At 72.2% G+C, this 44,634-nt stretch carries 35 protein-coding genes and 1 tRNA gene (1 of these 36 cut by a window edge); 24 read left to right on the forward strand and 12 right to left on the reverse strand.

What is annotated here, in order from left to right:
• Together EV684_RS14120 and EV684_RS14125 are read left to right on the forward strand one after the other, a co-directional pair.
• On the forward strand, positions 1-162 hold the 3' portion of the coding sequence (locus EV684_RS14120) for a transporter substrate-binding domain-containing protein (RefSeq protein ID WP_243651164.1). It extends 774 nt beyond the left edge of the window; 162 of the gene's 936 nt are visible here — the last part of the coding sequence; its start codon lies off the left edge, out of view; the stop codon is at positions 160-162.
• A gap of 26 nt (positions 163-188) precedes the next feature.
• Positions 189-1,763 carry a sensor histidine kinase gene (locus tag EV684_RS14125; RefSeq protein WP_207184500.1) on the forward strand — a complete coding sequence of 525 codons (1,575 nt, stop codon included), beginning with the start codon at positions 189-191 and terminating at the stop codon, positions 1,761-1,763.
• Here the strand turns inward: EV684_RS14125 and metG are convergent, their stop codons facing one another.
• Entirely contained in the window at positions 1,764-3,821 is a 2,058-nt protein-coding gene (gene metG, locus EV684_RS14130) for a methionine--tRNA ligase (RefSeq protein ID WP_132647921.1), read from the reverse strand. It lies immediately after the preceding gene.
• Positions 3,822-3,988: 167 nt separating this feature from the next.
• Here metG and apbC point away from each other — a divergent pair, with 167 nt between their 5' ends.
• From apbC to EV684_RS14165, 7 genes are all read left to right on the forward strand, one after another.
• Positions 3,989-5,086, forward strand: coding sequence for an iron-sulfur cluster carrier protein ApbC (gene apbC / locus EV684_RS14135; protein ID WP_132647922.1), 1,098 nt, complete (start codon positions 3,989-3,991; stop codon positions 5,084-5,086).
• Positions 5,087-5,201: 115 nt separating this feature from the next.
• Positions 5,202-6,860 carry an OFA family MFS transporter gene (locus tag EV684_RS14140; RefSeq protein ID WP_132647923.1) on the forward strand — a complete coding sequence of 553 codons (1,659 nt, stop codon included), beginning with the start codon at positions 5,202-5,204 and terminating at the stop codon, positions 6,858-6,860.
• Positions 6,861-6,876: 16 nt separating this feature from the next.
• Positions 6,877-7,836 carry a LysR family transcriptional regulator gene (locus EV684_RS14145; RefSeq protein WP_132647924.1) on the forward strand — a complete coding sequence of 320 codons (960 nt, stop codon included), beginning with the start codon at positions 6,877-6,879 and terminating at the stop codon, positions 7,834-7,836.
• Between the two features lie 179 nt (positions 7,837-8,015).
• Positions 8,016-8,426, forward strand: a complete 411-nt coding sequence (locus tag EV684_RS14150; RefSeq protein WP_014429861.1) for an NAD(P)H-dependent oxidoreductase subunit E — start codon at positions 8,016-8,018, stop codon at positions 8,424-8,426.
• Positions 8,423-9,895 (forward strand): NADH-ubiquinone oxidoreductase-F iron-sulfur binding region domain-containing protein, encoded by a 1,473-nt coding sequence (locus EV684_RS14155; protein WP_132647925.1) that lies wholly within the window; start codon positions 8,423-8,425, stop codon positions 9,893-9,895. Before EV684_RS14150 ends, EV684_RS14155 begins: the two co-directional genes overlap by 4 nt.
• Complete coding sequence (fdhF, locus tag EV684_RS14160; RefSeq protein ID WP_132647926.1) at positions 9,892-12,756, forward strand: formate dehydrogenase subunit alpha; 2,865 nt, start codon at positions 9,892-9,894, stop codon at positions 12,754-12,756. Before EV684_RS14155 ends, fdhF begins: the two co-directional genes overlap by 4 nt.
• Before the next feature lie 17 nt (positions 12,757-12,773).
• A complete protein-coding gene (locus EV684_RS14165) occupies positions 12,774-12,995 on the forward strand; it encodes a formate dehydrogenase subunit delta (protein ID WP_132647927.1) in 222 nt (73 codons plus the stop codon).
• 7 nt (positions 12,996-13,002) lie between these two features.
• Here EV684_RS14165 and EV684_RS14170 read toward each other — a convergent pair whose 3' ends face one another.
• From EV684_RS14170 to EV684_RS14180, 3 genes are all read right to left on the reverse strand, one after another.
• The gene (locus EV684_RS14170; RefSeq protein ID WP_132647928.1) at positions 13,003-13,650 is read right to left on the reverse strand and encodes a hypothetical protein; all 648 of its coding nucleotides are present in this window, start codon (positions 13,648-13,650) and stop codon (positions 13,003-13,005) included.
• A 59-nt stretch (positions 13,651-13,709) separates the two neighbouring features.
• The gene (locus tag EV684_RS14175; protein ID WP_132647929.1) at positions 13,710-15,260 is read right to left on the reverse strand and encodes a methyl-accepting chemotaxis protein; all 1,551 of its coding nucleotides are present in this window, start codon (positions 15,258-15,260) and stop codon (positions 13,710-13,712) included.
• Positions 15,261-15,413: 153 nt separating this feature from the next.
• Positions 15,414-16,967 (reverse strand): methyl-accepting chemotaxis protein, encoded by a 1,554-nt coding sequence (locus tag EV684_RS14180; protein ID WP_132647930.1) that lies wholly within the window; start codon positions 16,965-16,967, stop codon positions 15,414-15,416.
• 161 nt (positions 16,968-17,128) lie between these two features.
• On the opposite strand from EV684_RS14180, the gene EV684_RS14185 reads away from it, so the two are divergent.
• The 3 genes from EV684_RS14185 to EV684_RS14195 all read left to right on the forward strand — a co-directional run bounded on the left by EV684_RS14185 (position 17,129) and on the right by EV684_RS14195 (position 20,696).
• A complete protein-coding gene (locus EV684_RS14185) occupies positions 17,129-17,692 on the forward strand; it encodes a nitroreductase family protein (protein ID WP_132647931.1) in 564 nt (187 codons plus the stop codon).
• Positions 17,689-18,726 (forward strand): threonine aldolase family protein, encoded by a 1,038-nt coding sequence (locus EV684_RS14190; protein WP_243651166.1) that lies wholly within the window; start codon positions 17,689-17,691, stop codon positions 18,724-18,726. The genes EV684_RS14185 and EV684_RS14190 overlap by 4 nt, the downstream gene beginning before the upstream one ends.
• A 176-nt stretch (positions 18,727-18,902) precedes the next feature.
• Positions 18,903-20,696, forward strand: a complete 1,794-nt coding sequence (locus tag EV684_RS14195; protein WP_132647933.1) for a S8 family peptidase — start codon at positions 18,903-18,905, stop codon at positions 20,694-20,696.
• A gap of 33 nt (positions 20,697-20,729) precedes the next feature.
• On the opposite strand, the gene EV684_RS14200 is transcribed toward EV684_RS14195, so the two are convergent.
• Positions 20,730-21,272 (reverse strand): Mpo1 family 2-hydroxy fatty acid dioxygenase, encoded by a 543-nt coding sequence (locus EV684_RS14200; RefSeq protein WP_132647934.1) that lies wholly within the window; start codon positions 21,270-21,272, stop codon positions 20,730-20,732.
• A 142-nt stretch (positions 21,273-21,414) separates the two neighbouring features.
• Here EV684_RS14200 and dcd point away from each other — a divergent pair, with 142 nt between their 5' ends.
• Positions 21,415-21,984, forward strand: a complete 570-nt coding sequence (gene dcd, locus EV684_RS14205) for a dCTP deaminase (RefSeq protein ID WP_014429851.1) — start codon at positions 21,415-21,417, stop codon at positions 21,982-21,984.
• Position 21,985: 1 nt separating this feature from the next.
• On the opposite strand, the gene EV684_RS14210 is transcribed toward dcd, so the two are convergent.
• From EV684_RS14210 to argH, 5 genes are all read right to left on the reverse strand, one after another.
• Positions 21,986-22,252 carry a hypothetical protein gene (locus EV684_RS14210; protein WP_132647935.1) on the reverse strand — a complete coding sequence of 89 codons (267 nt, stop codon included), beginning with the start codon at positions 22,250-22,252 and terminating at the stop codon, positions 21,986-21,988.
• A gap of 139 nt (positions 22,253-22,391) precedes the next feature.
• The gene (locus tag EV684_RS14215) at positions 22,392-23,543 is read right to left on the reverse strand and encodes an alpha-hydroxy acid oxidase (RefSeq protein ID WP_132647936.1); all 1,152 of its coding nucleotides are present in this window, start codon (positions 23,541-23,543) and stop codon (positions 22,392-22,394) included.
• Between the two features lie 76 nt (positions 23,544-23,619).
• Entirely contained in the window at positions 23,620-24,090 is a 471-nt protein-coding gene (locus EV684_RS14220; protein ID WP_132647937.1) for a hemerythrin domain-containing protein, read from the reverse strand.
• Between the two features lie 85 nt (positions 24,091-24,175).
• The gene (gene dinB, locus EV684_RS14225; protein WP_132647938.1) at positions 24,176-25,474 is read right to left on the reverse strand and encodes a DNA polymerase IV; all 1,299 of its coding nucleotides are present in this window, start codon (positions 25,472-25,474) and stop codon (positions 24,176-24,178) included.
• Positions 25,475-25,496: 22 nt separating this feature from the next.
• Positions 25,497-26,897, reverse strand: coding sequence for an argininosuccinate lyase (gene argH, locus EV684_RS14230; RefSeq protein ID WP_132647939.1), 1,401 nt, complete (start codon positions 26,895-26,897; stop codon positions 25,497-25,499).
• Between the two features lie 55 nt (positions 26,898-26,952).
• Here argH and EV684_RS14235 point away from each other — a divergent pair, with 55 nt between their 5' ends.
• The gene (locus EV684_RS14235) at positions 26,953-28,077 is read left to right on the forward strand and encodes a sensor histidine kinase (RefSeq protein WP_132647940.1); all 1,125 of its coding nucleotides are present in this window, start codon (positions 26,953-26,955) and stop codon (positions 28,075-28,077) included.
• 2 nt (positions 28,078-28,079) lie between these two features.
• Positions 28,080-28,805, forward strand: a complete 726-nt coding sequence (locus tag EV684_RS14240) for a LytR/AlgR family response regulator transcription factor (RefSeq protein ID WP_132647941.1) — start codon at positions 28,080-28,082, stop codon at positions 28,803-28,805.
• A gap of 239 nt (positions 28,806-29,044) precedes the next feature.
• Here the strand turns inward: EV684_RS14240 and EV684_RS14245 are convergent, their stop codons facing one another.
• A complete protein-coding gene (locus tag EV684_RS14245) occupies positions 29,045-30,061 on the reverse strand; it encodes a LysR family transcriptional regulator (protein WP_132647942.1) in 1,017 nt (338 codons plus the stop codon).
• Between the two features lie 79 nt (positions 30,062-30,140).
• Between EV684_RS14245 and EV684_RS14250 the strand changes: the two genes are divergently transcribed.
• The 4 genes from EV684_RS14250 to EV684_RS14265 are packed head-to-tail and all read left to right on the forward strand — an operon-like array spanning position 30,141 to position 35,477.
• On the forward strand, positions 30,141-31,601 hold the full coding sequence (locus tag EV684_RS14250; protein ID WP_132647943.1) for a D-serine ammonia-lyase: 1,461 nt from the start codon (positions 30,141-30,143) through the stop codon (positions 31,599-31,601).
• 52 nt (positions 31,602-31,653) lie between these two features.
• Positions 31,654-32,664 (forward strand): Bug family tripartite tricarboxylate transporter substrate binding protein, encoded by a 1,011-nt coding sequence (locus tag EV684_RS14255; protein ID WP_132647944.1) that lies wholly within the window; start codon positions 31,654-31,656, stop codon positions 32,662-32,664.
• A gap of 10 nt (positions 32,665-32,674) precedes the next feature.
• A complete protein-coding gene (locus EV684_RS14260; protein ID WP_132647945.1) occupies positions 32,675-33,850 on the forward strand; it encodes an alanine racemase in 1,176 nt (391 codons plus the stop codon).
• 34 nt (positions 33,851-33,884) lie between these two features.
• The gene (locus tag EV684_RS14265) at positions 33,885-35,477 is read left to right on the forward strand and encodes an amidase (protein ID WP_132647967.1); all 1,593 of its coding nucleotides are present in this window, start codon (positions 33,885-33,887) and stop codon (positions 35,475-35,477) included.
• On the opposite strand, the gene ppc is transcribed toward EV684_RS14265, so the two are convergent.
• Positions 35,440-38,271: a phosphoenolpyruvate carboxylase gene (gene ppc / locus EV684_RS14270; RefSeq protein WP_242478584.1), complete on the reverse strand. Its 2,832-nt coding sequence runs from the start codon at positions 38,269-38,271 to the stop codon at positions 35,440-35,442. The two genes, EV684_RS14265 and ppc, sit on opposite strands and share 38 nt — an antisense overlap.
• 69 nt (positions 38,272-38,340) lie before the next feature.
• Here ppc and hemC point away from each other — a divergent pair, with 69 nt between their 5' ends.
• The 5 genes from hemC to EV684_RS14295 all read left to right on the forward strand — a co-directional run bounded on the left by hemC (position 38,341) and on the right by EV684_RS14295 (position 42,545).
• Positions 38,341-39,270, forward strand: coding sequence for a hydroxymethylbilane synthase (gene hemC / locus EV684_RS14275; protein ID WP_132647946.1), 930 nt, complete (start codon positions 38,341-38,343; stop codon positions 39,268-39,270).
• Positions 39,271-39,272: 2 nt separating this feature from the next.
• Positions 39,273-40,046 (forward strand): uroporphyrinogen-III synthase, encoded by a 774-nt coding sequence (locus EV684_RS14280; protein WP_132647947.1) that lies wholly within the window; start codon positions 39,273-39,275, stop codon positions 40,044-40,046.
• Between the two features lie 53 nt (positions 40,047-40,099).
• Entirely contained in the window at positions 40,100-41,170 is a 1,071-nt protein-coding gene (locus EV684_RS14285) for a uroporphyrinogen-III C-methyltransferase (RefSeq protein WP_243651167.1), read from the forward strand.
• A gap of 14 nt (positions 41,171-41,184) precedes the next feature.
• Complete coding sequence (locus EV684_RS14290; RefSeq protein ID WP_132647949.1) at positions 41,185-42,438, forward strand: heme biosynthesis HemY N-terminal domain-containing protein; 1,254 nt, start codon at positions 41,185-41,187, stop codon at positions 42,436-42,438.
• A gap of 30 nt (positions 42,439-42,468) precedes the next feature.
• Positions 42,469-42,545 (forward strand) — tRNA-Arg (locus EV684_RS14295).
• The last annotated feature ends 2,089 nt before the right edge of the window (positions 42,546-44,634 follow it).

Raw genomic sequence — 44,634 nt, forward strand, 5'->3', positions numbered from 1 at the left:
CCGCTGGATGCCGCCGGGTTGGCCGCACGTGCGCCGCTGGCCACGCGCCTGGGCGTCCTGCTCGTCGCGTTCGCGGTGCTGGCCGGCGTCGTGCTGTACGCCCGGCACGCCCGCGTGAAGCCGGCCCTGCCGCGGCCGCGCGGCGGGCGGCCGCCGCCGTGACCGGCGCGTCGCGCGCGGCGGCGGCCTTGCCCGGGGCCGGATGGCGACTCGCTGCCGGGCTCGCGCTCGCCTACCTGGTCGCGGCGACGATCTCGATGCTCATCGCACGCCAGCCCGGCAGCATCGCCTCGATCTGGTTCGCCAACGCGATCGGAGTCGCCGTGCTGGCCCACCAGCCCTGGCGGCGCTGGCCCCTGCTGCTGGCCGCCCTCGCCGGCGCCACGATGGCGGCCAACCTGCTGCAGGGAGACCCGCTGCTGCTGGCGGCCAGCTTCGTGCCGCCCAACCTGCTGGAGATGGGGCTCGGCGCCTGGGCGCTCAAGCACGTGCGGCTGCCCGAACGCGGGCTGCGTTCGGCCTCGGCGCTGGCGACGCTGCTCGTGCTCGGCGGGCTGCTCCCGCAGCTGCTCAGCGCCACGCTGGGCACCCTGATCCTCGCTCCACAGGGGCTGGGCGCGCTGGGCGGCGTCTGGCTGCCCTGGTTCGAAGGCAGCGTCATCGGCTCGATGTCGGTGCTGCCGCTGGCCTTCATCGCCTGCCGCGACGGCACGGCGGCGCTGACGGCCGGCTGGGACGACGCGCGTCTGGTGGTGCTGCTGCCGCTGGCCGTCGGCCTGACGCTGCTGTCGCTGGCGCAGCTGCCGTTCCCGTTCATCTACCTGACGCTGCCGCTGCTGCTGGGTGCCTTCCTGCTGTCGTACACCGCGCTGCTGGCGCTGACGCTGGCGGTCTCGCTGACGGTCGCGCTGGCGCTGGGCACCGGCGTCTTCGTGCCGCCGCCGCGGATGGCGGCCTGGCAGACGGTCTATGTCTACCTGGCCTATGCCGCGGCGCTGCTGCCGCCGCAGCTGCTGGCCGCGGCGCAGGCCGACCTGCACGACGCCCGCGAACGCCTGGAAGCGCGCTCGCGCGAGCTGCGCCTTGCCAACGACGGCCTTGAGCAGTTCGTGCGCATCGCCTCGCACGACCTGCGAGAACCGCTGAACACCGTCGTGCAGTTCGGCCACCTGATCGAGCAGGACGAGGCCCAGCGCCTGAGCGAGCCCGGCCGGCGTTACCTCGGCCTGATGCTGCAGGCCACGCGGCGCATGCGCACCCTGCTCGACGACGTTCTGCAGTACGTGCGCATGCAGCGCGGCGAGCCGCCGGCGGCGCAGGCGGTGGCCCTGGGGCCGCTTCTGGACGAGGTGCTGCTGGCGCTGGCGGCCAGCATTCGCGAGCGCGGCGCCGACGTGCATGTCGCGCCGCTGCCCGCCGTGCGCGGCAACCCGGCGCTGCTGTCGCTGCTGTTCCAGAACCTGCTGTCCAACGCGCTGAAGTTCGTGCCGCCCGAGCGGGCGCCGGTGGTGCGGGTCAGCGCCCAGGTCCTGGGGGGCTCGGCCTGGATCAGCATCGTCGACAACGGCATCGGCATCGCGCCGGCCGACCACGACAAGCTGTTCCAGCCTTTCCGCCGCCTGAACCTGCGCCGGCACTACGACGGCACCGGCCTGGGCCTGGCGCTGGCGCGCCAGATCGTCGAGGCCCACGGCGGCACGATCGAGCTCGAGTCCGAGCCCGACCGCGGCGCCTGCTTCAGCGTGCGCCTGCCGCTGGCCTGATCAGCGGATGCGCATGCCCGGCTGGGCGCCGGGCCAGGGTTCGAGCACGAAGACGCCCGGCTGGGCTTTCTCGTCGGCGTGGCTGGCGGCCAGCACCATGCCTTCGCTGACGCCGAACTTCATCTTGCGCGGCGCCAGGTTGGCGACGACCACCGTCAGCTTGCCGGCGAGCTGCTCGGGTGCGTAGGCGGCGGCGATGCCGCTGAAGACCTGGCGCGTGCGGCCTTCGCCGACGTCCAGCGTCAGCCGCAGCAGCTTGCTGCTGCCTTCGACCGCCTCGGCGGCGACGATGCGTGCGATGCGCAGGTCGACCTTGACGAAGTCGTCGATGCCGATCTCGGCGGCCAGCGGCTCGCCGCCCGGCACCGGCGCGGCCGGGGCCGGCGGCGGCTCGAACAGCGCGTCGAGCTTCTTCGGGTCGACCCGCTGCAGCAGGTGGCTGAAGGCGCCGATCGTGTGGCCGCCCAGCGCCCGCGCGGCGTCGCCCCAGGCCAGCGGCTCGATGCCCAGGAAGGCCTCGACACGCGCCGCGGTCGCCGGCAGCACCGGCTTCAGGTACAGCGTCAGCAGGCGGAAGGCCTCGATGCAGACCGTGCAGACGTCGTGCAGCCGCGCCTCTGCGCCGTCCTGCTTGGCCAGCTCCCAGGGTTTGTTCTGGTCGACGTACTCGTTGACGCGGTCGGCCAGCAGCATCACCTCGCGCAGCGCCTTGCCGTATTCACGCGTCTCGTAGTGCTCGCGCACGACGTCGGCGTGGGCGCGCAGGCCGTCGAGCAGCGCGCGGCCCTCGACGCCGACGTCGGCCGACAGCCGGCCGCCGAAACGTTTGGCGAGGAAACCGGCGGCGCGGCTGGCGATGTTGACGTACTTGCCGACCAGGTCGCTGTTGACGCGCGCGACGAAGTCCTCGGGGTTGAAGTCCAGGTCCTCGACACGCGCGTTGAGCTTGGCGGCGATGTAGTAGCGCAGCCACTCGGCGTCCAGGCCGAGCTCGAGGTAGCGCAGCGGGCTGATGCCGGTGCCGCGGCTCTTGCTCATCTTCTCGCCGCTGACCGTCAGGTGGCCGTGCACGTAGACGCGGTCGGGCGTCTTGCGGCCGCTGAACTTCAGCATCGCCGGCCAGAACAGCGTGTGGAAGGTGACGATGTCCTTGCCGATGAAGTGCACCTGCTCCAGATCGGGCTGGGCGAGGTAGGCGTCGAAGGCCGCGCCGGCGTCGCCCGGCACGTTCTTCACGAACCAGTTCTTCAGCGAGGCCAGGTAGCCCACCGGCGCGTCCAGCCAGACGTAGAAGTACTTGCCCGGCGCGCCGGGGATCTCGATGCCGAAGTAGGGCGCGTCGCGGCTGATGTCCCAGTCGCCCAGGCTGACCTGGCCGGCCTCGTCGCGGCCGAACCACTCGCGCACCTTGTTCGCGACCTCGGGCTGCAGGCGGCCGTCCTGGGTCCAGCTCTCGAGGTACTCGACGCAGCGCGGGTCGGACAGCTTGAAGAAGAAGTGTTCGCTCGTGCGCAGCACCGGCGTCGCGCCCGACAGCGCCGAATACGGCTTCTTCAGGTCGGTGGGCGCGTAGACGGCGCCGCAGACCTCGCAGTTGTCGCCGTACTGGTCCTGGGCGCCGCACTTCGGGCACTCGCCCTTGATGAAGCGGTCGGGCAGGAACATGCCCTTGTCGGGGTCGAAGAACTGCTCGATCGTGCGCACCTCGATCAGCTCGTTGGCCTTCAGCGCGAGGTAGATCGACTGCGCCAGCTCGTGGTTCTCCGGGCCGTCGGTCGAGTGCCAGTTGTCGAACTGGATGTGGAAACCGTCGAGGTACTGCTTGCGGCCGGCGGCGATGTCGGCGACGAACTGCTGCGGCGTCTTCCCGGCCTTCTCGGCGGCGATCATGATCGGCGCGCCGTGGGCGTCGTCGGCGCAGACGAAACGCACCTCGGCGCCGCGCATGCGCTGCAGGCGCACCCAGATGTCGGCCTGGATGTACTCCATCACGTGGCCGATGTGGAACGGGCCGTTGGCGTAGGGCAGCGCGGTGGTGACGAAGAGCTTGCGGGTCATCGGGAGCGGGCGTGCCGGTGGGCGCGCGCTGGGGGCAGGCAAAACGGGAATTCTAAGGACCGGCCCCCGTCGCCGGCCCGCCGCTTGCCCGCGCCGGCCGCGCGGATGCGCCGCGGGCGCTAGACTGCCGCGCCTTTGTCCCCCCAGCCTCCCGCCTGCCCTCCGCCATGGCCACCGTCACCGAAGCCGCGCTGCTCGAAGCGCTGAAGACCGTCGTCGACCCGAACACCGGCCTCGACCTGGTCTCGACGAAACAGATCCGCAACCTGCGCATCGCCGGCGGCGAGGTCGCCTTCGACGCCGAGCTCGGCTACCCGGCGAAGAGCCAGGTCGCGGCGCTCGCGGCGGCTCTGGAGGCGGCGGCGCGCAGCGTGCCGGGCGTCGAACGCGCCCAGGCCACGGTCTCGACGAAGATCGTCGCCCACGCCGTGCAGCGCGGCGTGCCGCTGCTGCCGGGCGTGAAGAACGTCATCGCGGTGGCCTCGGGCAAGGGCGGCGTCGGCAAGAGCACCACCAGCGTCAACCTGGCGCTGGCGCTGGCCGCCGAAGGCGCGTCGGTCGGCATCCTCGACGCCGACATCTACGGCCCCAGCCAGCCGACGATGCTGGGCGTGGCCGACGGCCAGCCGGCCAGCGTCGACGGCAAGACCATGGACCCGCTGGTCGGCCACGGCATCCAGGTGATGTCCATCGGCTTCCTCGTCGACCCCGACCAGGCGATGATCTGGCGCGGCCCGATGGCCACCCAGGCGCTGGAGCAACTGCTGCGCCAGACCAACTGGAAGGACCTGGACTACCTCGTCGTCGACATGCCCCCGGGCACCGGCGACATCGCGCTGACGCTGGCGCAGCGCGTGCCGGTCACCGGCGCGGTGATCGTCACGACGCCGCAGGACATCGCGCTGCTCGACGCCAAGAAGGGCCTGACGATGTTCGAGAAGGTCGGCGTGCCGATCCTGGGCATCGTCGAGAACATGGCCGTCTACTGCTGCCCGAACTGCGGCCACACCGAACACATCTTCGGCGCCGAAGGCGGCAAGCGCATGGCGGCGCAGTACGGCGTCGACTACCTCGGCGCGCTGCCGCTGGCGATGTCGATCCGCGAGCAGGCCGACGGCGGCCGCCCGACGGTCGTCGCCGAGCCCGACGGCGAACTCGCCGGCCTGTACAGGCAGATGGCCCGCCACGTCGCGGTGCGTGTCGCGCAGAAGGCCAAGGACTTCTCGGCCAAGTTCCCGACGATCACGGTGTCCAAGAACACCTGATCCGTCCCGGCCCGCCCCGGCCGGTTCCCCAGGGGCGCGTCGTCCGCCGCCCGGCCTGTCGAAGGCCGGGCCGTCCCGCGTGCCGAGGCGCGCGCCTTGCTTTCCCCGTTCCCCGATGTCGACCGACTCCCCGAACGCCGGCCGCGGCTGGCTGGACAAGCAGCGCAGCGTCGCGCCCCCGGGCTTCAACCGCTGGCTGGTGCCGCCGGCGGCGCTGGCCATCCACCTGTGCATCGGCATGGCCTACGGCTTCTCGGTCTTCTGGCTGCCGCTGTCCAAGGCGATCGGCATCACCCAGCCGCTGGCCTGCGGGCCCGAGGTCGGCTTCTGGCAGGAGCTGTTCGTCAGCCACTGCGACTGGAAGATCAGCACGCTGGGCTGGATGTACACGCTGTTCTTCGTGCTGCTGGGCAGCTCGGCGGCGCTGTGGGGCGGCTGGCTGGAGCGTGTCGGCCCGCGCAAGGCGGGTGTCGTCAGTGCGCTGTGCTGGTGCGGCGGCATGCTGCTGTCGGCGGCCGGCGTGCACTGGCACCAGTTCTGGCTGATGCTGCTGGGCTCGGGCGTCATCGGCGGCATCGGCCTGGGGCTGGGCTACATCTCGCCGGTCAGCACGCTGATCAAGTGGTTCCCCGACCGCCGCGGCATGGCCACCGGCATGGCGATCATGGGCTTCGGCGGCGGCGCGATGATCGGCTCGCCGCTGGCCGCCGAGCTGATGAAGGCTTTCGCCACGCCCACCGACGTCGGCGTCGCCGCGACCTTCGTCGTCATGGCCGCGGTCTACTTCGTCTTCATGATGGGCGGCGCGCTGGCCTACCGCATCCCGGCGGCCGACTGGGCGCCGGCGGGCTGGCAGCCGCCGCCCAAGGCCCAGCCGGGCACGGCGGCGATGGTCACCCACGGCCACGTGCACGCGCGCCGCGTCTGGCGCATCCCGCAGTTCTGGCTGGTGTGGATGGTGCTGTGCATGAACGTCTCGGCCGGCATCGGCGTCATCGGCATGGCCAGCCCGATGCTGCAGGAGGTGTTCGGCGGGCGTCTGGTGGGCGTCGACGCACGTTTCGGCGAACTGGACTCGGCACAGCTGGCGGCGATCGCCGGCGTGGCCGCCGGCTTCACCGCGCTGCTGTCGCTGTTCAACATCGCCGGGCGTTTCTTCTGGGCGAGTCTGTCCGACCGCATCGGCCGCAAATCGACCTACGTCGTCTTCTTCGTGCTCGGCGCGGCGCTCTACCTGAGCGTGCCCTACAGCGCCGGCGCGGGCAGCCTGCTGCTCTTCGTCGCCGCGTGCTGCGTCATCCTCAGCATGTACGGCGGCGGCTTCGCCACCGTGCCGGCCTATCTCGCCGACCTGTTCGGCACGCAGATGGTCGGTGCCATCCACGGCCGGCTGCTGACCGCCTGGGCCACCGCCGGCATCCTCGGGCCGGTGGTCGTCAACTACATGCGCGACTGGCAGCTCGCGCAGGGCCTGCCGCGCGAGCAGGTCTACAACCAGACCATGTTCATCCTCGCCGGCATGCTGCTCGTCGGCCTGGTCTGCAACCTGCTGGTGCGGCCGGTGAACCCGAAGCACTTCATGGACGAGGCCGAGCTCGCCGCCGAACGCCGTCTGGCGCACGGCCGCGCCCAGGCCGCCGAGACCGGCACGGGCACGACGAGCTTTCACCGCAGCCCCTCGCTGCTGGTGGCGCTGGCCTGGGCGGCCGTGGGCCTGCCGCTGGCCTGGGGCGTGTACCGTACGGCGCTCAGCGTCGCGCGCTTCTTCCACTGAGCGCCGCCGCCGCACGATGAACCTGCTGGACGCCTACCGCTACCTTGTCTCGCTCGAGCAGCACCGCCACTTCGGCCGTGCGGCCGCGGCCTGCCACATCACGCAGCCGGCGCTGTCGAACGCGCTGCGCGCGCTGGAGCAGCACTTCGAGGTCGCGATCGTGCGCCGCAGCCGCCAGTACGAAGGCCTGACGCCCGAAGGCGAACGTGTGCTGGCCACCGCGCACCGGCTGCTGCACGAGCAGGAGCTGCTGCAGCAGGACCTGCGGGCCGGCGCCGGCCACGCTCAGGGCCGGCTGGTGCTCGGCGCCGTGCCGACCGCGCTGCCGGTGGCGGCACGGCTGGCCGCACGCCTGGTCGAGCGCCACCCCGGCGTGCAGCCGCAGATCCGCTCGCTGGCCTCGCAGGAGATCGAGCTCGGCCTGGAGACGCTGGCCATCGACCTCGGCCTGGGTTATGTCGAACGCGCCCCGGCGCGGCTGGAGACGGTGCCGCAGTACGTCGAGCGCTACTACCTGCTGCAGCGGGCGCCGCGCACCGGCATGGTGATGGGCTTCGGCTCGCCGATGCCCTGGGCCGAGGCGGCGACGCAGCCGCTGGCGCTGCTGTCGCCGGAGATGCACAACCGCGCGATCCTCGACGGCGTGTTCCGCGAACTCGGCCGCATGCCGCAGCCGGCGATCGAGACCAACTCGGTGCTCGCACTCCTGGTCGCGGTGCAGGCCGGCGGTGTCGCCGCGGTGCTGCCCGGCGCGCTGGTCAGCACGCTGACCGCGCACGGTGAACTCGAGGCGCGGCCGCTGGTCGCGCCCGAGGTGCTGACGCCGATCGGGCTGATGCTGGCCGTCGGCGCGCGGCGCTCCCGGGCGCTGGAAGCGGCGCTGGAACTGGCGCGCGACCTGGTCTGGCTGGAGCACGTGCGCGGCCACAGCGGCACGCTGGAAGCCGCCGCGCGGCTGCGCCGGGCGCCGGCCTGAGCCTCGCGTCGCTTCTGCCATCTCGGGACTTTCCCTAGGGCGCGTTCCGCGCGCCGCACGCCGCTTGCCGTGTTCTCCCTCGTGAGCGGGCCTCGTGGCCGGGCTCCGATTCGGTGCGCGAATCGCGCGGTTCGTGTTTTCGATTGGACGCGCCTCGGATTTGCGCCAGATCATGGTGCATGACCCAGGACATTGTTTCCTCCACGATCGCGCGCCACCAGGGCCAGGAAGGCCCGCTGCTGCCGATCCTGCACGAGCTTCAGCACACGCTGGGCTACATCCCGCGCGAGGCGCTGCCGCAGATCGCCCAGGCGCTGAACCTGTCGCGCGCCGAGGTCCACGGCGTCGTCAGCTACTACCACCACTTCCGCACCGAGAAGCCGACGGCGCCGGTGCTGCAGGTCTGCCGCGCCGAGTCCTGCCAGGCGATGGGCGCCGACCGGCTCTGGGACCACGCCCAGGCGCACGGCGGCTGCCAGGTCGAGGCGGTCTACTGCCTGGGGCTGTGCGCCTCGTCGCCGGCGGCGATGCTGGGCGAGGAGCCGCTGGGCCGGCTGACGCCCGAGAAGCTCGACGAGGTGCTGGGTTGAACCGCCGCCTCTACATCCCCGAGGACAGCGGCGCGCTGGCCGTCGGTGCCGACGCCGTCGCGCGCGCCGCCGAAGCCGCCGGCGCCGAGGTCTGGCGCACCAGCTCGCGCGGGCTGTTCTGGCTGGAGCCGCTGGTCGAGGTCGACAGCGCCGAAGGCCGCGTCGGCTACGGCCCCTGCACGCCGGCCGACGTCGCGGCCATCGTCGCCGGCACGCCCGAACATCCGAAAGCGCTGGGGCCGATGGACGCGCTGCCCTATCTGCAGCGCCAGCAGCGCCTGACCTTCGCACGCGCCGGGCTGACGCGGCCGCTGTCGATCGCCGACTACGAGGCCCACGGCGGCGGCGCCGGCTTGCGTGCGGCGCGTGCGATGGCGCCCGAGGCGATCATCCAGGCCATCGTCGACAGCGGCCTGCGCGGCCGCGGCGGCGCCGCCTTCCCGGCCGGCATCAAGTGGCGCACCGTGGCCCAGGCGCCCGGCGAGCTGAAGTACGTGGTCTGCAACGGCGACGAAGGCGACTCGGGCACCTACGCCGACCGCATGCTGCTCGAAGGCGACCCCTTCCTGCTGATCGAAGGCATGGCCATCGCCGCGCGCGCCGTCGGCGCCTCGCGCGGCTACGTCTACGTGCGTTCGGAGTACCCGCGTTCGGTCGAGATCTTCGGCCGCGCGATCGAGGTCGCACGCGCCGCCGGCTGGCTGGCCGGCTTCGACATGGAAGTGCGCATGGGCGCCGGCAGCTACGTCTGCGGCGAAGAGACGGCGATGCTGGAGAGCCTGGAGGGCCGGCGCGGCGTGGTGCGCGCCAAGCCGCCGCTGCCGGCGATCGCGGGTCTGTTCGGCCGGCCCACCGTCATCAACAACCTGCTGACGCTGGCCGCGGTGCCGACCATCCTCGCCGAAGGCCCGGCCTACTACCGCGACTTCGGCGTCGGCCGCTCGACCGGCACGATGCCGTTCCAGTTGGCCGGCAACCTGCGTTTCCCCGGCCTCGTCGAACGCGCCTTCGGCGTCACGCTGCGCGAGCTGCTGTTCGACTACGGCGGCGGCACCGCCAGCGGCCGGCCGGTCAAGGCGGTGCAGGTCGGCGGGCCGCTGGGCAGCTACGTGCCCGAGGAACACTGGGACGTGCCGCTGGACTACGAGGCTTATGCCGTCGTCGGCGCGGTGCTGGGCCACGGCGGCCTGGTCGTGCACGACGACACGGCCGACATGGCGCGCCTGGCGCGCTACGCGATGGCCTTCTGCGCCCAGGAGAGCTGCGGCAAGTGCACGCCCTGCCGCATCGGCTCGACGCGCGGCGTCGAGGTCATCGACAGGCTGCTCGCCGGCGACGAGCGCCAGGAGGCGCTGCTGCGCGACCTGTGCGACACGATGAAACACGCCAGCCTGTGCGCGATGGGCAGCATGACGCCGCTGCCCGTGCTGTCGGCCCTGAACCACTACCCGCAGGATTTCCGGCGATGAACACGATCGAGACACCCGACCGCGGCACCCCGGCGCGCGACAGCGCCACCACCGTCACGCTGACCATCGACGGCCGCGCCGTCAGCGTGCCCGCGGGCACTTCGGTGATGCGCGCCGCTTCGGAGGCCGGCATCGAGATCCTGCGCCTGTGCGCCACCGAAGGCCTGGAAGCCTTCGGCTCGTGCCGGTTGTGCATCTGCGAGATCGACGGCCGCCGCGGCTACCCGTCCTCGTGCACGACGCCGGCCGAGGCCGGCATGAACGTGCGCACCCAAAGCCCCAAGCTCGCCGATCTGCGCCGCGGCGTGATGGAGCTCTACATCAGCGACCACCCGCTGGACTGCCTGACCTGCGCCGCCAACGGCGACTGCGAGCTGCAGACCCAGGCCGGTCTCGTGGGCCTGCGCCAGGTGCGCTACGGCTGGGACGGCGCCAACCACCTGAAGGCGGCCAAGGACGAGTCCAACCCGTACTTCGCCTACGACCCGAGCAAGTGCATCGTCTGCAACCGCTGCGTGCGCGCCTGCGAGGAAGTGCAGGGCACGTTCGCGCTGACGATCTCCGGCCGCGGTTTCGCCTCGCGCGTGGCCGCCGGCATGGACGAGCCCTTCCTGGAAAGCGAATGCGTCAGCTGCGGCGCCTGCGTGCAGGCCTGCCCGACCGCGACGCTGCAGGAAAAGAGCGTCATCGAGATGGGCCTGCCCGAGCACGCGGTGGTGACGACCTGCGCCTACTGCGGGGTCGGCTGCGGCTTCAAGGCCGAGATGCAGGGCAACCGCGTCGTGCGCATGACGCCGTGGAAGGACGGCCGCGCCAACGAGGGCCACGCCTGCGTCAAGGGCCGCTTCGCCTGGGGCTACGCGACGCACAAGGACCGCGTCACCAAGCCGATGATCCGCGCGAAGATCACCGACCCCTGGCGCGAGGTCAGCTGGGACGAAGCCATCGCCTACGCCGCCGGCGAGTTCCGCCGCCTGCAGGCCGAACACGGCCGCGGCGCGGTCGGCGGCATCACCTCGTCACGCTGCACCAACGAAGAGGCCTACCTGGTGCAGAAGCTGGTGCGCGCGGCCTTCGGCAACAACAACGTCGACACCTGCGCACGCGTGTGCCACTCGCCCACCGGCTACGGCCTCGGCCAGACCTTCGGCACCTCGGCCGGCACCCAGACCTTCAAGTCGGTCGCGCATTCGGACGTCGTGCTCGTCATCGGCGCCAACCCCAGCGACGCGCACCCGGTCTTCGCCTCGCGGCTCAAGCGCCGGCTGCGCCAGGGCGCCAAGCTGATCGTCGTCGACCCGCGCCGCATCGACCTCGTCGCCTCGCCGCACGTCAAGGCCGAGCACCACCTGCAGCTCAAACCCGGCACCAACGTCGCGGTGCTCGACGCGCTGGCGCACGTCATCGTCACCGAGGGCCTGGTCGACGAGGCCTTCGTCGCCGAGCGCTGCGATGCCCGCAGCTTCGGCCAGTGGCGCGATTTCGTCGCCCGGCCCGAGAACTCGCCCGAGGCGCTGGAAGCCGTCAGCGGCGTGCCGGCGGCCGCGGTGCGCAGCGCCGCGCGGCTGTACGCGACGCGCGGGCTCAACGCCGCGATCTACTACGGCCTGGGCGTCACCGAACACGCCCAGGGCTCGACCGCGGTGATGGCGATCGCCAACCTGGCGATGGCCACCGGCAACGTCGGCCGCGAAGGGGTCGGCGTCAACCCGCTGCGTGGCCAGAACAACGTGCAGGGCTCCTGCGACATGGGCAGCTTCCCGCACGAGCTGCCGGGTTACCGCCACATCAGCGACAGCACGGTGCGCGCCGAATTCGACGCCGCCTGGGGCGTGACGCTGGACCCGGAGCCGGGGCTGCGCATCCCGAACATGTTCGACGCCGCGCTCGGCGGCAGCTTCAAGGGCCTGTACGTGCAGGGCGAGGACATCGTGCAGTCCGACCCCAACACCCAGCACGTCGGCGCCGCGCTCGAGGCGCTGGAGTGCCTGGTGGTGCAGGACATCTTCCTCAACGAGACCGCCAAGTTCGCCCACGTCTTCCTGCCGGGCTCGAGCTTCCTCGAGAAGGACGGCACCTTCACCAATGCCGAACGCCGCATCAGCCGCGTGCGCCGCGTGATGCCGCCGCTGGCCGGTCTCGCCGACTGGGAGGTGACGGTGCGCCTGGCCAACGCGCTCGGCTACCCGATGGACTACGCCCATCCCGAGGCGGTGATGCAGGAGATCGCGGCGCTGACGCCGAGTTTTGCCGGCGTCAGCTACGAGAAGATCGAGCGCCTGGGCAGCGTGCAGTGGCCTTGCCACGCCGGCACCGACGAAGCCGGCACCTCGGTGATGCACGTCGGCGGCTTCGTGCGCGGCAAGGGGCGTTTCGTCATCACCGCCTACCAGCCGAGCGACGAACGCGCCAACCGGCGCTTCCCGCTGCTCTTGACCACCGGGCGCGTGCTCAGCCAGTACAACGTCGGCGCGCAGACGCGGCGCACCGCCAACACCGCCTGGCACGACGAGGACCGGCTGGAGCTGCACCCCAGCGACGCCGAGTTGCGCGGCGTCGCCGACGGCGACTGGGTCGGCATCACCAGCCGCGCCGGCGAGACCGTGCTGCGCGCGCGGGTCAGCGAGCGGGTGGCACCGGGCGTGGTCTACACGACCTTCCACTTCCCCGAGTCGGGCGCCAACGTCATCACCACCGACAGCTCCGACTGGGCCACCAACTGCCCCGAGTACAAGGTGACGGCGGTCGAGGTGACCAAGGTGACGCAGCCCAGCGAGTGGCAGCGCCGCTACCGCAGCTTCAACGAAGCGCAGCTGCGCGCGCACGCCGAGCGCGAGACCGCCGCCGCGGCGGCCAAATAAGAGCAGGGGAGACGACGATGAACAGCGAACAGCTCGTCCAGATGGCCAACCGCATTGCCGCGTTCTTCGCGGCGATGCCCGAGCACGCCGAGGCGGTGGACGGCGTGGCCGGCCACATCCGCAAGTTCTGGGAGCCGCGCATGCGCGAGCAGCTCGGCGCGCTGATCGCCGGCGGCGACGCGGCGGCGCTGCACCCGCTGGTGCTCGAGGCCTGGGAGCGGCTGGCGCTGCGCGCCTGAGCCGCGCTCAGCGCCGCATCGCGCGGAACTGGGCCCAGGCGACCAGCGCGATCAGCGGCAGCGACAGCTCGATCGTCTCCTCCAGCGCGCCGACCAGCAGCCCGGTCGACTCGGAGAACACGATGCCGGCCTGCTCGGCCAGCAGGTTCAGCGAGCGGTCCAGCACCTTGGTCACGACCATCGTCACGATGAAGACGACGACGCTGGTGGCCACCGGGTCGCGGCGCTGCCACAGGCGCAGCGTGCTGCGCGCGTAGCCCAGCACCAGCAGCAGCACGGCCAGCCCGACCGCGGCGACGGCGACGAAGGCGATCAGGCGCTGCTGCAGCGGCGCGTCGCCGAGGTAGTAGCTGACCTTGAGCACGCTCTTGCCGGTGAAGGCCTTGTGCCAGTCCATCTCGCGCGCGCCGAAGCCGCAGAACAGCACCGCCAGCGCCAGCCGCGTGGCCGGTTCGATGCGCCGCGACAGCAGGAAAACGAGCGCGCAGACGAAGTAGAGCGCGGCGTTGGTGCCTTCGATCGGGCCGTTCTCGGCCTTCAGCCAGCGCAGCGTCTCGGGCGTGAGCAGCAGCCAGAAGAGGGTGGCGGCGAGGGAAGCGGCAACCGGCCACCACACGGCGAGCCAGCGGCCGCCGCGGGGCGATGCCTGGAACATGGTTGTGACTTGACGGTGAAACCCCTCATTCTAGGTGTGCCGTCCGTCAAGTCCCGGCTTCAGGCCGCCGCCAGCCTGAAGCGCGAGGCCACCTCGACCAGCTTGCCCGCCTGCTGGCGCAGGCTGTCGGTCGCTGCTGCGTTCTCTTCGACCAGCGCCGAGTTCTCCTGCGTCGAACGGTCCAGATCGGTGACCGCGTCGTTGACCTGGCCGATGCCCTGGGTCTGCTCGGCGCTGGCGGCGCTGATCTGGGCCATCAGCCGGGCGACGTTCTGCACCTCGGCGACGACTTCGTGCATCGCGCTGCCGGCCTCGCCGACCAGGCGCACGCCGGCGTCGACGGTCTCGACGCTGGAGCCGATCAGGCTCTTGATCTCGCGCGCGGCCTGGGCGCAGCGCTGGGCGAGGCTGCGCACCTCGCCGGCGACGACCGCGAAGCCGCGGCCCTGCTCGCCGGCCCGCGCCGCTTCCACCGCGGCGTTGAGCGCCAGGATGTTGGTCTGGAAGGCGATGCCGTCGATGGTGCCGATGATGTCGGCGATGCGGCGCGAGCTGGTGCTCACGTCTTCCATCGTGCGCACGGCGCGTTCGATCGCTTCGCCGCCACGGCCGGCGGTGCTGCCGGCGGTGGCCGCGGCGTCGCTGGCCTGGCGCGCGGTGGCGGCGTTCTGCGCCACGGTGCCCGCCAACTGCTCCATCGAGGCGGCGGTCTGCTGCAGGCTGCTGGCCTGGGACTCGGTGCGCCGGCTCAGGTCGGCGGTGCCGCCGGCGATCTGGGTGGAGCCGGCGGCGATGCTCTCGCAGCCCTCGCGCACGTGGCCCACGAGCCCGGCGAGGTTGTCGTTCATGCGCTGCAGTGCTGCCAGCAGCTGGCCGGTCTCGTCGTGGCGCGTGGCCACGAGGCGGCCGCTCAGATCGCCCGAGGCCACGGTCTCGGCGAAGGCCACCGCCTCGCGCAGCGGCTTGACGACCGAGCGCGTGACGAGCACCGCCACCACGCCGCCCAGCAGCGCGCCCAGGCCGGCCAGGCCCAGCATCACCCAGCCGTCGCGTGCGGTCTGCTCGCGCACCGCCTGCGCACCGCTGGTCATCTGCTGGCGCTGGTAGTCGACCAGCGCGTCCAGCGCGCTGAAGTAGCTCTTCTGGCGCGTGGCGAGCTCGCCGCGCAGCAGGCCGCGGGCTTCGGCCGACTGGCCCGCACGGCTCAGCTCGGCGACCTTGTTCAGCGTCGCCATGTAGGGGTTGCGCGCCGCGTTCAGCGCGTCGAGCAGCTGCCGGTCCTGGCCGACGATCGTGGTGTCCAGCGAGGCCAGCGTCTCGGCGTTCTGCGTGGCCATGCCCGACAGACGGTCCAGGTCGGCGTGCGCGCCGGCGAGCTCTTCCTGCAGCAGCGAGTCCCGCAGCGCCTGGGCGCCGTTCAGCGCGTTGTGCTTGAGCAGGTTCAGCTTCTTGATGTTGAGCATGCGCTCGTCGACAACGCTGGTCAGCGCCTGGTTGGCGACGCTCAGCTCATGCCGCGCGTACAGCGCCATGCCGATGGCCAGCGCCCCGACGAGGGCGAAGCCGGCCGCCAGCCGGGTCCCGATCGACCAGTTCTCGATCACCTTCACTTCTTGTTCTCCCACTCGCCGTGACGCCGGCGACCCTCCTGGCTAACGGCGTGCGCCTGGAGAAACTGAGCGAAACAATGAAAACGTAACTGAGGTGGATCAAAGTTCCGAGGGTAAACCCTGGCGCCTGGTCATATGTCACGACCCGCCGGTTCAGCCGGCCGCCAGCTTGAAGCGGCCCGCGACCTCGACCAGCCGGCTCGCCTGCTGGCGCAGGCTGTCGGTGGCCGCGGCGCTTTCCTCGACCAGCGCCGAGTTCTCCTGCGTCGTGCGGTCCAGGTCGGTGACGGCGTCGTTGACCTGGTCGATGCCCTGGTTCTGCTCGGCGCTGGCGGCGCTGATCTGGGCCATCAGCCGGGCGACGTTCTGCACCTCGGTGACGACCTCCTGCATCGTGCTGCCGGCATCGCCGACCAGGCGCACGCCGGCGTCGACGGTCTCGACGCTGGCGCCGATCAGGCTCTTGATCTCGCGTGCGGCCTGGGCGCAGCGCTGGGCGAGGCTGCGCACCTCGCCGGCGACGACGGCGAAGCCGCGGCCCTGCTCGCCGGCCCGCGCCGCTTCCACCGCGGCGTTGAGCGCCAGGATGTTGGTCTGGAAGGCGATGCCGTCGATGGTGCCGATGATGTCGGCGATGCGGCGCGAACTGGCCGCCACCTCTTCCATCGTGCTGACCGCACGCGCCACGGCCTCGCCGCCGCGGCCGGCGGTGGCGCCGGCGACGGCCGCCGCCTGGCTGGCCTGCTGCGCGGTGGCGGCGTTCTGGGCCACGGTGCTGGCCAACTGCTCCATCGACGCGGCGGTCTGCTGCAGGCTGCTGGCCTGGGACTCGGTGCGCCGGCTCAGGTCGGCGGTGCCGCCGGCGATCTGGCTGGAACCGGCGGCGATGCTCTCGCAGCCGCTGCGCACGTGGCCCACGAGGTCGGCCAGGTTGTGGTTCATGCGCTGCAGCGCGGCCAGCAACTGCCCCGTCTCGTCCTCGCCCGTCACCTGGACGTGCTGGCTCAGGTCGCCGGCGGCCACCGTCTCGGCCAACGCCACCGCCTGCTTCATCGGCCGGATGATCGAGCGCCCCACGCCCCAGGCGATCGCGCCGCCCAGCAGCGCCGCCAGGCCGGCCAGCCCGAGCATCACCCAGCTCATCTGGCGGGTTTCCGCGCGCACGGCTTCGGCGCCATCGACCATCAGCGCGCGCTGGAAGGCCACGAGCGCGTCGATGGCGTCGAAGTAGGCCTGCTGCTGCGGTGCCAGCGGGCCGACGATCAGGTCGCGCGCTTCGTCGTCGCGGTCGGCGAGGCCGGATTCGAAGGCCTGGCGCATGGTCTGAAGATACGGGGCACGCGTGTCGTTGAGCCGCACGAGCATCTCGCGCGGCGGGCCGGTTCGGATCGTCTCGTCCAGTTCCTTCAGCAGGGCCACGTTGCTGGCCGCCAGCGCGTCGAAGCGTGCTTTCTCCGCCCGCGCGGCCTCGGCGTCGTCGATCAGCACGACGTTGCGCAGAATCTGGGCGCCCAGGTGGGCGTTGTCCTTGAGCGCCAGCAGGCGCTGGACCTTGACCATGCGGTCGCTGACCACCAGGGTCAGCTCGTCGCTGGCGCGTGTCATCTCGGCGCGGCCACCCAGGGCCATCGCGACGGCCAGCACGACGACGGCGGCGAAGCCCAGGGCCAGGCGTGTGCCGATCGATCGGGTACGGAAGAAACGCATCTCGGATCCCCTCGGGCCACGAATCGCGGCCCCAGCCCGGTTTCGGTCGCTGCAGGGTGAATTTGAAGAAAACACTGCATTCATAGTTATCCTGGATCAAGGAAGTCGACCACTCGGTGCGCGGCCGGTCGGATCTCACGCTTCGCGTACGCTTGGCAGCCATGAACACCGTCCTCGACTCCTTGCTGAGCCGCCATTCGCTGGGCGCCAAACACCTCGTGGAGCCCGGCCCTGACGACGCCGCGCTCGATCTGATGACCCAGGCCGCGCTGCATGCGCCCGACCATGGCGAACTCGTGCCCTACCGCTTCGTCGTCGTGCGCGGCGCCGCGCGCGCGCGCCTGGGTGCTGCCTTCGCCGAGGCGGCGCGCCGCGCCGGCAAGGACGAGGCCGGCGTCGCGATGGACGCCGAGCGCGCGGCGCGCCCGCCGGTGACGGTCGCGGTGCTGGCGCGGCTGGACCTCGGCCACCCGCAGGTCCCGGCGCACGAGCAGTGGATCGCCGTCGGCGGCGCGCTGGCCAACTTCCTCAACGCGGCGCACGCGCTGGGCTTCGGCGGCAAGATGCTGTCGGGTGCCAAGGTGCGCGACCCCGGCCTGCAGGCGGCGTTCTGCGGCCCCGGCGAGACGCTGGTGGGCTGGATCGCACTGGGCACGCCGGCGCGCGCGCCGTCCACGCGCGCGGCCAAGGCCGAGCCGCGCCAGGTCTGGAGGGCGTGGCCGTGAACGCGCCGGTCGACCTGCGTTCCGACACCGTCACCCGGCCGACGGCCGCGATGCGCGCCGCGATGGCCGCCGCCGAGGTCGGCGACGACCAGTACGGCGAGGACCCGACGACGAACGCGCTGCAGCGCCGCTGCGCCGAGCTGCTGGGCCAGGAAGCCGCGATCTGGCTGCCCTCGGGCACGATGGCCAACCAGGTGGCGCTGCGTGTGCTGACGCGCCCGGGCGACGAGGTCGTCGCGGCGCGCGAATGCCACGCCGCCTGGCACGAGGCCGGCGGCTCGGCGGCCAATGCCGGCGTGCAGATCGTCGAGGTCGGCTCGGGCGGTGTCTTCGACGTCGACGCGCTGGACGCGGCGATCAAGCCCAGCGGCCTGCCGGTGTTCCCGCCGACCACGCTGCTGCAGATCGAGAACACGCACAACCGTGCCGGCGGCGTCGTCGTGCCGCAGGCCGTCGTCGAGCGGGTCTGCGTGCGGGCCCGCGAACGCGGCCTGAAGACCTACCTCGACGGCGCCCGGCTGTGGAACGCCGCGGTCGCGAGCGGCCGGCCCGAGGCCGAACTCGCGGCGCCGTTCGACCTCGTCGGCGTCTCGTTCTCCAAGGGGCTGGGCGCGCCGGGCGGCTCGCTGCTGGCCGGGCCGCGCGCGCTGATCGCCGCCGCCGACCGCCAGCGCCGCATGCTGGGCGGCGCGATGCGCCAGAACGGCATCTTCGCCGCCGCCGCGCTGCACGCGCTGGACCGGCACCGCGAGCGCCTGGCCGAGGACCACCACCACGCCCGTCTGCTGGGCGAGGCGCTGGCCGGCTGCCCGGGCGTCGAGCTGGACCTGGCGACGGTGCAGACGAACATCGTCGTCTTCCAGCTCGCGCCCGGCGCGCCGGACGCGGCGACGCTGGTCGCGCGGGCGCGCGAACGCGGCGTGCTGATCGTCGCCTTCGGCGCGCGCACCGTGCGTGTGGTCACGCACCTGGACGTCGCCACGGCCCAGGTGCGGCGCGCCGCGCAGGTGCTGCGCGAGCTGCTGGCCGCGTGACGGGGCGCAACCCGAGCGCAAGCAAACGCAAGACTGCGCCGGGAGGGGCAACGCCCGATTGATCCGGCGCCGCCCTGGCCGAACATCGCGGTGCCGTCCAAGCGCCGGCCGCCGGCCCGGCTCTTGCGACGCGCGACCGTCGCCCCATCCCGGGGCACATCCAGGGAGGACTGTCCATGATTCGTCTCGTGAAGCGGGCCGGCAGGCTCGCGCTCTTGGCCGCGGCTGCCGCGGTGGTCTGCGCCCAACCCGCCGTCGCCGGCGGCAGCGATCTCGCGGTGCTCGACGCCGAAGCGCTGGCTCAGCGCTCGCAGTGGACCGACCAGCTGATCGTCAAGTACCGCAAGGGCACGGCCGGCTTCGCCCGCGCCGACGCCCAGGCGCTGGCCAAGGCGAACGAGGTGGTCGACCGCGCCGGGCTGCAGATGCGCCTGCTGCGCCGCGACGCGCGCCACGCCGCGGTGATGAAGCTCGACCAGCGTGTCACCGTCACGCGCCTGCGCGAGATCGCCCGGGCCGTGGCCGCGGCCGATTCGGACATCGAGTACGTCGAGCCCGACCGCCTGCTGCAGCCGATGGCCACGCCCAACGACACGCGTTATGTCGACCAGTGGCACTACTACGAGTCCACCGGCGGCCTGAACCTTCCCGGCGCCTGGGACACCAGCACCGGCAGCGGCGTCGTCGTCGCGGTGCTGGACACCGGCTACCGTCCGCACGCCGACCTGGCGGCCAACGTCGTCGGCGGCTACGACATGATCAAGGACACCGCGGTGTCCAACGACGGCGACGCGCGCGACAGCGACGCGAAGGACCCGGGCGACTGGACGACCGCCGGCGAGTGCTACACCGGCAGCGCGGCGTCGAGCAGCTCCTGGCACGGCACCCACGTCGCCGGCACGATCGCCGCGGTGACGAACAACGCCAGCGGCGTTGCCGGCGTGGCCTACGGCGCGAAGATCCTGCCGGTGCGCGTGCTGGGCAAGTGCGGCGGCTACACCAGCGACATCGCCGACGCGATCACCTGGGCCAGCGGCGGCAGCGTCAGCGGTGCGCCGACCAACGCCTACCCGGCGCGTGTCGTCAGCCTGTCGCTGGGCGGCAGCGGCAGCTGCGACACGACGACCCAGACGGCGATCGACGGCGCGCGCAGCCGCGGCACGGTGGTCGTGGTCGCCGCCGGCAACAGCAACGCCAACGCCGCCAACTACTCGCCGGCCAGCTGCTCGGGCGTCATCACGGTGGCGGCCGTCAACCGCAGCGGCGGGCGCGCCTATTACTCCAACTACGGCTCGGTGGTCGACATCGCCGCGCCCGGCGGCGACATGCGCAGTGCCAGCGCCAACGGCATCCTGTCGACACTCAACAGCGGCAGCACGACGCCGGGCAGCGACAGCTACGCCTACTACCAGGGCACGTCGATGGCGACGCCGCACGTCTCCGGGGCGGTGGCGCTGATGCTGGCGCGCAACTCGGCGCTGACGCCCGACCAGGTCGAGAGCCTGCTCAAGAGCAGCGCCCGGGCCTTCCCGGCGACCTGCTCGCAGTGCGGCTCGGGCATCGTCGACGCCGCGGCCGCGGTGGTGGCGGCCGTCGGCGGCAGCACCGGCGGTGGCACGACGACGGTCGCGGAAGTGGAGAGCAACAACACGCGTTCGACCGCGCAGTCCGTGACCGCCAACCCGGCCCAGGTCAACGGCAGCATCGCCTCGAGCAGCGACACCGACTACTACAAGGTGACGCTGGCCGCCGGCAAGACGCTGAGCGCGAAGCTGACGCCGCCGGCCTCGTACGACTTCGACCTCTACCTCTACTCCAGCAGCGGCGCCACGCTGGCACGCAGCACGCTGGGCACCGGCCAGGTCGACACCGTCACCTACGCCAACACCGGCAGCAGCGCGCTGACGCTGTACGTGCGGGTGCTGCGCTACAGCGGCACCGGCAGCTACACGCTGGGCCTGACGCAGTGAACGGGAGGGCCGGCCGCCCGGGCGGCCGGTTCTTCAGGTGGCCGGGTGGGCCAGGTCGCGCACGATGGTCGGGCCGACGCGGCTTTCGATGCGTGCGACCAGCACCTTGAACCAGCCGGCCATCGCCAACAGTTCCATGGCGACGAACATCGGGCCGACGAGCAGGCCGATCAGGTCGTCGGCCAAGGCCGGCTTGCGGCCTTCGTAATAGTGGCCGAGGAACTGGATGGTCCAGCCGACGGCGAAGCAGCCGGCACCGAAGCCCAGCCAGGCCAGCGTGCCGGCCTCGGCCAGCGGCTGCGCCAGCGCCAGCAGCGCGGCGATGGCGGCCGAAACGGCCACCCCGAGCATGAACTCGCCACGTGTCAGGTACCACAGCGCCGCCGGCGCGAACAGCAGCCAGGCGGGCGACAGGTCGTAGCCGGCGAGCTGGAAACCCGGCCGGCCCAGCAGCACGCCGAGCGAGAAGACGATCAGCGGCACGCCGACCACGTGCGTCGCGATGTTGCGTTCGTCCCGGTGGTAGCGGGCGTACTGGGCCAGCAGGTCGATCGCGGGGCGAAACGGGCTTGACATCGGGCAGCGTCTCCTTCGCGGGCCATGTTAGCCCCGGGATCGGCAAAGCTGCCATCCGGCTTGAGTTGTCCCACGTGCCGGAGGCGGCATTTCACGCACAATCGCGCCTTTTCGACGCGGCCGGGCCGTCCCGAGGACTGAAGTGAGCATCAAGAGCGACAAGTGGATCCGCCGCATGGCCGAGCAGCACGGCATGATCGAGCCGTTCGAGCCCGGCCAGGTGCGGCAGTCGGCCGACGGCCAGCGCATCGTCAGCTACGGCACCAGCAGCTACGGCTACGACATCCGCTGCGCGCCCGAGTTCAAGGTCTTCACCAACGTGCACAGCACGGTCGTGGACCCGAAGAACTTCGACGAGAAGAGCTTCGTCGACATCGAGGCCGACGTCTGCATCATCCCGCCGAACAGCTTCGCGCTGGCGCGCACCGTCGAGTACTTCCGCATCCCGCGCAACGTGCTGACGATCTGCCTGGGCAAGAGCACCTACGCACGCTGCGGCATCATCGTCAACGTGACGCCGTTCGAGCCCGAGTGGGAAGGCTATGTGACGCTGGAGTTCAGCAACACGACGCCGCTGCCGGCCAAGATCTACGCCGGCGAGGGCTGCGCCCAGGTGCTGTTCTTCGAGAGCGACGAGGTCTGCGAGACCAGCTACCGCGACCGCGGCGGCAAGTACCAGGGGCAGGTCGGCGTCACGCTGCCCAAGACCTGATTCAGGCCAGCGCCGGCAGCCAGTCGCAGCGCAGCCGGCCGCTGACGTGCAGGCGCTCGCGCAGCCGCACGTACAGCGAGGGCGCGAAGAACGCCGGCACGCACAGCGCGACCATCCAGGTCCAGTGCAGCATCAGCGCCGGTGCCACGCCCATCCAGCCCAGCACCCACAGCGTCAGCATCATGTCCCAGGCGTGGTATTCGAGCGGCGCCTCGCGGCGGTGCTCGACTTGCCAGCGCTTGATGCGCGACATCTGACTCACGTTCATGGGGCGCTCCGGCGCTGGGGTTGACCAAGGGTAAACCCCAGTCTACGACATCGACCTGGGCCCGATCACCGGGACAGGACGTCAAGAGCGTGGCAAATGCAACGCCAGGCCGCCAGCCCCCAGGATCGTCGCCGCGGCTTCAGGTCGGGAAGCTGCCCGGCAGCAGGATGTCGGTGCCGAGTTCGGCGACGCGCTTCCTGCCGCAGAAGGCCATCGTCAGGTCCAGCTCCTTGTGGATGATCTCCAGCGCCTTCGTGACGCCGGCCTCGCCCATCGCGCCCAGGCCGTAGAGGAAGGCGCGGCCGATGTAGGTGCCGCGGGCGCCCAGCGCCACGGCCTTCAGCACGTCCTGGCCCGAGCGGATGCCGCCGTCCATGTGGACCTCGATGCGCGAGCCGACCTCGGCAGCGATCGCCGGCAGCGCGCGGATGCTGGACTCGGCACCGTCGAGCTGGCGGCCACCGTGGTTGCTGACGATCAGCGCGTCGGCGCCCGACGCCACCGCCAGGCGCGCGTCCTCGACGTCCTGGATGCCTTTGAGGATCAGCTTGCCGCCCCAGCGCTTCTTGATCCACTCGACGTCCTTCCAGTTCAGCCGCGGATCGAACTGCTGTGCCGTCCAGGCGCCCAGGCTGCTCATGTCGGCGACGCCGCGCACGTGGCCGACGATGTTGCCGAAGCCGCGGCGCCGGGTGCCCAGCATGCCCAGGCACCAGCGCGGCTTGGTCGCCAGGTTCAGCAGGTTGGGCAGGGTCAGCTTGGGCGGCGCCGACAGGCCGTTCTTCAGGTCCTTGTGGCGCTGGCCGAGGATCTGCAGGTCCAGCGTCAGCACCAGCGCGCCGCAGCCGGCGGCCTTGGCGCGGTCGATCAGGCGCTCGATGAAGTCGCGGTCGCGCATCACGTAGAGCTGGAACCAGAACGGCGCCTGGGTGTGCGCCGCCACGTCCTCGATCGAGCAGATGCTCATCGTCGACAGCGTGAACGGGATGCCGAAGCGCTCGGCGGCGCGCGCGGCGAGGATCTCGCCGTCGGCGTGCTGCATGCCGGTCAGGCCGGTCGGCGCGATCGCCACCGGCATCGCCACCGGCACGCCGACCATCGTCGTCGCGGTGCTGCGGCCCTCCATGTCGACGGCGACACGCTGGCGCAGCTTGATCGCCTGGAAGTCCTGTTCGTTGGCGCGGTAGGTGCTCTCGGTCCAGGAGCCGGAGTCGGCGTAGTCGTAGAACATGCGTGGCACCCGCTTCTTCGCGAGCACACGCAGGTCTTCGATGTGGGTGATGACGGGCATCGGCTGTCTCCTCGCAGCCGGCGATGCTAACGAGGGTCGTGCCGGGCCCGCGCGGCGCAGGCCGCGCGCAGCAGTTTCAGGAGGCGTAGGCGCCGGCGGCGCCGACCGGCCGCAGCGGGGGCGGGGGATCCAGCGCATCGGCCGGAACGTAGCCCATCGAGGCCATGCACTGCGCGAGGCTGGCGTCCATCGAACGCGAGTGCGCCGGGAACCACTCGACCAGCTCCTCGGCGAGCTGGCGCACGATGGCGACGTCGGCGTCGCGGCGCAGCCGGTCCTGCACCTCGTGCATCGCCTTGAGCACCTGGGCGTGCTGGTAGGAGTGGCAGTTCTGCGGCGCGAAGCCCATGCCGAGCATCCAGTGCTCTTCCTGGGCGAAGTGGGCTTCGGTGTGTTCGATCACCGCGTCCAGCGCCGTGTCGAGCGTGCTGTCGTCCGCATCCAGCGCCGCTTCCAGGCCGTGCAGCAGGTCGACGAACTCGTGATGCGTCGCGTCCATCTGCGGCTGGTGCAGCGCCAGTGATTCGGACCAGGCGAGGGTGGACATGGCAGCGACGCTTTCTCTTGATGACGAGCCCAGACTAGGGGCGCGTTTGTATCGAATTTTTGCGTTGCCTCAACTGTCCGTGCGGCTATTCCGACTTTCCCGGGGGGTGTCGATCGGGGTCTTCACCACGTTCCGAGGCTTCCGGTGCAGGCAGGGCCCCGAGGAACGGCAGCTCCGGCTCGGCCTCGGCCGCGGTGCGCCGATCCGTGGCTCGCACGCGACGCCCGGGGGCCGCGGCAGCGGCGCTTTCGGCGCGCACCAGCGTGCCGGCGCGCACGCCCAGCAGGCGCAGCCGGCGCGACAGGTCCACGCGCTTGAGGCATTGACCGGCGGCGCGGCGGATGGCGGCGGCGTCGACCACCGGCCCGGGCAGCGTCAGGTCGCGCGTGACGGTGCGGAAATCGTCGTAGCGCAGCTTGATGCCGATGGTGCGTGCGGCGTAGCCCTTGCGCTGCAGGTCGGCGGCGACCCGTTCGGCCAGGTGGGTGAAGACCGCGGTCAGCTGCGCCCGGTCCTGCACCGCGTGCAGGTCGCGTTCGAAGGTGGTCTCGCGGCTCACTGACACCGGCTCGCTGTGTGTCACCACCGGCCGGTCGTCCTGGCCGTGGGCGGCCTCGTGCAGCCAGGCGCCGTAGCTGCGGCCGAAGTGTTCCTGCAGCCAGGCGCGTTCACGCGTCGCCAGGTCGCCGATCGTCGCCACGCCCAGCGCCGCCAGCCTGGCGCCGGCTTTCGGGCCGATGCCGTTGATGCGCCGAACCGGCAGCGGCCAGATGCGTGTTGGCAGCTCGGCGGCGGTGACCACGCTCAGGCCGTCGGGTTTGTCCAGCTCGGAGGCGATCTTGGCCAGCAGCTTGTTCGGCGTGACGCCGATCGAGCAGACGAGGCCGGTCGTGCGCCGCACGTTGTTGCGGATCTCCTGGGCCACCGCACGCACGCCGCCGGCGGGGTCGTGGCCGACGGCGTCCTGGGCCCCGGGCACCTCGGTCAGGTCGATGTAGATCTCGTCGATGCCGCGGTCCTCGATGACCGGGGCGATCTCGGCGACCGCGGCCTTGAACAGCCGCGAGTAGCGCCGGTACTCGTCGAAGTCGGTGGGCAGCAGCACCGCCTGCGGGCAGCGCTGGGCGGCTTTCATCAGCCCCATGCCCGAGTGCACGCCGTAGTCGCGTGCGGCGTAGGTGGCGGTGGTGACGACGCCGCGCCCGGCGTAGCCGGCCAGCGTCGCGAACCTGCGGCTGCCGTCGGGCAGCAGCTCGGGCTGGTGGCGCCGGCCGCCGCCGACGACCACCGGCTGGCCGCGCAGCTCGGGGTAGCGCAGCATCTCGACCGACGCGTAGAACGCGTCCATGTCGAGATGCGCGATCCAGCGCGTGCGCGGGCTCATCGGCGCTGCGGCGCCGCGCCGGTCAGGCGCCCAGACGGGCGCGGTGGCGTTCGATCTGCGCGCGCACCTGCGCCGGCGCGGTGCCGCCGACGACGTTGCGCGCGTTCAGCGAGCCGGCCAGCGTCAGCACCTCGAAGACGTCTTCGCCGACGGCGGGGTTGAAGCCCTGCAGCTCGGTCAATGTCAGCTCCGACAGGTCGACGCCGCGCCCCAGCGCCACCTTCACCGCGTGGGCGACGACCTCGTGCGCGTCGCGGAAGGGCAGGCCCTTCTTGACGAGGTAGTCGGCGAGGTCGGTGGCGGTGGCGTAGCCGCGGCGCGCGGCGCGTTCCATCGCCTCGGGCTTGACGCGGATGCCGCCGACCATCTCGGCCAGGATGCGCAAGGTGTCGCGCAGCGTGTCGACGGTGTCGAACAGCGGCTCCTTGTCTTCCTGGTTGTCCTTGTTGTAGGTGAGCGGCTGGCCCTTCATCAGCGTGATCAGCCCCATCAGGTGGCCGACGACGCGCCCGCTCTTGCCCCGCGCCAGCTCGGCGACGTCGGGGTTGCGCTTCTGCGGCATGATCGACGAGCCGGTGCAGTAGCGGTCGGCCAGGTCGATGAAGCCGAAGTTCTGGCTCATCCACAGCACCAGCTCTTCGGACAGGCGCGAGACGTGCACCATCGCGATCGAGGCGAAGGCGCAGAACTCGAGCGCGAAGTCGCGGTCGCTGACCGCGTCCAGGCTGTTCTGGCAGACGCCGTCGAAGCCCAGCGTCTTCGCGACGCGCTCGCGGTCCAGCGGATAGCTGGTGCCGGCCAGCGCGGCGGCCCCCAGCGGCAGGCGGTTGGTGCGCTTGCGCACGTCGGCCAGGCGTTCGGCGTCGCGCGCGAACATCTCGACGTAGGCCAGCAGGTGGTGGGCGAAGCTGACCGGTTGCGCCACCTGCATGTGCGTGAAGCCCGGCATCACGGTCTCGGTGTGGCCGGCGGCCAGCTCGACCAGCGCGCGCTGCAGCTCGACGAACAGCGTGGACAGGCCGTCGATCTCGTCGCGCAGCCACAGGCGCACGTCGGTGGCGACCTGGTCGTTGCGGCTGCGGCCGGTGTGCAGTCGCTTGCCGGCGTCGCCGACGAGCTGCGTCAGCCGTGCCTCGACGTTCAGGTGCACGTCTTCCAGTTCCAGCTTCCACTCGAAGCGGCCGCCCTCGATCTCCTCGACGATCTGCGCCATGCCGCGGCGGATGGCCTCCAGGTCGGCGGCGGCGATGATGCCTTGCGCGGCCAGCATCTCGGCGTGCGCCAGGCTGCCCTGGATGTCGGCGCGCCACAGGCGCTGGTCGAAGTCGACGCTGGCGGTGTAGCGCTTGACCAGCTCGCTCATCGGCTCGCTGAAGAGTGCCGACCAGGCCTGGGACTTGTTGTCGAGAGGATTCGCTGACATGCGGGGGGAGGCTGGCAGCCGCGAGCGCGGCGGGACTCCGTATTATCGGGCGCCGATGGACGACGCCGACTCCTCCCGCGAGGGCGCGCCGGCCCAGGGGGTCTGGCACGACACCTGGCCCGCCGGGCGCAGCCTGCCGTTCGCGCCGAGCCGCTTCGAGCGCCTGGCCGACGAGCGTGCGCGCGAGGAGGCCCGCGTGGCCGCCGCCTTCGACGTCTGCCACCCGGCGCTGGCGCTGCGCGCCGGGCTGCTGGTGCTGGCGGTGCTGAGCGTCGCCGCGCTGGCCCAGGCCAGCGACGCCGCCGACTGGCTGGCGCGTGCCGCGGCCTCGGCGTTTGCCGGCGCCACCGGCACGCTGATGTGGCTGGTCCTCGTCTGTTCCTCGCGCCGGCTGCTGGCGCGCGGGTCGCCCGGCGCACGCGCCGGCGCCGTGCTGCTGGGCGGCGCCTTTTGCGCGCTCGTCGCCTGGGCGCCGCTGGTCGGCATCGGGCTGGCCGACACCGCCGGCGGCCTGCGCCTGGCCGGCATCGCGCTGGCCGGCGCCGGTTTCGCCGCGCTGCTGTGGCTGTGGCTGGACCTGCGCGCGCGCAGCGCCGTGCCGGCCGACACCAGCGCGCGCCTGGTCGAGCTGCAGTCGCGCATCCGTCCGCACTTCCTGTTCAACGCGCTGAACACCGCGCTGGCGCTGGTGCGCGTGGACCCGGCGCGCGCCGAACGGGTGCTGGAAGACCTGGCCGAACTGTTTCGCGTCGCGCTGGCCGAGGTCGGCGAGTCGGTGGCGCTGGCCGAGGAGATCGAGCTGGCGCGGGCCTATCTCGCCATCGAGCAGGCGCGTTACGGCGAGCGCATCACCGTCGACTGGGAGCTCGATGCCGGTGCCGGCGCGGCGCGGGTGCCGCCGCTGGTGCTGCAGCCGCTGGTGGAGAACGCGGTGCGCCACGGCGTCGAGCCGGCGGCCGAGGGCGGGCACATCCGCATCGTGACCGGCCAGCGCCGTGGCCAGGCGGTGGTCACCGTCAGCAACACCGTGCCCGAGCGGCCGTCGGCGCCCGGCCACGGCATGGCGCTGGACAACGTGCGCGAGCGCCTGCGCCTGCTGCACGACGTGGCCGCCGAGCTCGAGGTCTGGCGCGAGGGGCGCGAGTTCCACGCCCGCCTCGTGCTGCCGCTGCAGGACTGACGATGGCCGCGCCGCTTTCGGTCCTGATCGTCGACGACGAAGCGCTGGCCCGGCTGCGGCTGCGCACGCTGCTGGGCGCGGTGACGCAGCCGGCGCTGGTCATCGCCGGCGAGGCCGGCAGCGCCGAGCAGGCGATGGCCCTGCTGCGCCGCGAGCCGGTGGACCTGCTGCTGCTGGACGTGCGCATGCCCGGCCGCGGCGGGCTGGCGCTGGCCGCCGCGCTGCACGAGCTGCCGCGCCGGCCGGCGGTGGTCTTCGTCAGCGCCCACGGCGAACACGCGCTCGAAGCCTTCGATGTCGAGGCCGTCGACTACCTGACCAAGCCGGTGCGGCTGGAGCGGCTGCAGGCCGCGCTGGAGCGGGTCGCCGCGCGGCGCGCACCGCTGCCGGCCGCCGGGCCGGTGCTCGTCGTCAGCGAACGGGGCCGGCTGCGGCGCGTGCCGCTGGCCGAGGTGCTGTACCTGCGCGCCGAGGCCAAGGCGGTGCTGCTGCGCACGCCCGGCGAGACGATCGCGCTGGACGAGACGCTGGCCGAGCTGGAGCAGCGCCTGGGCGCGGGGTTCCTGCGCATCCACCGCAACGCGATCGTCGCGCGCGCCGCGGTGCGCGCGCTGGAGCCGCGCGACGACGACGAAGGCTGGGCGGTGCGCCTCGCCCCCGGCGACGAATGGCTGGCGGTGTCGCGCCGCCAGCTCGCCGCGGTGCGCGAGGCGCTGGGCGAAAGCTAGGAGTCTGCGCGGCAGAAGCCGCGCGGACTCCTAGCCTGCGGCTTTACGCACGGCTCCCCCGAGCCCCCTCCGCGAGGGTGCTCCAGCTTGTTCGACGGCACCCTCCAGCCTCCCTCCGCGAGGGAGGCTCCGGTCAGTGCGACGAGCGGTTCTGCGCCTCTCGGGCCGCACCGAGCACCGCCATGCGCCGCCAGTTCAGCGCCATCGCAGGTGCGCGATCGGTTCTGCCGCGCGGACGCCTAGCTCCGCGTCGCCGCCGCGCCGGCCAGCACGGCGTCGCGCTGCAGCACGAACGCCGCGGCCTGCGTGCGCAGCCAGGCCAGCACCTCGGCGACGCCGGCGGCCGCCTCGGCGGGCGCCACCAGGCGGTAGCCGGCGCGGGCGCGCAGCGCACCGTGGCGGCCGGCGTCGGCGGTGCCGGCCGGCAGCGCGAAAGGCGCCACCAGCCGCCCGGCCGCGAGTTCGTCGACGACCAGCGCCGCACGCCCCATCGCCACACCCTGGCCGGCCAGGGCGGCCGCCTGGGCCAGCTGCGTCAGGTTGAAGTGGCGCCCGAGCGGCAGGCCCTGGGCCAGGCGTGCGGGCAGGCCGCCGGGCAGCGCCGCCTGCAGCCACTGGCGCCATTCCTCGTAGGGATCGGCGCCGTCCCAGGCCTGGTCGTCGTGCAGCAGGTGCTCGGGCGCCAGGTCGGCCGCGCTGCGCACCTCCGGGTGCGCGGCCAGCCAGGCCGGGCTGGCCACCGGCAGCAGCCATTCGTCGAGGAAGGGGTTGTCCAGCAGGTCGGCGTAGCCGCCGGGGTCGTAGCGCAGCGCCGCGGCCAGGCCGCGCTGGGCCATGCGCGCGCGGTCCACCGACTCGAACTCGCCGACGACACGCAGTTCCAGCCCCGGATGGCGGCGGAAGAAGTCGCCCAGCCGCGGCGTCAGCCAGCCCATCGCGAACGAGGGCGCGCAGCTGAGCGCCAGCGGGGCGCCCTCGGCTGGTGCACGCAGCTGCAGCAGCGCGGCCTCGACGGCGTCGAAGGACTCGCGCAGCACACCGTGCAGGTGCAGCCCCTCGGGCGTGAAGACCAGGGCCCGCGGGCTGCGCAGGAACAAGGGCCGGCGCAGCCACTGCTCCAGCTGCTTGACCTGCTGGCTCACCGCGCCCTGGGTGATGCACAGCGTCGCCGCGGCCTGCGTGAAGCTGCGCTCGCGCGCCGCCGCATCGAAACAGCGCAGCCACGACAGCAGGGACGGATTCAGTGCACTGGCCATTGTTGGCATCGATAAAACTAATGGCTGGATGAGTATAAAGCGGTTGCTCGCGGCTTCCGTGGCGGGCCATGATGAGGCCATGACGTCGCCCTGCCATCCTGTTGAAAGAAAAGACGAATCCGCCTGGCACGCCGGGCTCGGGTGGGACGCGCTGACGAGCGCCCGCCCGGTCTTCTGGGCGCAGGACGAGTGCCTTAGTGCGATCGATGACCCGGCTTTGCCGCCCGGCGCGCAGGCGGCAGCCTCGGCGCGCCTGGCCTGGATGGCTCCGCTGCTGGCCCGGCTGTTCCCGCAGGAGCTCGGCGCGGCGGCCGGCCGGGTCGAGTCGCCGCTGCTGCCGGTGCCGGCGCTGCAGGCCGCGCTGGGCCTGCCGGCGGATGCCGGCGCGCTCTTCGTCAAGGCCGACCACGCGCTGCCGGTGGCCGGTTCGGTCAAGGCGCGCGGCGGTTTCCACGAGGTGCTCGAACACGCCGAGACCCTGGCCGTGCGCCACGGCCTGCTGCCCGCCGACCCGGCCGCGCGTGCCGCGGCCGACCCCGGCGTGCTGGCCTCGGACGCCGCGCGCGCGCTGTTCGCCAGCCACCAGGTGGCCGTCGGCTCGACCGGCAACCTCGGCCTGGCGATCGGCATCATGGCCGCGGCGCTGGGCTTCGAGGCGGTGGTGCACATGTCGGCCGACGCCAAGGGCTGGAAGAAGGAGCGCCTGCGCCGCCGCGGCGTGCGGGTCGTCGAGCACGCCGGCGACTACGCCCAGGCGGTGGCCGCCGGGCGCGCCGCGGCTGCGGCCGAGCCGCGTGTGCACTTCGTCGACGACGAACGATCCAGCTCGCTGTTCCTCGGCTACGCGGTCGCCGCCGAGCGCCTGGCCGGCCAGCTGGCCGCCGCCGGCCGTGTCGTCGACGCCGGGCACCCGCTGATCGTGTACCTGCCCTGCGGCGTCGGCGGGGCGCCCGGCGGCATCGCCTGGGGCCTGGCGCGCACCTTCGGCGAGCACGTGCACTGCTTCTTCGCCGAGCCGGTGCGCTCGCCGTGTTTCCTGCTGCAGCTGCTGGCCCTGCACCCCGCGGCGCGCGGCACGAACACCGTGCTGGCTGCGCTGGCGGCCGCGCAGGACGAGGGCACGCCGCCTTCGGTCTACGACATCGGCCTGGACAACCGCACCGAGGCCGACGGCCTGGCCGTGCCGCGCGCCAGCGCGCTGGCCGGCACCCTGGCCGGGCCGCGGCTGGCCGGCGCCTATACCGTCACCGACGACGACCTGCACCGGCTGCTGCACCACGCCGCCGTCGCCGAAGGCCTGCGCCTGGAGCCCTCGGCCGCCGCCGGCCTGGCCGGCCCGGGCGGGCTGACGCGCAGCGCCGCCGGCCGGGCCTGGCTGCGCCGCACCGGCCTGGCCGGCCGCCTGGCCGGCGCGACCCACGTCGCCTGGACGACCGGCGGCCAGGTGGTGCCGGACGACGAGATCACGCGTTTCCAGGCCCGCGGCGCGGCGCTGGCGGCCACGCCGCCCGACGACCCCGCGCTGTGCGTCACGGCCTGAACACCCGACGGCTTCCTCCTCCCTCCCCACCGCCCTCGCCAGGAGCCTCCGCATGAACCGTCCGTTCCCGAACACCGTCGCCCGCCCCCCGTCGCGCCGCCTCGTGCTGCGTGCCGCCGCCGCGGGCGTCGCGCTGCTGGCCGCCTGGCCGGCGCTGGCTGCCGATGCCTGGCCCAGCCGGACTATCCAGCTCGTCGTGCCGTTCCCGGCCGGCGGCGCGACCGACGTCATCGGGCGGATCTTCGCCCGCGCCCTGGGCGACAGGCTGGGCCAGACGGTGGTCGTCGAGAACCGCGCCGGTGCCGGCACCGCGATCGGCGCCGGCTACGTCGCCAAGGCGCCGGCCGACGGCTACACGCTGCTGGTCAGCTCGGGCACGACCTTCACCGTCAACCCGGCGATCAATCCGCGGCTGCCCTACGACCCGCTGAAGAGCTTCCAGCCGCTGGGCGTCGTCGGCGCGACGCCGCTGATCCTGCTGGCCCACCCCGCGGTGAAGGCGAACTCGCCCAAGAGCTTCGCGGCGCTGGTCAAGTCCGCGCCCGGCAAGTTCAGCTGGGCCTCGTACGGCAGCGGCACGACCGCCCACTTTGCCGGTGAACTGCTGCAGCGCGCCACCGGCACGTCCATGGTCCACGTGCCGTACAAGGGCAGCGCCCCGGCGATGAGCGACCTGATGGCCGGCCACGTCGAGTTCTCGGTGGACACGCTGACGGCGGCCATTCCGCAGCTCAAGGCGGGCAAGGTCAAGGCCATCGGCGTGACGACGGCCCGGCGCTCGCCGCTGCTGCCCGAGGTGCCGAGCTTCCAGGAGCAGGGCTACACGCTGGACGCCGACACCTGGCTGGCCTTCGTCGCGCCGCGCGGTCTGCCGCCGGCGGTGCAGGCCCGGCTGGAGAAGACGCTGGCCGAGATCGTCGCCCAGCCCGAGATCCGCGAGAAGATGGCCGCCGCCGGCATGGAGCCGGGCTTCCGTTCGGCGGCACAGCTGGAGAAGCTGATCGAGACCGAGCTGCCGCTGATGCGCGCCACCGCCGCGCGCGCCAACATCCACGCTGAATGAGGCGGCAGCGATGAGCGTGTTCACGGCGCTGCCGCCACCGGCGTGCCCGGGTCAGCACGCGGCCACGCTGGCCACGCCGCTGCTGGTGCTGCAGGCCGAGCCCTTCGAGCGCAACCTGCAGCGCATGCAGGCCGCGGCAACGCGCCACGGCGTCGCCCTGCGCCCGCACGCCAAGGCGCACAAGTGCCCGCAGGTCGCGCTGGCGCAGCTGCGCGGCGGGGCCGCGGGCATCTGCGTGCAGAAGGCCAGCGAGGCGCTGCCGTTCCTCGAGGCCGGCGTGCACGACATCCACGTCAGCAACCAGCTCGCCTCGGCGCTGCAGGCCGGCTGGCTGGCGCGCTGGCAGCGCGAGGGCGGCGCCCGGGGCACGCGGCTGTCGGTCTGCGTCGACGACCTGCGCCAGGTCGCGGTGCTGGCTGCCGCCGCCGCCGCCGAGGGCCTGGACGCAGCCTGGCCGCTGGACGTGCTCGTCGAGATCGACGTCGGCCAGGGCCGCTGCGGCGTGCCCGGCGCCGAGCGCGACGCGACGCCGGTGCTGCGCCTGGTCGAGGCCATCGACGCCGCGCCCGGCCTGCGCTGGACCGGGCTGCAGGCCTACCACGGCGGCGCCCAGCATCTGCGTGATCCCGCCGAGCGCGCCGCGGCGGCGCGTGCCGCGGGCGAACGTGCCGGCGCCGTGGCCGCGGCACTGCGCGCCGCGGGGCGGCCGCCGCGTGTGGTCACCGGCGGCGGCACCGGCACCGTCGCCAGCGACCTGGCCGGCGGCGTCTACACCGAGGTCCAGCCCGGCAGCTACGCCTTCATGGACGCCGACTACGCCGCCAACCGCGCCGCGGCCGACGAGGCGCTGCGTTTCGAGCACGCGCTGTTCCTGGCGACGACCGTGATCAGCACCGCGCTGCCCGGCCAGGTGGTGCTGGACTGCGGGCTGAAGACGCTGTCGGCCGAGAGCGGCCCGCCGCAGCCCTGGCCGCCGCGGCCGGGCTGGGGGCCGGTCGCCTTGAACGACGAACACGGCGTGATGGCGGTGGCGGCCGACGCCGCCGCGCCGGCGCTCGGGCAGGTGCTGCAGCTCGTGCCCGGCCATTGCGACCCGAGCTTCAACCTGCACGACACGCTGGTGCTGCTGCGCTCCGGTTGCGTCGCCGGCCTCTGGCCGATCGCCGCCCGCGGCCACAGCCGCTAGCCTTGCCTCTCCGGACCCCGACACGATGAACGACATGATTTCTCCGACCTCGCCCCACGCCGAGCTGCTCGCGCTGCCGGCCGTCGAGCTGCGCCGGCGCATCGGCGCACGCCAGCTCTCGCCGGTGGAACTGCTCGAGGCCTGCATCGAGCGCATCGAGGCGCTGAACCCGCACGTCAACGCGATCACTGCCACCGCCTACGGACGCGCGCGCGTCGAGGCGCGGGCGGCCGAGGCCGCGGTGATGCGCGGCGAGCCGCTGGGCCTGCTGCATGGGCTGCCGCTGGGCGTGAAGGATCTGGAGGAGACCGCCGGCCTGCTGACGACCTACGGCTCGCCGATCTACCGCGCCAACGTGCCGGCGGCCGACAACCTGCTGGTCGCACGGCTGCGCGCTGCCGGTGCCGTCGTCACGGCCAAGACCAACGTGCCCGAGATGGGCGCCGGGGCCAACAGCTTCAACGCCGTCTGGGGCGCCACCGGCAACCCCTTCGATCCGCGGCTCAACGCCGGTGGCTCCTCGGGCGGCTCGGCCTGCGCGCTGGCGCTGGACCTGCTGCCGCTGTGCACCGGCTCGGACACCGGCGGCTCGCTGCGCATCCCGGCGGCCAAGTGCGGCGTCGTGGGCTTTCGCCCCTCGCCCGGCCTGGTGCCCAGCGCACGCCGGCCGCTGGGCTGGTCGCCGCTGCCGGTCGTCGGCCCGATGGGGCGCTGTGTCGCCGACGCCTGCCTGCAGCTGGCGGCCAGCGCCGGCGTCGACGCCGCCGACCCGCTGAGCTTTCCGGTCGACGCCGCCGGTTTCCTGCGCCTGCCGCTGCCCGACCTGGGCCGGCTGCGCGTCGGCATCACCGAGGACTGGGGCGTCTGCGACGTCGACGAGGACATCCGCGCCGCCTTCCGCGCCAAGGTCGCGGCGCTGGCGCCGCTGTTCCGCTCGGTGCACACGCTGGACTTCGCCGGCGAGCACGCGCTGGGCGAGGTGCACCGCTGCTTCGACGTCCTGCGCGCCGAAGCCTTCGTCGCCGGCCTGCACGAGGCCTACGAGCGCGACCCCGCCAGCCTGGGCCCCAACCCGCGCGTCAACTACGAGATGGGCGCGCGCATGAGCCTGCTCGACGTCGCCTGGGCGCAGAGCGAGCAGACGCGAATGGTCAGGCGCTTCGCGCGTGTCTTCGACGAGGTCGACCTGGTGCTGTCCCCGGTGACGCCGGTCTCGCCCTTCCCGTGGACCGAGCCGCATGCCGCGGTGGTGCAGGGCCGGCCGCAGGCCAACTACTACCGCTGGCTGGCGCTGACCTACGTGACCACGCTGACCACCCATCCGGCGCTGAGCCTGCCCTGCGGCCGCGACGCGCGCGGCCTGCCGTTCGGCCTGCAGCTCGTCGGCCCGTTCCGCGGCGACGCGGTGACGCTGGCCGCGGCCCAGGCGATGGAGCAGGCGTTCGCCGCCGACCCGGTGCTGGCGCGGCCGCGGCCCGATCCGGCGCGGCTGGGGCCGGTCGAGCCGGCGCTGCGCTCCATCGTCACTGCGCCGCCGGTGTTGGACGGCGCGGCCGCGGCTCCGGGGGGCGAGCGCGGTCTGAACGCGTTCAGCCGGTGTTGCGCAGCCCGGCCGCGACCCCGTTGATCGAGATGTGGATGCCGCGCTGCAGACGTGCGACGGCCGGATCGTCGGCCGCGGCGTCAGGCTTGCGCTGGCGGAAGCGCCGCATCAGCTCGACCTGCAGGTGGTTCAGCGGGTCCAGGTAGGGGAAGCGGTGCTCGATCGAACGCGCCAGCGTCGGGTTGGACTGCAGCCGTGACGCTTCGCCGGTGATCTGCTCCAGCGCCTGGCCGACCCGTTCCCACTCGGCGCGGATCGTCGTGAAGACACGCCTGGCGGCGCGTCTGTCCTCGACCAGCTCGACGTAGCGCGCGGCGATGCGCAGGTCGGTCTTGGCCAGCACCATGTCCAGATTGGACAGCAGCGTGCGGAAGAACGGCCACTGGCGGTACATGCGCTGCAGCAGTTCCAGCCGCGCCGGCTGCGTCGTCTCGTCGCCGAGGAAGGCCTCGACCGCCGAGCCGAAGCCGTACCAGCCCGGCAGCGCCAGCCGGCACTGGCCCCAGGAGAAACTCCAGGGGATGGCGCGCAGGTCCTCGATCGCACGTGTCGCCTTGCGCGAGGCCGGACGCGAGCCGATGTTGAGCTCGGCGATCTCGCGGATCGGCGTCGCGGCGAAGAACCAGTCGACGAAACCCGGGGTCTCGTAGACCAGCGCCCGGTAGGCCGCGAAGCTGGCGTCGCTGAGCCGCGCCGCGGCGTCGAGGAAGGTCTTGGGCGCGCTCTTGGTCGGGTGCAGCAGCGTCGCCTCCAGCGTCGCCGCGACCAGGGTCTCCAGGTTGCGCCGGCCGATCTCGGGGTTGGCGTACTTGGAGCCGATGACCTCGCCCTGCTCGGTGAGGCGGATCTGGCCGTTCACCGTGCCCGGCGGCTGCGCCAGGATGGCCTGGTAGCTGGGGCCGCCGCCGCGGCCGACGGTGCCGCCGCGGCCGTGGAACAGGCGCATGCGGATGCCGTGCTCGCGGTGCAGCACGGCGAAGAACTCGCCCAGCGAGACCTCGGTGCGGTAGAGCTCCCAGTTGCTGGTGAAGAAGCCGCCGTCCTTGTTGCTGTCGCTGTAGCCCAGCATCACGTCCTGCTCGGCGCCGCTGCGCACGACCATCGCCGTGACGCCAGGCAGCGCGTAGTAGGCACGCATGATGGCGCTGGCCTGGCGCAGGTCGCCGATGGTCTCGAACAGCGGCACGACGATCAGGTCGGCCGTCGCGTCGCGGTCCAGCGTGCCGCGCAGCAGCCCGGCTTCCTTCTGCAGCAGCAGCACCTCGAGCAGGTCGGAGACGTCCTCGGTGTGCGAGATGATGTAGTGGCGCAGCGCCTCGCGGCCGTAGCGCTCGCGGCCTTCGCGCGCGGTCTCGAAGACCTCCAGCTCGCTGGTCGCCAGCGCCGAGTACTCGGCGCCGCGCACGCGCAGCGGCCGCGCGTCGTCGAGCAGGCGCAGCAGCAGCGCGCGCCGCGCCGGCTCGTCCAGCGCCGCGTAGTCCGGCTCCAGCCGCGCGACGCGCAGCAGTTCGGCGACGACGGCCTCGTGCTTGTCGCTGCTCTGGCGCAGGTCCAGCGTCGCGAGGTGGAAACCGAAGACCTGCACCGCGCGCATCAGCGGCGCCAGCCGCGGCGCGATCAGCGCCTGGGCGTGGTGGTGGCGCAGCGAGGCCTCGATCACGCGCAGGTCGGCGAGGAGTTCGGCGGCGTCGCCATACGGCGGCTGGGGCGCCACCGCCGGGCGCGGCGGGGCGGTGCCGGTCAGCACCTGGAGCGTGGACGCCAGGCGGGCGTACAGGCCGATCAGCGCGCGCCGGTAGGGCTCGTCCTCGCGGTGCACGCTGTGGTCGGGCGAACGTTCGGCCAGGGCCTGCATCGCCGGCGTCACCGGCGCCAGCATCGCGCTCGTGGACAGCTCGACGCCCAGCGCGTGCACCTCGTCGAGGTAGAAGCGCAGCGCGGTCTCGCTCTGGCGGGCGAGCGCGCGGCGCATCGTCGCGGCGTCGACGTTGGGGTTGCCGTCGCGGTCGCCGCCGATCCAGTGGCCCATGCGCAGGAAGGGGGCCACCGGATGGCCGGGCAGGGCGCGCTCGAGCTCGCGGTACAGGCGCGGGATCTCGCGCAGGAAGGTGCTGGGGTAGTAGCCCAGCGCGTTCTCGATCTCGTCGGCGACGGTCAGCCTGGCGGTGCGCAGCATGCGCGTCTGCCAGAGCTGGGTGACGCGCGCGCGCAGCAGTTCCTCGTTCTCGCGTCGCTGGTCCTCGGTCAGCTGCTCGTCGCGCTGGCCGATCAACTCGGCGACGGCGCGCTCGGCGTCGAGGATGCTCTTTCTCTGCACCTCGGTCGGGTGGGCGGTGAGCACCGGCGAGATGTAGGCATCGTCGAGCATGCGCACGATGTCGGCGTTGCGGTGGTCGGCGGCGTGCAGCCGGTCGATGGCCATCGCCAGCGAGCCTTCCTGCAGATGGCCCTCGCGCTCGTGCACGCGGCGCCGGCGCACGTGGTGGCGGTCCTCGGCGATGTTGGCCAGGTGCGAGAAGTAGCTGAAGGCCCGGATGACGCTCACCGTCTGGTCGGCCGACAGGTTCTTCAGCAGCCGGTCGAGCACGCGCCCGGCCGAGGCGTCGGCCTTGAGCCGGTAGGCCACCGAGAGCTGGCGCACGCGCTCGATCAGCTCGTAGGCTTCGGTGCCTTCCTGCTCGCGGATGACGTCGCCGAGGATGCGTCCAAGTAACCGGATATCCTCGACCAAGGGTCGATTCTTCTCCGCAGCATCGGCCGCACTCTGGTGCGGCGAGGTCTTGCGCGGGGCGGCGGCGGTCGAGGGGCGTCGCGGCATCGGGGCTCCCAGAAGGCGTAACCGGATTACCGATTCTGGCACGTCCTGCGCGTTGTCGATAATTGAGGTATGAGCTCCAACACCATCATCGCCACCCGCGAAAGCCGCCTGGCCCTCTGGCAGGCCGAACACGTCCGCGACGTGCTGACCGCTCGCTTCGGCCTCGCCGTCGAACTGCTGGGCATGACCACCAAGGGCGACCAGATCCTCGACCGCGCGCTGTCCAAGGTCGGCGGCAAGGGCCTGTTCGTGAAGGAGCTCGAGACCGCGCTCGAAGAAGGTCGCGCCCATCTGGCCGTGCACTCGCTGAAGGACGTGCCGATGGACCTGCCGCCCGGCTTCGCGCTGGCCGCGATCTGGGAGCGCGAGGACCCGCGCGACGCCTGGGTGTCCAACCAGTACGAGAACCTCGACGCGCTGCCGCAGGGCGCCTGCGTCGGCACCTCCAGCCTGCGCCGCGTCGTGCAGCTGCTGGCCCACCGCCCCGACCTGAAGATCGAGCCGCTGCGCGGCAACCTCGACACGCGTCTGCGCAAGCTCGACGAAGGCGGCTACGACGCCATCGTGCTGGCCGCCGCGGGCCTGAAGCGCCTGGGCCTGGGCGCGCGCATCCGCTCGCTGTTCGACACCGCGCTGATGATCCCGGCCGCCGGCCAGGGCGCGCTGGGCATCGAGATCCGCGAGGACGACGCCCGCCTGCGCGAACTGCTGGCGCAGACCATCCACCAGCCGACCTTCCTCGCCTGCCACGCCGAGCGCGCCGTCTCGCGTTCGCTGGGCGGCAGCTGCTCGATGCCGCTGGCCGCATTCGGCCACTGGAACGACGGCGTGCTGACGATCGACGCCGCGCTGGGCCACAGCACCGAGCTGACGCGCCCGCTGATCAAGGTGCGTGTCAGCGGCACGCCGACCGACGAGGCCAGCGCGCGCGCGCTGGGCGAACACGCCGCGGCGCTGCTGCGCCAGGCCGGCGCCGGCGACTACCTGCCGGCCTGTTGACGGTGCGCATCATCGTCACCCGGCCGGCGGATCAGGCGGCCGCCTGGGTGGCGCGGCTGCAGGACCTGGGCGCCGACGCTGCGGCGCTGCCGCTGATCGGCATCGAACCCGCCGAGGACCCGGCGCCCCTGCGTGCGGCCTGGCAGTCGCTGGCCGACTACGCGCTGGTGATGTTCGTCAGCCCCAACGCCGTCGCCCACTTCTTCGCCCTGCGGCCCGCCGGCTGCAAGTGGCCGGCGACGACGCTGGCCGGCTCGGTCGGCCCGGGCTCGTCGGCGGCGCTGCGCGAGGCTGGTGTCGGTGACCGTGTCGTCGAGCCTGCCGCCGACGCCAAGGCCTTCGATTCCGAAGCGCTGTGGGCGCAGCTCTGCGGCCTCGACTGGGCCGGCCGGCGCGTGCTGGTCGTGCGCGGCGAGGACGGCCGCGAATGGCTGGCCGAGACGCTGCGCGGCCGCGGCGCCTTCGTCGAGTTCGTCGCCGCTTACCGTCGCCGTCCGCCGGTGCCCGACGAAGCGGGCCGTGCTCTGCTCGACGCCTCGCTCGCCTTCCCGGGCGAGCACCTGTGGCACTTCAGCAGCAGCGAAGCCGTTGGCCACCTGCGTGCGTTGGCGCCCGGCGCCGACTGGTCGTGCTCGCGTGCCGTCGCGTCGCACCCGCGCATCGCGGCGGCCGCCCGGGCGCTCGGTTTTGCCGAGGTTGCCGAGCTGCCGCCGTCGGTCGAGGTGGTGGCCGATTGGGCCCGTCGCGGGCCGCCGATAGAATCGGCGCCTCTGTGACCGAGCCCGTCTCGCCCCTGCCGCCAGAGTCCGCGTCCCCGGCCCCGTCGCCGGTGCCTGCGGCGCCCCCCGCTGTTGCCGCCGCGCCGCTGCTGCCGGCGCGCTGGGTCGTGACTGGCGCGGCCGTGCTCGCCGCGGCGGCCGCCGCGGCCGGCGTGCTCGCATGGAACACCCAGCAGCGTGTGAAGTCGCTTGAGACCGAGCTGGTCAAGCGCCAGCAGGACGCCGGCGCCGAGGCGGCCGAAGCACGTGTCGCGGCGCGCGCGGCGCAGGACGTGGCACGCGACGCCGCGGCCAAGCTGGCGGTGCTGGAGGCGCGTGTCGCGGAGTCGACGATCCAGCGCAGCCAGTTCGAGGAGCTCATCCAGTCGCTGGCGCGCTCGCGCGACGAGAACGTGCTGGCCGACGTCGAGAACTCGATCCGCGTGGCGATGCAGCAGACGGCGATCACTGGCAGCGCCGAGCCCTTGGTCGTCACGCTCAAGCAGGCCGACGAACGTCTGGCGCGCTACAAGGAGCCACGCCTGGAGCGCGTGCGCCGCGCGCTGGCACAGGATCTCGATCGGACGCGGGCGGCCGGTGTCGCGGACCTGGCCTTGCTGGCGATCCGCCTGGACGAGGCGATCCGCGCCGTCGACGAGCTGCCGCTGCTGGCGTCGATCGAAAAGCGCCGTGGCACGGCAGCCCGACCTGCCGCCGCGGCCGCCCCGTCATCGGCTGCGTCGTCGGCCGGTGTCGACGACGCGTCGGTGCCTTGGAGCGAACGCTGGAAGACCGTGGCTGCCGCGATCTGGCAGGAGGTCCGATCGTTGGTGCGCGTGACGCGCATCGAACATCCCGAGGCGATGCTGGTGGCGCCCGAGCAGGCCTGGTTCCTGCGCGAGAACCTGAAGCTGCGACTGTTGAACGCCCGGCTGGCGCTGCTGTCGCGGCAGTTCGACACCGCGCAATCGGACCTGCGGGATGCGCTGGCGTCGCTGGATCGTTATTTCGATCCCCAGTCGCGCCGCGTGGCCTCGGCCATCGAGCTGGTACGGCAGGTGCAGTCCCAGGCGCGTGTGGCGACCGTGCCGCGGCCCGACGCCACGCTGGCGGCCATCGCCACCGTGTCGGCCGGGCGCTGAGCGGGGCGGCCGCGATGCGCATCGTCATCTGGCTGATCCTGCTGTGCGTGGTGGCGGTCGTCGCCGCGACGACGCTGGGCAGCAACGACGGCATCGTCACGATCTACTGGCGCGGTTGGCGTTCCGACCTGTCGCTGAACCTGTTCGTGCTCATCGTCGTTGCCGGGGCCTTCGCCATCACGTCCGCCGTGCAGGGGATCAACGCGCTGGTGACCCTGCCCAGGCGTGCCGGCGAGTGGCGCGCCCTGCGTCGCGAGCGTGCCGCCCAGGCGGCGCTGCGCGAGGCCCTGGCCGAGTACTTCAGTGCCCGTTACAGCCGTGCGCACAAGGCGGCGACACGGGCGATCGCGATCCAGCAGGACGCCAACGAACTGAGCGGCGATGCGGAATTCATGGTGCTGGCGCAGTTGCTGGCCGCCGGGAGCCTGCACCGCCTGCAGGACCGCACGCGGCGCGACGACGTGCTCAAGCAGTTGCCGAGCGCGGGACGCAAGGGAGGTGTCGGCGGCGGCCGCAGCGCTGACGACGGCGCGCGACTGCTGGCTGCCGAGTGGGCGCTGGACGATCGGGACGCCTCGCGTGCGCTTGAGCTCCTGGCGGAACTCCCGCCCGGCGTTGCGCGGCGCACGCAGGCCTTGCGGCTGAAGCTGCAGGCGTGTCGCCTGGCGCGGCGGCCGCTGGAGGCATTGCACACGGCACGCCTGCTGGCCAAGCACCAGGGGTTCTCTCCCGCTGCCGCCCTGGGCCTGCTTCGGTCGCTGGCTTGCGAGGCGCTGGACAGTGCGCATGACCAGCAACAGCTGCGGCAGTTGTGGGACGAGTTCGACCCGGCCGACCGCCGCGATCCTGTGGTGGTGGCGCGGGCCGCTCGGCGTGCGGCGGCCATCGGTGTCTGCGAGCAGGGACGAGACTGGCTGCGTCCGTTCTGGGAGCGCGCCGGCGAGTTGTCGCGCGAGGACCGCGAGGAACTGGCGCTGGCATTGATGGAGTGCGTGCCTGGCATCGGCAGCGACTGGCTTGCACGTCTGGAAGAGGCCGTGGCACACCATGCCCACGAGCCGGCCGTCGTGGCTGCGGTCGGCGTGGTTTATGCCGAGCGGCAGCTGTGGGGCAAGGCCCGTCGTCTGCTGGAGTTGGCGGCCGCGGCCCCGGCGCTGGCGAGCGCGGTGCGACGCCGTTGCTGGCGCCTCCTGGCGCGCCTGGCTCGCGAGGAGGCCGACGAGGATCGGGCCCGCGATTGCGAAAAATTTGCCGCGGGGCTGGACTAATCCAAAAAACGTGCTATAGTTTCTTTCTTCGCGGCTGTAGCTCAGCTGGATAGAGTACTTGGCTACGAACCAAGGGGTCGTGGGTTCGATTCCTGCCAGCCGCACCAGTAAAAGCAACGGGTTAGTTCTTTCGGGAACTAACCCGTTTGCCTTTTCTGCGTCCCGTTCTTCAGTCGTCGGCTTGCGCGGCGTCGAGGCTCTCCGTCTGCGCGCCAGCGCTCTTGCTGGCTGGTCGCGGTTGGCGTTCGTGCGGGCGGTTGAACTCTCGAGGTCCCGTTCCCTCGCCAGCGTGCTGGAGCGCCAATGTGGTGCAACGCGCTGTTGATCGCGCGGTGAGTCGCGATACAAGGCAGGCAGTGCGCCGCGTCGAGGGGTGGCCTGGACCGGTTGCCGGGCGTAGGATTCGTGGCTCCGGCCAATGGTCGTGAGCTAGCGGGAGCCTGAGTGGTCCCGCCGGGTCCGGTGTCCCGAAGTGGCGGGGCCGGGCGGCTTGCCGCGATATGGGCTGGCCATCAACGGTCGGCGCTGAGCACGATCTCACCGACTTCTGTTCGAAGGTTGCCGTGCTGGCGCGCGGGGTGCGGAGTGTTCGAACTTCTGGGGCTGCATTCGAAGCCGTCGCGGCGGCCATTCGAATGCCCGAGGTGCGCGGCTCGCTGTGTCCTTGGTGTTCGTGAGGCGGAGCGCCGGCTGTTTCACTCTTTGACAGCGGTGTCGATGCGTGCAGGCGAGTTTTCCGTCCGGAATGGCGTGAGATTCTGTTGTCTGCCTTCGCGACGGCGTCCGGTCTTCCGCGGTCGAAGTGTTGCTCGAAGCGCCCGCGCCGCTGCAGGCTGACGGCATGCAGCCGTGCCGTGTGGCCCGACCGCCGATGGCGTTGCTGTCGCGGTATTGCGCGACGTCCGGGGTGGGCTCCTCATCGCGCACGCCTGCACGAGGCTGCGCGTGTCGTGGGTCTGGCGGCGCCCCTGGTGATGCGCCGGTGCGTGGCGCCTGCGGCATCGCTCACCGTCTGTGCGGCGGCCTTTCGCTCGGTTCGGTCGTCAACACGTTTGGTTTGCGCCTCGAGGATCAAGCTGCGCAATGCTCCGGCATCGCTTCCCTCAACCGGCTCGGCGGCGCCGGCGCCGAGTCACTCGTGCGCTGCGACCTGGGCTTGGTGTCGCTCATGGGTTCGTGCATGTCGTTGCTTCGTAGCTGGCGGCGTCAGTCCTTGGGTGGCCGATCCCCGTGCAGCCTTGCGCATCCTCTTGTTGTCCATCCGCTGGGTCAGGGTGCTGTCGACGCCGCAACGCCTGCCTGAGATCGGCCTGGCTCGCACGTGCCTTCTCTGCTGTCGCGTTGATCGGGTGCTTCGATGGTGGTGCCTGATGAGGTGTCCGTCCTGTCTGCGGAGGCGGGGTGGATTCACCTGGAGTCTTCGATAGCCGCACTAGACAGAGAGGAGGGCGTGCGACGTGGGGGGCAGGATGCTGGTGCGACCTGAGCTGCTGGCTGCGCAAGCTGGGGAGGGTCTGCGGCGGCATCGCGTGCATCGGCGCCTCCGACGCGATGCTCGGGTGCTCCCGCTGTTGTCGGCCTAGTGATTCACGCAGACCTTGCCGTCGAGCCGTGGCAGCGTCCATTGATCTGCCGGGGGACGGCCGCAGCGGACGGCCCGTCGGGGCATTGCCAGGCCTCGCCTTGCTGAACAGCGGCAGGCATCGGCTGTCGGCGCCTCTCGTCGCCGGGTCCGCCGGCCTCGACGTCTGGATGGTCTCCGCTGCGTGGCGCGGGGTGTCCCGGGACTCTTCAGGGGGTGCCAACCAGCGGGAGCAGGATGGGCTCCTGGCCTCGGTCCATGCACGCCGCATTGCTGGCCTTGTGAGGCAGGGGCGATTGAGTGCGGCACGGATGTGGAGGTTCCGTGATGGGCGGGTCGCTCCGGGCCGTCGTGCGACCTCTCGTTGACGATCCGGGGCGCAACGTGCGCAGGGAGTCTGCTCGCGAACGCGCGGTGTGCCCGCAGAACTTTTTTCGCCGAACTGCTTGCAAACCGTTTGAGACCCGTGCTACAGTCACAGGCTCCGCTGATCGACGGTGGTGCTTCGAAAGAAGCGGCGCCGAGAAACTCTGAAAAGGGTTTCAGCGAAAAGCAGAAAAGCCGAGTGCTTGACAGGGTTTAAAAAGAATGTCAGAATCTCGGTCTTCGCTGAT

This window comes from Rubrivivax gelatinosus (assembly GCF_004340905.1).
GTDB classification, from domain to species: Bacteria; Pseudomonadota; Gammaproteobacteria; order Burkholderiales; family Burkholderiaceae_C; genus Rubrivivax; species Rubrivivax gelatinosus.

What these genes read in the sequence shown, in the direction of transcription:
- EV684_RS14170 (WP_132647928.1), bottom strand. Translation starts at nt 13,650, where the DNA reads ATGTTCCAGGCATCGCCCCGCGGCGGCCGCTGGCTCGCCGTGTGGTGG.
- ppc (WP_242478584.1), bottom strand. Translation starts at nt 38,271, where the DNA reads ATGCCGCGACGCCCCTCGACCGCCGCCGCCCCGCGCAAGACCTCGCCG.
- EV684_RS14165 (WP_132647927.1), top strand. Translation starts at nt 12,774, where the DNA reads ATGAACAGCGAACAGCTCGTCCAGATGGCCAACCGCATTGCCGCGTTC.
- dinB (WP_132647938.1), bottom strand. Translation starts at nt 25,474, where the DNA reads ATGAGCCCGCGCACGCGCTGGATCGCGCATCTCGACATGGACGCGTTC.
- EV684_RS14140 (WP_132647923.1), top strand. Translation starts at nt 5,202, where the DNA reads ATGTCGACCGACTCCCCGAACGCCGGCCGCGGCTGGCTGGACAAGCAG.
- hemC (WP_132647946.1), top strand. Translation starts at nt 38,341, where the DNA reads ATGAGCTCCAACACCATCATCGCCACCCGCGAAAGCCGCCTGGCCCTC.
- EV684_RS14255 (WP_132647944.1), top strand. Translation starts at nt 31,654, where the DNA reads ATGAACCGTCCGTTCCCGAACACCGTCGCCCGCCCCCCGTCGCGCCGC.
- EV684_RS14150 (WP_014429861.1), top strand. Translation starts at nt 8,016, where the DNA reads ATGACCCAGGACATTGTTTCCTCCACGATCGCGCGCCACCAGGGCCAG.
- EV684_RS14245 (WP_132647942.1), bottom strand. Translation starts at nt 30,061, where the DNA reads ATGGCCAGTGCACTGAATCCGTCCCTGCTGTCGTGGCTGCGCTGTTTC.
- EV684_RS14250 (WP_132647943.1), top strand. Translation starts at nt 30,141, where the DNA reads ATGACGTCGCCCTGCCATCCTGTTGAAAGAAAAGACGAATCCGCCTGG.
- EV684_RS14265 (WP_132647967.1), top strand. Translation starts at nt 33,885, where the DNA reads ATGATTTCTCCGACCTCGCCCCACGCCGAGCTGCTCGCGCTGCCGGCC.
- EV684_RS14215 (WP_132647936.1), bottom strand. Translation starts at nt 23,543, where the DNA reads ATGCCCGTCATCACCCACATCGAAGACCTGCGTGTGCTCGCGAAGAAG.
- EV684_RS14220 (WP_132647937.1), bottom strand. Translation starts at nt 24,090, where the DNA reads ATGTCCACCCTCGCCTGGTCCGAATCACTGGCGCTGCACCAGCCGCAG.
- EV684_RS14235 (WP_132647940.1), top strand. Translation starts at nt 26,953, where the DNA reads ATGGACGACGCCGACTCCTCCCGCGAGGGCGCGCCGGCCCAGGGGGTC.
- EV684_RS14180 (WP_132647930.1), bottom strand. Translation starts at nt 16,967, where the DNA reads ATGCGTTTCTTCCGTACCCGATCGATCGGCACACGCCTGGCCCTGGGC.
- argH (WP_132647939.1), bottom strand. Translation starts at nt 26,897, where the DNA reads ATGTCAGCGAATCCTCTCGACAACAAGTCCCAGGCCTGGTCGGCACTC.
- EV684_RS14210 (WP_132647935.1), bottom strand. Translation starts at nt 22,252, where the DNA reads ATGAACGTGAGTCAGATGTCGCGCATCAAGCGCTGGCAAGTCGAGCAC.
- EV684_RS14185 (WP_132647931.1), top strand. Translation starts at nt 17,129, where the DNA reads ATGAACACCGTCCTCGACTCCTTGCTGAGCCGCCATTCGCTGGGCGCC.
- apbC (WP_132647922.1), top strand. Translation starts at nt 3,989, where the DNA reads ATGGCCACCGTCACCGAAGCCGCGCTGCTCGAAGCGCTGAAGACCGTC.
- EV684_RS14260 (WP_132647945.1), top strand. Translation starts at nt 32,675, where the DNA reads ATGAGCGTGTTCACGGCGCTGCCGCCACCGGCGTGCCCGGGTCAGCAC.
- EV684_RS14290 (WP_132647949.1), top strand. Translation starts at nt 41,185, where the DNA reads ATGCGCATCGTCATCTGGCTGATCCTGCTGTGCGTGGTGGCGGTCGTC.
- metG (WP_132647921.1), bottom strand. Translation starts at nt 3,821, where the DNA reads ATGACCCGCAAGCTCTTCGTCACCACCGCGCTGCCCTACGCCAACGGC.
- EV684_RS14145 (WP_132647924.1), top strand. Translation starts at nt 6,877, where the DNA reads ATGAACCTGCTGGACGCCTACCGCTACCTTGTCTCGCTCGAGCAGCAC.
- EV684_RS14200 (WP_132647934.1), bottom strand. Translation starts at nt 21,272, where the DNA reads ATGTCAAGCCCGTTTCGCCCCGCGATCGACCTGCTGGCCCAGTACGCC.
- EV684_RS14240 (WP_132647941.1), top strand. Translation starts at nt 28,080, where the DNA reads ATGGCCGCGCCGCTTTCGGTCCTGATCGTCGACGACGAAGCGCTGGCC.
- EV684_RS14195 (WP_132647933.1), top strand. Translation starts at nt 18,903, where the DNA reads ATGATTCGTCTCGTGAAGCGGGCCGGCAGGCTCGCGCTCTTGGCCGCG.
- fdhF (WP_132647926.1), top strand. Translation starts at nt 9,892, where the DNA reads ATGAACACGATCGAGACACCCGACCGCGGCACCCCGGCGCGCGACAGC.